Genomic DNA, 57,340 nt, shown 5'->3' with positions numbered 1-57,340 from the left:
TGGGGCCTTGCTGGCCGGGGATGGGGTTGCGCTTGAAGTCGTAGACCTGGATACGGTAGCCCTCGCTTAGGGCCCGGGGGATTACGTCTTTGCCAAAGTCGTGCGAGGAGTTGGGGTCTTTGGCGTCATGCTCGAGCTTCTCTACCAGGGCTTCGGTGCGGAAGATATAGTTGCCCATCGAGACCAGGGCCTGATCCGGTTTGCCCGGGATGGGGGTGGGGTTTTTGGGCTTTTCCTGAAATCCCACCATGCGCCACTGCTCGTCTACCTGCAGCACTCCAAAACGGCTGGCCTGCTCAATGGGCACGGGGTAAGCCGCGATGGTCAGGTCGGCCTTGTGGTCGTTGTGGTAGTCCAGCATGTGGGCGATGTTCATCTTGAAGATGTGGTCGCCACCAAAGATCGCCACGTTCTCGGGTTTGTGGTTGTTGACGAGGTGCAGGTTCTGGTAGATGGCATCGGCGGTGCCACGGTACCAGACCGGCCCCAGCTCCTCGTAGCGGTACATCTGGGCCGGCACCAGCAGGATGAAGGCATCCTCCAGAAAGCCCCCAAAGCGCCAGTGCCGTTGCACGTGCTCGGTCAGGGACTGGGCTTTGAACTGGGTGAGTACATAGATGCTGTAAATCCCCGAGTTCAGAAAGTTGTTGAGTACAAAATCAATGATGCGGTAGCGCGCTCCAAACGGCACAGAAGGCTTGGCGCGTTTGGCCGTGAGGGGAAATAGCCTTGAACCCTGCCCCCCCGCAAGAATCATCCCAAGAACACGCATAGACATGGCGTAGTTGCCTCCTTTGGCAACAGCATAACAGGGTTGGGTTTTGCCTGAAAGCCCTGGGCCAGGCTTTTTGCTACCCCTTGTTCAGTGCCCGGCTGTGGGTATACTTGTCCCGCATGAAGCTTTCTTACGAGGCGCTGGAGTGGCGTACATTTTGCGAAAATTCCAACGAAATGGCCTTATTCCCGCCAGCAAAACCCTTTTTTGGTCAGGAGCGGGCCAGGGATGCGCTGGAGATGGCGATTCGTGGGGGTTTCCACGCCTATCTGGTGGGGCCTTCCAGCCTGGGGAAACACGAGGCATTGCTGGCCTATCTGAGCACCCAGACCGTGGAAACCCCGCCCGACCTGCTGTATGTGCCATTGTCGGAGCGCAAGGTGGCGGTGCTGACCCTGCCCAGCGGTCAGGAAACCCATCTGGCCGAGGCCGTGGAAAGTCTGCTGCTGGAGGTCAATCGGCTGGACGAGCTATTTCGCCAGGGCTCTTTTCTGCGGGAAAAAACCCAGCTCGAGGCCCGCTTCAAACAGTTCCGTGAGCAGCAACTGGCCGCGCTTCAGCAAGAAGCCCAGGCGGCGGGGTTTGCCCTATCGGTCAGCGGTGAAAGGCTGGAGTTTACCGGCCCCGGCCCGGTGCCAGCCGAACTCAGTGCCCGGCTGGAGGAGGTTACGCTGGGTAGTCTGGCTGCTGCTGCCGAGCTCGAGGTTGCACTGCGGCGGTTGCGCCGCGACTGGGCGCTGCATTACCTGAACAACCGCTTCGAGCCGCTGTTTAAACGCTTCCCCCAGGCCAGGGCCTACCTCGAGGCCCTGCGGGCCCGCCTGGCCCGCTATGCCGAAACCGGCGAGCCCCTCGACCCGGCCCAGTGGCGGCCCAACCTGCTTACCTCTTCCAGCAGCGGCACCCCACCCCCCATTGTCTACGAACCCTACGCCACCGCCCCCCGGCTTTTTGGGCGGCTGGACTACATCGTAGACCGGGGCGTATGGAGCACCAATGTCAGCCTGATCCGCCCCGGCGCGGTGCACCGCGCCCAGGGGGGGTATCTGATTCTGGACGCCCTGAGCCTGCGGCGGGAGGGTACCTGGGAAGCCTTCAAGCGGGCCTTGCGCAATGGGCAGGTCGAGCCGGTTACCGAGCCCCAGGCCCCAGCGGGCCTCGAGGTCGAGCCCTTCCCAATCCAGATGCAGGTCATGCTGGTGGGCACCCATGAGGCTTTTGAAGCCCTGGAAGAGGATCCAGCCTTTAGCGAACTGTTCCGTATACGGGCCGAGTTTTCGCCCACCCTGCCGGCCAGCCCCGAGAACCGGATGGCCCTGGGGGGGTGGCTCCAGGCCCAGGGCTTCCAGCTCACCCAGGGTGGCCTGACCCGGCTCTTCGACGAGGCCCGGCGCAGCGCCGAGCAGCGCGAGCGCATGGATGCCCGGCTGGTTGAAATTCGCGCCCTGGCCGAGGAAGCCGCGGTTCTGGGCGAAGGCCTTATCAGCGCCGAGGCCGTCGAAAAAGCCCTGGCCGCCCGCGACCAGCGAAACTTCCTTTCCGAAGAAGAGTTTTTGCGTGCTGTACAAGAAGGGACTGTAAGCCTGCACACCACCGGCAAAGCGGTGGGTGAAGTGAACAGCCTGGTGGTTGTTGAAGCTGCGCCCTACTGGGGCCGCCCGGCCCGACTGACCGCACGGGCCGCCCCAGGCCGCGACCATCTGATTTCTATAGACCGCGAGGCTGGTCTGGGAGGGCAAATTTTCCACAAGGCGGTACTGACCCTGGCTGGCTACTTGCGCAGCCGTTATGTGGAGAACGGCCCCCTGCCGGCCACCATCAGCCTGGCCTTTGAGCAGAGTTATGTTTCCATTGAAGGCGACTCGGCGGGGCTGGCCGAGCTGGTGGCGGCGCTGTCGGCGATTGGCAACTTCCCCCTGCGGCAAGACCTGGCCGTGACGGGGGCGGTAGACCAGACCGGCAAGGTGCTGGCGGTGGGGGCCATCAATGCCAAAGTGGAGGGGTTTTTCCGGGTATGCCAGACCCTGGGCCTTAGTGGCAGCCAGGGGGTGATTCTGCCCAGGGCCAACATTCCCAACCTGACCCTGCGGGCTGAGGTGCTCGAGGCCATTCGCGCTCGGAAGTTTCATATCTACGCCGTCGAGACGGTGGAAGAGGCCCTCGAGCTGTTGACTGGAGCCCGCATGGAAGGTTTTCGGGGCCTGCAAGGCCGCATCAGGGCCGCCCTGGAGGAGTTCGCCAAGCTCGAGGAAGGCTACGACAAGGAAAAAGAGTCGTAGGCTGCTGCCAGCAGATGTGCTCAGGACAAAGCAATCAATCTGCAAGCAACCCAGCACTGGCAAAGAGCGCCCCAGATTCACTTCTCGCTTGAACTTGCTGGCCCTGGCAAACCGGCCAAAACCTGCACGGCGCTCACTGTGGGCCCGGCCCAGTCGCGTATCATGCAGCTATGCGTGGCTGGGTGATGGGGTGGATGCTGCTGGGAAGCCTGGTTCTGGCCCAGGATACCCAGGCTTTTACTCTGCGGTTTGAGCAAGCCTGGCGGTTGGTCAAAGAGCGCTACTACGACACGGGCTTCAACGGGGTGGACTGGGAAGCGGTGGGCGAAACCTACCGGCTCAAGCTACGCGAGGTGCGCGACTGGGACGGTTTATATCGTTTGCTGGACAAGATGTACGGCGAACTGCGCGACGACCACTCGAGGGTGCTGAGCCCTGAACAGGCGCGGCGGCTGCTGGGCGGAGGAGCGTGCCTGTCCCTGCCCTTTAAAGACCAGGATTTGCTCCCCACCACCCCACCCAATCCCAGCACGCCAAGTTCCGAGCCCGCCAGGCCGGTGAACCCAGCTCCACCTCCCTCCCCACCCCCCCAGCCGCCCCAATCCCCCTACCAGACGCCCCAGGTGCGCTTTACCGATGGGGTGGTCATCGTGCGGATCGGCGACCTGATAGACGTGGCGGGCCTGGTTGCTTTGCAAGACGCCATCCGCCGCTACGAAGCCAGGGCCCGGGGCTATGTGCTGGACCTGCGCGGCAACCCGGGCGGGCTGGTGCTTCGCATGGCCGAGATCGCGGGGGTCTTCATGCGGGGCGTACCCTGGCGCATTGTGAGCCGGGGCCTGGGGGCCATTCCGTTCCCCACCACCCCCTTCTTGGGCCGCCCACAAACGCAAAAACCCCTGGTGGTGCTGATCGATGGCGACGTACACTCTGCCGCCGAAGGGCTGGCCGGGGCGCTGAAAAACGCCGGAAGGGCCTACCTAATCGGCACCCGCAGCGCCGGCAATACCGAAGCCCTCACCCCCTACTGCTTCCCCGATGGCGGGGTGGCCCTGGTTGCGAATGGAGTTCTGGCCCCCTTCAGTGGCCCCACCTGGGAAGGGCGCGGGGTGGAACCCGATCTGGTGGAAGCAGACCCTAAAGAACAGCTCGAGGCCGCTTTGCGCTACATCCTGCGCCAGCGGTAGCGGGTTTTTGCAGGGCTTGGGAGCCGCCGGAAAAATCCGGTGGAATGGGCGGGGTTGATTCCGGCCTAATTGCGTGGGTTCGCTTCTGGCGCCTGAGGTGAAGGGGGGGTGGCTGCGCTGGCGTTGGTGCCCATTTTGCGGTGGATGCCAAAAAGAAAACGGCTTATTGCGCTGTGCTGTACCAGCTCGCTTAAGAGCGCGGTAACCACCAACGAACTCACCAGCAGCAAAACATGTAACCAGCCTGCGGGTAGGGCCAGCTTGAGCACAAAATACCCCAGCACCACAATAACGGTCTGATGCCAGATGTAGAACGGATAAACCCAGTGGCGGGCCCTGTTCAAGAAAGCCGAGGGTTGATTGAGATACTGCTTTGCGTAAGCCAATACGGCAAAGATTAGCGACAGGGCAGCCAGATCGCGCAGGGACCAGTAGAGTTCGTGGTAGGGAAGCAGTTCGCTCGAGACGATCAGACTGCGGTGAAGAACGGCCACATAGAGGTAGGCTTTTAGTAGAACCAGACCAAGGCCAGCCAGCAGAAAATTGCGGCGCTGCTCAAAGATAACCGATTGCAGACCGGGCCACAGGTACAGGGCATAGCCCAGAACAAATAGTTGAAAGTAAAAACCGAGATTGGCCAGATCTTCGGCCAGGCCCGGATGCGAACCCAGCCCCAGCGGGAGCAGGGCGCCCAAAAAGGTGGGGGTGATGACCAGGAGCCAGATTCGCCAGGGGGCCTGCTTGAACCAGCGCTCGAGCCCGGCCAACAGCCCCAACCCCTGGGGGCTTCGGAGGTACAAAAAAATAGGCAGGGCCAGCAGCGAAAAGTAAAACAGATACAACAAAAACCACAGGTGTTCTGTGTGCAAGTTGCCCAGCAAGAAACTGCCATCGCCCCACCAGGGGCCAGTCAGAAACTGCTCGTAGTTGCCTTCAAAATGCTGGGGGTTGTGGGGGTCTAGGGTCAGGCGCCGAATGTATTGTTGTGGCGGTACGATGAGCAAAACCCCCATCACTAGAGGGATGATGAGGCGCTTGAAACGATCCAGGGTATAATCTCTGGCAGAAGCCTTGCGTAAAGCGAAAACGGTGGCGGCGCCAGAAACAAAAAACAACAGGGGCAGGCGCACCGTGGTAAGGGCTTCGTTAAAGTAGCTCAGCCATCCGATTTCTGGGCCTTTGATGATCCAGCTCCAGCTGTCAAAAGGTCGCCCGGCATGAAACACCAGCCCCAGGAAGACTGCCAAGAGGCGCAACCAATCTAAGTAGTGAATGCGTTTTTCCATGCGTGCACCGTTTTCTTCCTGGCGGGCGGGTTTAGCGCTTTAGCCTCCGGGCCAGCCAGACCAGGCTGATGGCTTCGGCCAGCAGGCGGGGGTGTTGCTGCATCTGGGCGGGGGTATAGGTTTGGGCCAGGTTCAGTTGGGGGTTCAGTACCTCGCGCAGCAAGGGTGCAGCGGTCTGTATTTGCTCCTGCAGATGCTGTCCCAGACCTGTAGCCAGCCAGCTTTGGGTAACGTCGAAGCCGCGTTTGTAACGGGCCGTGCGGATGGACTCGGGAATCTTGCCGCGTGCGACCTGGCGCAGGGCCCACTTGCCGTAGCCATGCCGCAGCTTGAGATGCACCGGCAGGGCCAATCCCAGCTCGAGCACCCGGTAGTCCACAAAGGGCAGACGGCTCTCGATGCTGTGGCCCATCGAGTTGCGGTCTTCGTAGCGTAGCAGGGTGGGCAGGCTATAGCGCGTTACATCGAGCATCTGCCTCAACCAGGGGGCCTGACTACTGTTGGCACCAAGCGTCAGCCGAGCCTCCGGCAGGCGCAGATTGCCCTGGGGTGGCCCCCCAAAATAACGCTGGCGGTTATGCCAGAACAGGCCAAGCTTGTACATCTCTGCGGACAAAAGCCGGGCTAGTCCCAAAGCAAAGCCAGCCAGCTCGGCGTACCGCTTGTGCGCGAGCAAATAGCGCAGCTGGAATAAGAAAAACTTGCGGTAGCCCATAAAGCCCTCGTCGCCCCCTTGCCCGCCCAACAGCACCTTGTAGCCCTCGGCGCGTGCTGCTTCATAGACAAAGTTTTGTGCCAGGATGCTGAAGGTGGGGAAGGGTGCATCCTGTGCGGTCAGGGTTTTTTCGAAGGCCTGGATGAGCTGCTCTTTGGAGTGCTCGGGCCAGACAAAATGCACTTCGATTCCGGCTTTTTGCGCCAGGGCCTGGGCCAGGGGGCCCTCCGAGCGGGGGGCCTGGGGGTGGCCATAGCAGAAGCCCACCACCTGCTCGTGCTGCTGGGCTGCCAGGGCTGCTACCAGCGAGGAGTCCAGCCCGCCCGAGAGCGAGATGGCCAGTGGCACGTCCGAACGCAGGCGCAACTGGACGGCGGTGTGTAGGGTGGCCTCGAGCTCATCGAGCAGCGCTTTTTCTCCCAGGCCCTCTAGCGCCTGTATTTTTTGCTCGGCCCGGCTCTTCAGGTCGTAGTAGCGCTGGGGCTCAACCTTTGGCTGGTTGAGTTGCACACAGGTGTGGTGACCGGCGGGTAGGGCGTGTAGACCAATGTAGGGCGAAATGTCGCTATCGTCTTCGTAGACGTAGTAATACAGCCCCCTGCTGACATACTCCAGGTTGGGGGACAGGCCAAAGTGCCGGGCCAGGGCCTCGGTCGAGGAAGCAAAAGCCAGCAGGCCGTCTTGCAGACGGTAAAAAAGGGGCTTGACGCCAAAGCGGTCGCGCACCAGCCAGATTTCCTGGGTTTTGGTATCCAGCAGGGCAAAGGCGAACATCCCGATAAAGCGTTCCCAGGCCGCTTTGCCCCAGGCTTTATAGGCCTCCAGAATTACCTCGGTGTCGCCCTGGGTCTGAAAGCGGTGGCCCAGGCCCTGTAGCTCGGCGCGCAGCTCGAGGTAGTTGTAAATTTCGCCGTTAAACACAATGCAGTAGCGCCCGCTGTGGTCCCACAGGGGCTGGTTGGAGTGCTCCGACAGGTCGATGATGCTCAGGCGGTTGTGGCCCAGCACCAGTTGGCCAGCGGGCTGAGGCAGTTCTACCACGGCCTGGTGATCGGGGCCCCGCGCAAGCTGACTGGCCACGATCTCACCGACCAGTTTCGTCAGCATGGGCGCTGGCTGATTACTGGAAAATGCCCCGGCAATGCCACACATTCAGACCTCCAGACGACGGGCGGTACCTGCCTTATAGAGGCGCTGGTACAGCGCTGTAAGTTTGACGAACTCTACCCCCCAGTTGAGCCGCTCGATAATTAGTTGCCGCCCACGCTGCCCCATGGCCTCGGCCTCGGCGGGGTGTTCGAGCAGCCACTTTATGGCTTCGGCAATGGCCCCGGGGTCTTTGGGGTCGACAAATAGACCGCAGGGGACATTACCTATCGACTCCCGCCAGAGCGGGAAGTCGGAGGCCACAAAGGGTATTCCGGCCATCATGTATTCGTACAGTTTGGTGGGCTGCGAAACCAGAAAGCTGGGGATGGGGTGCAGGACAGCCAGGCCAATGCGGCTGCTGGCCAAGAGGGCCAGGGTTTCGGAGCGGTTTTTGTAACCTAGAAACTCCACCTGGCGGTAGCCGGGGTGCTTTTCGGCTTCGGCGGCCAGGCTTTGTGGAGCAAAGGCCCCGATCAGGGTCAGCCGAACCTGGGAATCCTGCAGGTGCTGCATGGCCTGAAGCATCTCGAACAAGCCCCGCACGGCGGTGATGCTACCGGCATACAGCACCCGGGCGGGCCGTGTCTGGTAGGGCTGGTCTAGAAGCGCAATCTCCTGCGGATGTGGAAAGTTTTGCAGCAGGATGGTTTTGTGGGCTGGGAAGCGTTCGGCAATGGGCTTTGTAACCGCCACAACTCCGCTCAGGAGCTTGCCAGCCAGGTGTTCCAGTAGCCGTATGGCTCCAGCCACCAGACTGCGTAAGGGTTTGGGAATCCAGTTTTTGCTGAGGATGTCGGTGGGTACGTCTTCGTGCACATCGTAGACCACTTTTTTGCCCTGCAGGCGCAGCAATAACCCGATGGGAATCAGCTCGGGGTCGTGAAAGTGGTAGATGTCCCCCTGCTCGGCCAGGGCCTGTTTGTAGACCGCCCAGACCGTGCCCAGCATGCGGCCTAGGCGACCCCTGGTCTTGGTTACCGCCCGCACCTGCACGCCATCGCGCACCTCATCCTGCTCGTGGGGAACCACCAGAACCACTGGGTAGCCGGCCTGGGCCAGGCTTACACACGCCCGGTGAAAAATACGAACGTCAAAGGGGGGGTGTGCCGAGGTGAGGTGAACGATCTTGGGCAGTGGTTGGGACATGTTATGACCTTGCTAAGGGACAGGGGATGTTCGGGGCGTTTAGTCGAAGCGCACGTCAAAGGTGCGGGCCCAGGCAACCAGATTAATCCAGCGCCAGACCCGGAAGTCAAACGGCTTGTGCCCGGCCAGGATGGCGGCAAATTCCGCTTTTACGGCGGCCTGACGGAAGGGGTCAATACAGCTCAGGGTTTCTGAGTCCAGCAGTTGTTTGACCCAGGGGGCGAGCTGCTGCAACCAGCGCTGCTCGGGGGTGGCAAACCCCACCTTGTCTTTGCGCTCCAGGATGGCCTGCGGTACCAGGCCCTGCATGGCCCGGCGGAAGACGGCCTTGGTCTGCCCCTGGGGCGAAAGGACATAGGCCTCAGGTAGGTTGAGCAGCAGCTCCACCAGCCTGGGTGTGAGGAAGGGCACCCGGCTCTCGATGGAGTGGGCCATGGAGTTGCGGTCTTCGTAGCGCAGGAGCTTGGGCAGGCTGGTCTCGGTAAGGGACTGCAGCAGCTCGTGGCGCAGCACATCCCGTCTGTGGGCGGCACGGGGTGAGACGAGCTGTACGTTGCGTTCGGTAAACCAGGCGGAGTTGAGCCAGGGCGGGGTGAGTTCCTGTCCTGCCAGCCGACGGGCCAGGGGCTCGAGGCCGGGCGGGATCAAAAAGCCAATTGCGCTTTTCCAGGTGTCCTTCAGGGCGGGCTCGAGCTGGCTTGCGCGCAGGAAGGCCAGGGCCTCGAGCCACTTTCCTTGCCGCACCAGGGAGGCCAGGCGGGCGCCGCCGTACACCGCATAGCCCGCCAGCACCTCATCGGCCCCCTGACCGTCCAGCATCACCTTAATGCCGGCTTCCTGGGCCAGCCGAAAAACCCGGTACTGGGCATAAATGCTGGTGGAGCCAAACGGTTCACCCTGCACCTGCACCAGGTGGTCCAGGTCGGCTACCAGCTCGGGGGCGCTGGGCTTAACCTTGTGGGCCTGAACCCCGGCAGCCTGCCCCACCAAGTCGGCCCAGTGCTCCTCCGAGACGCCGTTATCGGCCACGTAGGTAAAGGTGTGCAGCTCGAGGTTGGGCTCGAGCTGGCGCATGGCCATGACGATGGCCGAGGAGTCGATGCCCCCCGAAAGGGCTGCACCGACCGGCACGTCCGAGCGCAGATGCAGCCGCACGTTCTCCAAAAACTCTTCCCGCACAGCTTCGGCAGCCTCCTCAAAGGAGAGCTCGAGGGGGCTTTGTAGGGTGGGCTGCCAGTAGCGCTGGGGTTCCGTAAGCCGCAGGTTGTTCAGATCGAGCCGCAGGTAGTGCGCGGCGGGAAGCTGCTGGATGTCCGAAAAGAGCGTTTGTGCACCATCATCGGTCAGGCCAAAGCGCAAATAGCGGTAAAGGCGCTCGGGGTTGGCCTGGCGGCGAACCCCCGGCAGCTCCAGCAGCACCGGAATTTCGGAAGCAAAGCCCACGCCTTCGGCAAAAGCCGAGTAATACAGCGGCTTGATCCCAAAAAAATCCCGCACCAGATGAAGGCTCTGCTCCCGGGTGTCCAGCACGGCAAAAGCGAACATGCCCACCAGACGCTTTAAGGATGCCGGGCCCCAGTGGGCCCAGGCTGCCAGCAGCACCTCGGTATCGGAGTGGGAGCGGAAGCAATAACCCAGGGCCTGTAGTTCTTGGCGCAGCTCGAGGTAGTTGTAAATCTCGCCGTTATACACCAGGTGGTAGCGCTCATCCGGGCTCGACATGGGCTGCCAGCCCAGTTCGGACAGGTCGAGGATGGAAAGCCGCCGGTGTACCAGCAGCACCGATCCCTGGGCCCCGTCCCAGGTCTTGCCCCGGCTGGCCGCAGCGGCGGGGCTCCAGGCCAGCCAGCCCTGATCGTCCGGGCCACGGTGGTGCAGACCCTGTAGCGCCCGGCCAGCCCAGTTCAGGGCCCCCGGCTTACGTAAAGCGATACCAGCAATACCACACAAAAGCGCTTCCTCCCTCCAGCCCGTTTCGGTCTATACACCTAACCCTGCAACGCGGTTCTTACCGCCTCGATAACCGCCATCTGGGTTTCCTGCTGCATTTGCGGCCAGATGGGCAACGAGAGCACCTCTCTTGCTGCCCGCTCGCTTTCGGGCAGGTTTAGCCCCAGCGGCTGGTAGATGGGCAGCTTGTGCAGCGGCACCGGGTAGTAGACCATGGTGCCCACCCCAAGTTCGGCCAGCCGGGCCTGCACCGCATCACGCTTGTTGCCCAGTACCCGCACGGTGTATTGGTGGAAGATATGCCCGGGGCTCAGGGTTGGGGTGACGAGGCCCTCGAGGCCAGCCAGGCCGTCGTTGTAGCGCTGGGCGATGGTTCGGCGGGCTTGGTTGTAGCGCTTTAGATGGGGCAGCTTGACCAGCAAAATGGCGGCTTGCAGGGTGTCCAGCCTCGAGTTATACCCCACCGCTTCGTTGTGGTATTTCTTGCGCGAACCGTGGGCCCGCAGCATCCGGGCCTGCTCGGCCACCGTGTCGTCGGAGGTGACCAGAAGGCCCCCGTCGCCGTAGGCCCCCAGGTTTTTGGAGGGAAAGAAGGAAAAAGCCCCCACGTCGCCCAGGGTTCCGGTAAAGCGGTGCAGCAGCGGGCCTGGGTTGCAGTCGCATCCCGCACAGCCCTCGTAGCGGGCGCCAAACGACTGGGCGCAGTCTTCCAGCACCTTCAGACCATGCCGACCAGCGATTTCCAGTATCTTGCCCATGGCGGCTGGGTTTCCGTACAAGTGCACCGGAATAATGGCCTTGGTTTGGGGGGTGATGGCCGCCTCGAGCAACTCGGGGTTCAGGTTGAAGCTCTGGGGGTCGATGTCCACAAATACCGGGTTGGCACCCAGCAGGCTAATGGCCTCGGCGGTGGCAAAAAAGGTAAAAGGACTGGTAATCACCTCGTCTCCAGGCCCAACCCCCAGCGCCCGCAGGCCGATAATCAGGGCATCGGTGCCGGAGTTCAGGGCTACTGTGTGCTTTACCCCCAGGTACTGGGCAAGCTGGCGCTCGAGCTCCCCCACCTCCGGCCCCATGATGAACTGGGTAGAGCGCAGAACCCGCTGTATGGCCGCGTTGAGCTCGTCCCACAGCTCGTTTACCTCTGCGCTCAGGTCAAGGATGGGAATCTGGGTCAGGGTCTTCACTTGATCCTCCGTACTTCGAGGGGGCCCACTTTCTGATAAACGTGCCCCTGTGAGTCGGTTACGGTGTCGCTTTGGCTAAAGTCCAGGCGGTCACCGTAGGCGCTCATCCAGCCGATCACCCGGGCAGGAACGCCAGCCACGATGGCATAGGCCGGTACGTCTTTGGTGACCACAGCGCCCGCAGCGACAAAAGCCCCCTCGTGCAGGGTAACGCCGGTAACGATGGTGGCGTTGGCGCCAATGCTGGCTCCTCGCTTGACCAGGATGCGGCCGTAGTCGGCTGCGGTGTTGCGGGGGAACTCGCTGCGGGGGGTCAGGACGTTGGTAAACACCATGCTAGGGCCGCAGAACACGTAGTCTTCCAGGATTACCCCCTCGTACACCGAGACGTTGTTTTGAATCTTGACCCCGTTGCCAATCACCACGTTGTTGGCAACGTATACGTTTTGTCCCAGGCTGCAATTCTCCCCGATAATGGCCTTAGCACTAATATGGCTAAAGTGCCAGATTTTAGTGCCCCGGCCAATCTGGGCGCCTTCATCTACAATAGCGGTCTCGTGCTTGAAGTAGTCCATACTATTGCTTGACCGTCTGGAGGAATGGGTGCATGGTGGAGGCTTGGCTCGACAGGGGCAGTGTGCGGATTTGCGCCACAGTCGCAATGGCCTGGTAGGTATCGTCCAGGCCAAAGCCCTTACCAGCCAGGGTGCGCTCGTAGACGCGGGTGTGCAGCTCGGTAAAGCCATCGGAGAACTCAATTTCTTCACCGTCTAAGCGCATTGAGCGGTAGGTGCGCTTGCCCTGGGCCCTGAGGGCGGCAGGTACGTAGCCCACGTCTATTGAAAGGAACCAGCGCACCTGGGCTTGTTCTAGCTCGAGGTAGCCTGAGGCCACGGTGTCGTCCCGGCGGTGCACCTCTATCTGCTGTACCCTGCCAAAAAGCCAGGTGAGCATATCGAAGAAGTGCACCCCGATGTTGGTGGCCAGGCCCCCCGACTGCTCGGTGCGGCCCTTCCAGCTCCGCAGGTACCAGGTGCCGCGGCTGGTGATGTAGGTCAGGTCGAGCTGGTATTTGCACTGGGGCTTAGCCTGCAGACGAGACTGCAGGCTAAGCAAAGCCTCGTGGGTGCGAAGCTGCAAAATGGTCCAAACCCGCCGCCCGGTCTCGGCCTCGAGGTCTTTGAGCTGTAGAATTTCTTCGGGTTTGAGCACCAGGGGCTTCTCGCAGATGGCGTCGGCACCTGCCCGCAAAGCCATGCGGATATGGGCATTGTGCAGGTAGTTGGGGCTGGCGATGCTCACATAATCGACCTGCTGAGGGGTGCCGCGCAGGCTGTAGAGGTAGTCCTCAAAAAGCTCGGGCTGGGTAAAAAACTCGGCCTCGGGGAAGTACGCGTCCAGGATGCCCACCGAGTCAAACGGGTCGAGCGCGGCGACGAGGTTGTTACCGGTGTCCTTGATGGCCTTGAGGTGGCGGGGTGCGATGTAGCCCGCCGCGCCAATCAATGCAAAATTCTTCATAATTCCCCCTTACAAGAGCACCACATTGTCGGCTTTGAGGCCACGGGTGGCGTAGCGGGTATCGAGCACCACCTTGGATAGCGCCACCACGCGGGCATAGTCCACGTTTTTGTGGTTGGTGGTAATGATAACCAGGTCGGCGTTTTGCAGCAGCTCGTCGGTAAGCTCAACGCTATCAGCGACCAGGCCATGTTCTTCGACGTGCGGTGTCCAGCTATCGTGGAAGACCACCTCGGCGCCCCGCTTTTGCAGGAGCTTGAAGACCTCGATGGCCGGACTTTCGCGGTAGTCGTCCAGGTTGGCCTTGTAGGCCATACCCAGCAGCACCACCTTGGCGCCCTGCAAGGGCTTGCCGTGCTGGCTCAGCACTCGAGCCGCCTTGTCTACCGTAAACTCTGGCATTTTACGGTTAATTTCGCCGGCCAGGTTGATGAAGTGAGTGTTGAAGTTGTACTCCTTGGCCTTCCACTCGAGGTAGTGCGGATCCAGCGGGATGCAGTGGCCGCCCACGCCGGGGCCAGGGTAGAAGGGCATGATGCCAAAGGGCTTGGTAAAAGCTGCGTCCAGCACCTCCCAGACATTCAAGTCCATGCGGTCACACAAAAGGGTTAACTCGTTGACCAGAGCGATGTTTACGGCCCGGAAGGTATTTTCGAAGACCTTGACCATCTCGGCTGCTTTGGCGCTGCTCACCGGTACCACGTGGTCAATGGTTTTGCTGTAAAAGGCCACCGCTACCTCGAGGCTCTCCGGCCCCACCCCGCCCACCACCTTGTTGGTGTTTTTGGTGGTGTAGCGGGCGTTGCCCGGGTCTACCCGCTCGGGGCTATGGGCCAGGAAGAAGTCCTGGTTCAGCTTGAGCCCGCTTTGCTCCAGGATGGGCAGCATCACTTCCTCGGTGGTACCGGGGTAGGTGGTGGACTCGAGGCTGACAAGCTGGCCGGGCCGCAGATACCTGGCAATTTCGCGGGTTACGCCCTCCACGTACTGCAAATCGGGCACCAGGTTCTTGGTGAGGGGAGTGGGCACGGCAATCACCACCACATCGAGCTCAGGCACTACCTCGAAGCTGGTGGTGGCGCGAATCAAGCCCTGGGCCACTAGCTCGCGCAAATCCTCGTCTTTTACGTCGCCGATATAGTTGTGGCCCTGATTAATCATTTCTACCCGTTTGGCGCTGCGGTCAATGCCCACCACGCGGTAGCCCACCTTGGCCTTCTCGACAGCAAAAGGCAGGCCCACGTAGCCCATGCCTACCACGCCGACCACGGCGGTTTTATCTTCAATGCGCTTTAACAAAAGGGTTTTTGGGTCTACAACAGTCTGCATATGTTCTCCTTATACCGGAACTTTTTCACCTTTGGGCTGTCCAGATTGAAGCTGGGTGAGCCAGTTTTGTATCAGGCTCGACCAGCTTAAGTGGGCTTCCACATAGCGCCGTCCGTTCTGGCCCAGCTTCTCGGCCAGGGCGGGGTTCTCTATCAGCCTCATGATGTTGCGGGCCAGGGCCTGGGCGTCCTCGGGGGGGCTCACCAGCCCGGCCTGGGCCGACTCAATTAAGCGAGCACCTTCGCCGCTGCCGGTGTACAGGATGGGCCTAGCACAGCTCATTCCGGCAAATATCTTGACCGGGCGGGTCATCTCGAATAACGGTGAGTCGCGCAGGGTCGAAAGGCCGGCTACCGCCAGCGAGTAGAGCCTGGTGATGTACTCGGGGGGTTTTGGCTCTAAGAAACGCACATTGGTAAGCCCCATTTCCTGCGCCATCTGCTTCAGGCGGGGTTTTTCTGAGCCATCGCCGATGAGCACCAGCACCACCTGCGGATCCGACAAAAGCTGGGCGGCCTGGAGCGCAACCTCGAGCCCGTGGGCATAGCCGTGGTTGCCAGCATACAGAACGACCTTCTTGCCCTCTAGCCCCAGCTCACGCGCAAGTGCCAGGTCGGGCGCTGTGGGTTTGAACAGCTCAGTATCGACCCCGTTGGGCAGGTAAAGCACCTTATGAGCGGGAACCTTCTTTTCCTCCAGCAAAACCTTCCGGATGCCTTCGGTAACCGCGGTAACAAAGTGGGCCTGCCGGTAGCTCCAGCCTTCCAGACCTTCAGCCAGGCGCAGCAGCAGCCCTTCCTTCATGAGGCCCAGTTGGCGCACCGAGTCCGGCCAGAGGTCGGCCACGTTGAATATAAAAGGCACCCCAAAGCGGCGCGAGGCCAGGTGGGCCGTTAGGCTAAGAAACAGGGGAGGCGACTCCACAAAGATGTAGTCGGGTTTCTGAACCCTCAGCAGCCCACCCAGTGCGCTCACCATAAAGCTGAAGTAGTTGAGCAGCCGCTTGGGGCCAGTGCCCATGGCGGGATAGAGCCAGGTGCGTACCACCCGTACGCCTTCCCAGTCTTCCTCGAGCCAGAGCTTGCCCCGGTAACCCTCAAAGATCTGCCCGGTAGGGTAGTTGGGTAAAGCCGTGATCACCTCTACCTGGTGTCCCAACCGCACCAGCTCGCGAATGACCGAGGCCAGCCGCACCTGCGCTGCGCCAATCTCTGGAGGAAAATACTGGGTTAAAAACAAAAAGCGCACACTACCTCCCATGCGGGTATTGGTTTCCAGTCTGGCTCGACGGCTTTCCTGCAAGCACTGGACGCAACCGGCGAGTGCTTTGCCCACTGTGAGTTCTTGCCAACTCTTCTAGTAGGACACTCGGCTCGCTCACTCCATGTAGTGTAGTCAGTTTTAGCTGCTCGGACAGGTTGTTTGACCCAATGGGCGTTACAGCTCTGCCCCAGAACCTGTGAACTCAACGCTTCGTGAGAACCTTATAGGTAACGCGGGCGCCTAGCGGATTTCTAAGGGGCCTAAGTCGGGGGCTGTGCCCATAATGCGTGGATGGCCCAGAAAATCGAAGCTGGGGGCTGCTTCACGAATACCTTTGTCGATGGCCGGGCTGTCGTTGCTCAGGCGGTAGTCGCCGCTGCCGTCGGCCTTAAAGTTTATGAAGCGCGGGTCTTCGTTCAGGCTGCTTTGCTGGCTGCTGGTGAGCAAGACCCAGTTGGTGGCGTTGTTCCAGACCAGGTTGTTAACAAATCGATTAACCCCGGTGTTGTTCTCCTCGCTGATGCCGCGGGGGTTGCCCACCACGATGTTGTTGGCTACCAGGAAGTTTTCGGCTTTGTAGCCGAGCGTGTTTTCGCCCGAGCCCACCGAGATGCCGCCGTAGAGGTTGGAGAAGGAAAGGTTATGGGTCATAACCACAGCACTGGCGGCCTGCCAGGTGGTAATCCCGAAGCCTCGAGCCCGGTAGATAATGTTGTTCTGAATGATGCCCTTAGGGCTCCCTTGGTAAATGCCGTGGATACGGGTGCATGAGCCCGCCGAGAGATCGCCGATGTCGTGCACCAGGTTGCTCACAATAGTGGTGTTGTTGGCGTTGGGCTGGCTGGCATTGATCCCTGCCCCGCCGTTGGTGTCGCACTGGGGCCGGATGCCGTAGACGTGGTTAAAGAGAAAGCGGTTGTAGGGAGCCCAGCTGATGATGCCGCTGTTAGTGGCGTTGGTCACTTCAAAACCCACAATATCCACATAGCTGCCGCGGACATCAATACCAAAGAGATTGCCCTGGGCGTTGAGTTTGGCGCCCCAGCGGGTTTCGGAGGCGATGGTGATGCGTTGAGAGACAGTACCGGAGACAGTAACCTGCACGGACTCGTTGTAGTTGCCCGGGAGCACCCGCAGAACGTTGCCGGGCTTTAGTTTCTGGACGGCAAAGGAGAGGGTGGCCCAGGGGCGCTCGCGTGAGCCGTCGTTGGCGTTGCTGCCGCTGGGGCTTACGTAGTAGGTAGGGCCGCTGGGCAGGCTGAACAAACCATACGAGGTATCCGGTCTGGGGTTCAGGGGGGTGTATTGAGAGCCGGTAATGCAGGCTGCCAGCAAAATGACCAAAAACGCCACCGCCCATTTGACGCCGATCTGCCTTGCGGGTAACCAGAGGGTAAAAGTTCGTTTTCTCATAAACACCAAAGCGATTCCTGGAGCAAATACATTGGTACACCAAATATAGCCGATTCTGCGCTTGTGCAACCCGAACCTGGCTGCCGGTATCTGGCGATATTTGCTGGGGCCGGACTACCGCGCTACACACGAGGCCTTGGCGGGAACACCCAACCTGGCCAGCTATGCTTGGGCTCCCCCACGCGCTTTACCCAGTAGTTTACCCAATAGAGCCAGATAGCCGATCCCGTACGGCCAGCAGAATAAACCCGAGCAGGAGTATGGAGATGGCGGCAATTCCTGCCGTGAGCAAGGGGCGGGGCCAGATGGCCTCGGTGGGTACTTCGGCCTGTGCCAGCAGCGAAAGCTGGCCGGTGGCGCTGTTTTCCAGAGAACGCACAATGCCCAGTTCGCGCTCGAGGCCAGCCCGTAGTTCCCGTAGTACGGCCTGGTCGGTGCGGTTGGAGGCCTGAGCAAGCTGGATATCCACCCAGCGAATCCGGTTTTCCAGCGAAATGCTGGCGCGCTTGAAGTTGTCTCGGATCAGGGCTTCCTCCCAGTTGCGCAGGGCTTCGGCCCAGGTGTTGGCCAGGGCTGCAGCCCGGCGGGGGTCAGTATCGCGGGCGCTCAGCACAAAAACCGTCGAACTCGAGCCCACCGTTTCGATTGAGCGGATTCGCAATTTTTCCCGAACCTTTGCGGCTTCTTTTGGTAATATGCTAGGAAAGCGCCGGTTCATCTGCTCGAGCACCAGGGTGCCGTAGGCGGCTTCGCGGTAGGCCGCAGCAGCCAGGGGTCGGAACTGGGGGGAGCTGATGGTGGAACCTAGCTCAACCGGCTGGGCCGAAAGCAGCCGGGCGGAAGCTTCGTAAACACGCGGTTGAAAAGTGCTCAGAAGGTAAGCTGCGACCGCAGCCACCACCGCAAGCCCCAACAATGCCCACATATAACGGCTAAAGCCCAAGAGCAAACGGTCGAAATCGGTCATGCTGGACATACTTCTCATCATGTTTCCTCGGGTTTTGACTAGAGGTTAACAACACACCAGGAAACCCAACCCGGCTGGCCCGCTGGTGGACTCAGCCTAACCGCATTGGCCCAGGAACGCTAGGGGAAATAACCCGCTGCTCCTAAGATAACCCAATTCCGCAAGCGTTTAACGCTCGAGGTTACGCAAAATAACCGACGGGCTGGGTCAGGCTGTGTACCATAGGGGTTGGACTATAGCAGGTATACCCGCAGCCGCAACCCCACACCGCCCTGTATGACCCGAATCAAAGGTTTTTTTACCCAGACGTCCTTTATGCGTAGCGCGGCCTTGCTGGCCAGCAGTACGGTATTGGGTCAGGGTTTGGTCATTCTGGTACAGCCCCTTCTGACACGCATCTATAAGCCAGAAGACTTTGGCTGGTGGGCTTTGTATGGCTCAATCCTTTCCCTGGCGGCGGTGGTAATCAACCTTCGCTACGAGCAGGCCATTCAGCTACCAAAGGAGGAACCGGAGGCCCGCAGGCTATTGCTGATTGCAGTGGGCGTGGGCCTGGGCCTGAGCCTGCTAATAGGTGCAGCCTTTTGGTTCCTTCGGGATAATTTTTCAGTTTGGCTGGGTGTTCCAATCCCCGGTTGGTTTGCGGTTCTGGTGGGTGTGGGGCTGGCTTGCATCGCCCTTATGCAGTCGGGCAGCATGTGGGCCTTGCGCTTGCAGCGCTTTGGTGTGCTGGCCCAAACCAAGTTTCAGCAAGGGCTCTGGCAGGCTCTGGCCCAGGTGGGCCTGGGGCTACTGGTTAAGGGGCCGACTGGGTTACTGTTGGGTGATGTGCTGGGGCGCCTGGGGGGTGTGCAGGCCTTGTTGCGCTTGCTGCCCCGCAGCCTCGAGGGTGTGAGCTGGCTTTCCTTGCGTCAGACGGCCCGTCGCTACCGGAGCTTTCTTGTGTTTGGTAGCAGCGCCGCCTTGCTGACCGCGGCCAGCTTCCACCTGCCGTTTATTGTGCTGACGGCCTTTTTTGGCACTGCGGCAATGGGACAGTTTGGCCTCAGCTACCGTATTACCACCATTCCCGTCACCCTGGTGGCCCAGTCCATTGGGCAGGTCTTTTTTTCCAGGGCCGCGGCAGCCCGCGAGACCCCCGAGCTGGCCCGGCTCACCACCCAGACCGCTACCATGCTGTTGGCGGTGGGGTTGCCTGTATTTGGGGCTTTGTTTGTGATAGCACCCCAGGCTTTTCCCCTAATTTTTGGCTCCGAGTGGCAGGAAGCGGGGGTTTACGCCCGGCTGCTGGCGCCTTACTTACTGCTTTCTATGGTGGCGCAACCCCTGTCTACCTTGCTTACCGTGCGGGAGTGGCAGCGGGCCTTGCTGGTTTTCACCATTTTAGAGCTGGCCTTGCGCATGGGGGCTATTTACTGGGGCATAACCACCCAGCAGATCTACTGGGCGGTTTTTTTGTTCGCCGCCAGCAGCGCCCTGGTGGCTGGGATGTCGCTGGTGCTGTTCTTCCGGGCGGCGGGGGTGCGCTGGGCTGATTTTTGGTTCGGCTTACGCCGGTTTATCTGGCTCAACCTGCCTGTTTTGTTGCTGCTGTGGGGGCTTGAGCACTGGATGGCAGGCTGGGCTTTGCTGGGTCTGGCGGTTTTTCTGGGCGCAGTTGTTCTGTTTTTAACTGCCAAAGAGCTCGGGAAGGAAGGTTTGCGATGAGGTTGGTTGCGCCGCTGACGGCGGCTTTGCTGTTTCCCCTGTGGTCCTGGCTGGCTTTCCCACAAATTTTGCTGTACCTGTATACCTTTAGCCTGCCGCTCGAGGGGGTATTTGCTGTGGAAGGGGTGTTTACCCTATCCAAGGCGCTTATGGGCCTGTTTTTGCTTTCTCTGGTTTTCCAAATACGACGCCCGAAAATCGCCTGGTTTCCAGCCCTGGTGCTTACCTGGCGGATGATTCCGCGGCTGCGGATTTCTGTGCTGGCCGTGGCCCTAATGCTCTGGCTTTTTCTGAGCTACTTTTGGTCGGTAGAACCGTCGGCAACCTGGGACAAGATCCAGGCCTGGGCGCAGCAACTGGTGGGAGCCCTGGCTATAGCCTTTTTCATCATGGCGCGGCCCAGAACCATCCAACCCGTTTTGTTTTCCTACTCGCTGGGGGCTGGTATCGCTGCAGTTCAGGGTATCGCCAACTACCTGCAAAATCCTTTGAGCCGTACCACCTTTGCCGGGGCAGCCGACGCGGCCGATTTTGCGGCGGTGGTCTTGCTGGGTTCTTTGGTGGCGGTGGGCTTGTGGCTGACCACAAAAAGCCCCTGGATGCGCTGGTATAGCATATTCTGCTTTGCAGTCTGTACCCTGGCGGTGGTGCTTTCCGGCACCCGCAGCGCCTGGGTAGCCATTGTGGTTACGCTGGCCTTGGTGATTCTGCCGCGTCTGGGCTGGCAGCGGTTTCTTACGCTGGGCCTGGCATCTGGGCTGGTGGGCCTGGCGCTGTTTCAGTTGCCAGCGGTCAACCAGTTTCTGACCTCCCGCATTACCTCTGCCGCCGAGGACGGGGGGGCCGGTCGGACGGCCATCTGGACGGTGGGTTGGCAGATCGCGCAACAAAACCTCATCTTTGGGCATGGCCTGGGAACCTTTACGGTTTTGTTTGGCCAGGGTGTCGCTGCTGAATCCGACCTCGAGTCCATCGATACCTACTACATCACGGATGGTCGGGGGGCGCACAACATCTACCTCGAGCTCGTTAGCGAGGTGGGTCTGATAGGGTTGGGCATTTTTCTGGCCTGGATGTGGGTCTTGCTTCAGGTGAGCTTGCGGCAATCGGTGCACCCCGACCTGATTCTGATTCTCAAGGCCTGCTTGCTGGCCTACTTAATCCAAGGGGCGTTTCTGGGCATTCTAGAACGCAAATACCTGTGGCTGACCATCGCGCTTTTGCACGGTCTGGCCATGATGGTTCGAGGTAACATTTATGCGCCTGCTGCTCCTAAGCCCTGACTTCCCTTCCGAAGTCAACCCATCGGCGTGCATTTTTGTGCAGACCCAGGCCCTCGAGCTGCAGCGCCTGGGGGCACAGGTCGATGTGTATGCCCCCATCCCTATGGTGCTGCCCGGAATGGCCCGGCTCAAACCAGCCTGGCAAGCCTATGCCCAGATTCCCACCCATTACCAGGTGGAAGGCCTAAAGGTAGCCCGCCTGCGCTACCTAGCCTTTCCGGGCGAGAACCTTTGGGGCTGGCCGCACCACCTCAAAGCCCTCGGGCTGCGGCCCTACCAGGGGCGCAACTACGACCTAATTCACGCCCACTTTGCCCACCCGGAGGGCACTTTAGGGCTTTGGCTGCAGCGTCGCTGGAAAAAGCCCCTGGTGATTACGCTGCACGGCGATGATGCCAACACCTACCCTTACCAGAGCCCCCGTTACATGCGCTACTTCAAGCGGGCCCTGGCCCAGGCCGACCTGATCCTGGCGGTGAGCGAGGCCATTCGTCAGAAAGCCCAACCCCTCACCAGCCGCCCGGTGATTACCCACCGGGTGGGGCTAAGGCTGCCCCCACGCCACCTCAGGCCCGACAAGCAGGCTTTGCGGGCCGAGCTGGGTCTGCCCCCTGACAAGTTCGTGCTGTTGTTTGTGGGAACCCTCTGGAAGTACAAGGGCGTGGGGGAACTGGCCCAGGCCCTGCACCAGCTCGACGATGAAACGCTGCTGGCGGTGTTTATCGGTGAGGGGCCCATGCGCGAGCAACTGGTGAGCACCTCGCGTACTGCTATTCGCTGCTTGGGTCAGCAACCCAACCCGGTGGTTCGGGCGCACATGGCCGCTGCCGATGCGCTGATACTGCCTTCCTACCGCGAAGGGCTGCCCACGGTGGTGGTCGAGGCCGGGGCAGCGGGTCTGCCGGTTATCGCCAGCACCCAGGGGGGCATACCTGAACTCATCAGCCAGGAGACCGGCTTTCCCCTCGAGGAAATCAGCCCTGAGGCCATCCTGCAAGCCCTGGCCCAGCTTCGCAGTAACCCCACACAGGCCCAGGAACGTGCCGAAAGGTTGCAGGCGCACGTCTACCAGCATTACGACGCCAGCCAGAACGCCAGAACCCTGTTAAGCTACTACCAGCGCCTCATCGAAGGCCAGCCAGTCACCTCAGCCAGGGATGTTGTTTAGCTCTTTTATGGAAAAGCCTCATCAGACACAACCTGCTTACCGATTCAAGGCCCTTTTGCGGCAGGGATGGTACAGGTTATACTCCGACTTCTTGTTGCCCAACCGAACGGCCGAACTGCGCGGGCTGCTCGAGCGGGCCCTGGCCCAGGGCTACGAGGTGCACTCCATCGCCTCGATCTGGGAAAAGATCAAGGCGGGGGGTTTAGGGCAGGGTCTGTACCTGGTTTTGCGCCTGGACATCGACACCGATTTACGCACCACACGGGCTTTGTGGCAGGTGATGCGCGAGATGAAGGTCAGGGGCTCGTTTTACTTCAGGCTGTCCACGCTCGATGTGGGCCTGATGCAGGAGATTCACGCCGCTGGCAGCGAGGCCAGCTATCACTACGAAGAAATCGCCACCTATGCTAAGCTTCACCGCCTCAAGAGCCGTGCCGAGGTCGAGGCCCGGATGCCGGCCATCCGGGCTTTGTTTGCAGAAAACTACCGCAGGGTGAAGGCCCTTACCGGCCTGCCACTGCACACCGTGGCCTCGCACGGCGATTGGCTCAACCGCCGGCTGGGGATAACCAACCTCGAGCTGCTGCAAGACCCGTCCTTGCGCGAGGCCCTGGGTATCGAGCTCGAGGCCTACGACCAGGCCCTGCACCGTCATTACGCCCGGCGCTACTCCGATGGCGCGTACCCCAGCCTCTGGCTGGACGGCGACCCCTTAGAGGCGCTGGAAAACCGGCTTTCTGTTGTGGAAATTTTGATGCACCCACGGCACTGGGCGGCCAACGTGCCTGTTAACCTGCGGGACAATATCCAGCGTATTGGCGAAGAGCTGCTCTACCGCAGCCTGCCCGCGCGCTAAACTGCCCGCCGAGGCACACTTCAGGCGGCATGCCTGTGCTTTTTGACCGTATCGGATGGGGGGGTGTGCGCCGGTCGAGCTGTTTGGAATAAAGCCAAACGCTTGCTGGGGTGGGGGTGTGCCCTTGTTGGGTACGCTGTTTTTGAGGCATCCGGATCAGGCTAAAACCCCGTTTGGTGTGATTCCGTACGTTAATGCAGCGTTACGCTTTGGCGGGACTGGGGGTGTCTGCACCTGAGGCCCGCATCGCCAGGGCCGAGGGGCCAGCACAGTTCTGAAGGGCATACCTCGTTGCTACCAGGCGGGTGCGGTATTACTAGCACTGGGCTCACCGGTACGGGCCTGCGTTAAGGCCTGGTGTAATGCGCGTTTCTTCGGTTTGTTTGACGCTTGTAAAACCCTGCCTTGGCGCTACACTCGAACTCTAGGATCACCGAGATCCGAACTCAAGGAGGTACTCCATGACCCATCGCTGGTTACTACTACTTTTAACTGCCCTGTTCCTTGCTGCGTGCGGAGGAGGAGGGGCGCCCACCATTAACTCCATCGAGGTGACCCCTGACACGGCCAGCAAGCGGGTGGGCCAGACCCAGCAGTTTACCGCGGTGGCCAAGGACGCCAGCGGCAACACCATCCCCGACGTGACCTTTACCTGGAGCTCGAACGACCCCAGCGTGGCCACGGTGAACAACAACGGCCTGGCCACTGCGGTGGCGGAGGGTACGGCCACCATCACCGCCAGCGCGGGGGGCAAGAGCGGCACTGCCACCCTGAACGTGACACCCATCCCCACCTTTACCGTGGGCGTTGAGGTGCGCTACCTGAACGGCAGCGGCCTGGTGCTGGCCCTGGGCACCCAGATCAAGGCCATCAGCGCCAACGGCAGCTTTACCTTCGACACCCCCGTGCAGGACGGCACCTACACCGTTAGCGTGCAGACCCAGCCCACCGACCCGGACCAGAACTGCACCGTCTCCCCCAGCAGCGTAACCGTGAGCGGGGCCAACGTGACCAACCTGGTGGTGGAGTGCAGACCCTACACCAAGTGGCTGGCCTCTGCCGAGATGGACAAAGGCAACGCCATCACCACCGACGCCAGCGGCAACGTGATTGTGGCAGGCCTGTCTAAAGACGAGCTGGGCAATAGGGTTGGTCCGCTGGCCCTGGCCTTCCCGGACGTGGTGGTGGCCAAGTATGCCCCCAACGGCACCCGGCTGTGGGTCAAGCAGTTCACCGTGGGCGACCCCAACACCTCGCCCAACGTGGAGTCGCAGGCCAAAGGGGTGGCCACCGATGCGGCTGGCAACATCTACGTGGTGGGCAATGCGTATGTTGCGGCCAGCGGGGCCTTCAAGGGCTTTGTGCTGAAGCTCGATCCGGATGGCAACAGAATTGCCTCCATAAAGCTCGATGAGACCAGCCCTGCTGAAAACGGCCTGAACGCGGTGGTGGTAGAGGGGACCAGCCTCTACCTGGGCGGCTATACTGCCGGAGTTGTAAAAACTGGTGTAACCAATGCGGGCCTGGATGACGCTGCCTTGTACAAGTACAACCTTGACCTTACCCCCACCTCTGAACCCGATTGGCCCGTCCAATTTGGTTCCCTCGGCAACGACCGAATTACAGCCATCGGTGTGGATTCGGCGGGAAATGTCTATGCCGCTGGCTTTGCCAGTGGAGCACTGCCGGGCCAGACGGCGCTGCGCGATACCGACGCCTTTGTGGTCAAGTACAACAGCAGCGGAACGCAGCAGTGGGTGCGCCAATTCGGCACCCCATTTGGCGATTCCGCCAACGCCCTGGCAGTGGTGGACTCGGACGTGTACGTGACGGGTTACGTGGCTGGGCCATATGAGACGGGCTTCCCCTACAACGGCGGCACCGACCTGTTCGTGACCAAGTTTGCTGCGGATGGCAGCGAGGGCTGGAAGAAGCAGTTTAGCCCAGCTGACAACCCAGCTGACCCCGTCAAGATTAACCCCTACGGCATCGCCGCCGATGCCTCGGGCAACGTCTACATTGTGGGGGATGTCAACACCTCGGTGGACGGCTCCCAGACCCACAATGGGGGCCAAGACATCTTCATCCTGCAGTTCCTGGCCAGCGGCACCATGGGCTGGGCCCGCCAGCAGGGTAGTGCCCAGGACGAGATTGCCCTGGCCGTTACCCTGCGCGGCAGCGACCTCTACCTGACCGGCTGGAGCAAGGGCGCCCTGGATGGCTATACCAACGCTGGCCAGGAGGATATCTTCGTGCTGAAGTACGATACCTCCGGCAGCAAGAAGTAGCGCAGGGCCCATGCGGGGGCTTGGGGGATATCCCTCGAGCCCCCTTTCCTTTTGGAGGGGGCGTTATACGCATCGTTACGCGGGAGTTGCGTGCCATTAATGAACCCCTTCTCAGCGTAACGCGATATACGCTGCGGTTAGTAGAGGGGAATTCTGCCGAATAACGCCATCATAACGATGCCTACGCTACACTTTCTGCTATATTCGGGCGCAGCACCCCTAAAGGAGCACTTATATGCTAAAAGAACCGTTCAGCACCATGCCTTTTGCTCCATGGCCATACTTTGAACCCGACGAGATTGAGGCTGCTGTAAAGGTGCTTCAGTCCGGCAAGGTGAACTACTGGACAGGCCAGGAGGGCCGCCTCTTCGAGCGCGAGTTTGCCGATTATGTAGGCACCAAGCACGCCATTGCCCTGCACAACGGCACGGTGGCGCTCGAGCTGGCCCTCTACGCTATGGGGGTGGGGGAGGGCGACGAGGTCGTTACCACCCCGCGCACCTTTATTGCCTCGGCCAGCGCGGTGGTGATGCGGGGGGCCCGGCCCATCATGGCCGATATTGATCGCGACAGCGGCCTGATTACCGCCGAGAGCATCGAGCGGGTCATCACCCCTCGAACCAAGGCCATCATTGTGGTACACCTGGCCGGCTGGCCGGCGGATATGGACGCCATTATGGAGCTGGCCCGCAAGCACAACCTGTGGGTTATCGAAGACTGCGCCCAGGCCCACGGGGCCAGGTACAAAGGCCGCAGCGTGGGTTCGATTGGCCATGCCGGGGCCTGGTCTTTTTGCCAGGACAAAATCCTCACCACCGGCGGTGAGGGGGGTATGCTTACCCTCAACGACGACGAACTATGGAATAAAGCCTGGAGCTTTAAAGACCATGGCAAGAGCTACGACGCGGTTTATAACCGCCAGCACCCGCCGGGGTTCCGCTGGCTGCACGAGGACTTCGGCACCAACTGGCGGATGCTCGAGGTGCAGTCGGCCATTGGCCGGGTGATCCTGCGCAAGCTGGACGGCTGGGTGGAAAAGCGCCGGGCAAACGCCCACTACCTGAGCGAGCGTTTCCGCCAGATTCCGGCCCTGCGGGTGCCCGAGGTGCCCGCCCACCTGTACCACGCCTACTACAAGTACTACGTGTACGTGCGCCCCGAGATGCTCAAGCCCGGCTGGAACCGCGACCGCATCATGCAGGCCGTGAGCGAGATGGGCATCCCCTGCATGAGCGGTAGTTGCAGCGAGATTTACCTCGAGAAAGCCTTTGCCCGGCGGGGCTGGCAGCCTGCCGAACGGTTGCCGGTAGCCAAGGAGCTGGGCGAAACCTCGCTGATGTTCCTGGTGCACCCCACCCTTGGCCCGGCCCATATGCAGGCTGCCGCCGATGCCGTCGAACGGGTGATGGAACAAGCTTCAATCTAAGGGGGGAAGCAGGGCATGGTTTATTTGAAGGAGTTGCGTTTGACCGCCGATGTGATCTTGCGAATTTTGGCAGACCAGCTCATGGTGGCCGCTAGTTTTGCTGTGGCCATGGTGATTCACCTGCTGTGGGCCTACCGTGGCGCAGCCGATGCCGCGCTGTTGGGGGCCTATGCCAAAATTTACGGCGAGAACGTGGTCATTTTAATGGCCATTACGTTTTTGGTTTTTGCTGCGAGTGGTTTTTATACCAGGGGTCGTGCCTATCAGAGCCGCTACAAGATGCTGGTGGTGGCCCAGGCGGTTATGCTGGCCTATCTCATTTTTGGCTTTGCCGTGTTCATGTTACCGCTGGTCGACCCCCCGCGCTCGGTGTTGTTCGCCAGCGGCTTCTTCACCCTGGTTCTTACCCTGGCCTCGAGGGCCTGGGTACACTACTGGGATAGCGTCGAGGCCCGGCGCAAGGCCAAGGCCAACCCCATTCCCCCTCTAACCGCCGACGACCGCACCATTTTGGTGATTGGAGGGGCGGGCTATATTGGCTCCGGGCTGCTGCCCAGGCTGCTCGAGCGGGGCTACCGGGTGCGCCTGCTGGATCTGCTCTTGTTTGGTAAAGAGCCCATCGCCCAGGTGTTGCACCATCCCAACCTCGAGATCATTCAGGCCGACTTCCGCCAGGTGGACAAGGTGGTGGAGGCCATGCGGGGGGTGGATACGGTGGTGCACCTGGGGGGGTTGGTGGGCGACCCGGCCTGTGCCCTTGACGAAAACCTCACCATCGAGATCAACCTGGTAGCCACCCGCACCATCGCCGAAATTGCCAAAGGGATGCACGTCCGCCGGTTTATCTTCGCCAGTACCTGCTCGGTATACGGGGCCAGTGACCAGATTCTCAACGAACGCAGCAACCTCAACCCGGTCTCGCTCTATGCACGCAGCAAAATTGCTTCCGAACAGGTGCTGCACCAGCTCCAGAGCGACGATTTTTCGGTGGTCATCCTGCGCTTTGGCACCATCTATGGCCTCTCGGGGCGTACCAGATTCGACCTGGTGGTCAACCTGCTTACGGCCAAAGCCGTGGTGGAGAAGAAAATTACCGTGTTTGGGGGCGATCAGTGGCGGCCTTTCGTGCACGTGGATGATGCGGCGCGCGCGGTTATGCTGGCAGTGGAAGCCCCCAAGGAGCACGTGCATAACCAGACCTTTAATGTGGGCAGCAACGAGGGCAACATGACCTTAGGCATGGTGGGTGAGCTGGTTAAGAAACTGGTTCCCGATGCCGAACTGATCGACTCGGGGCGCGACGGCGACCGGCGCAACTACCGCGTGGACTTTTCCAAAATTCGCAATATGTTGGGTTTTGAGCCACAATGGACGGTGGAGCAGGGCATCCAGCAAGTTATAGAGGCGCTGCAGAGCGGCAAGGTGCGCGACTATAAAGCGGCCATGTACTCCAACGTCAAGTACCTCACCGAGGGGGCTGCCTCGGATGCCGTGAAACAGTACTACCTGGGCTGGGAGAAGTCCCTGATTCAGCAGACCTATGAAGCGAAGGAGGAGCAGGGGGCCATAACTGTGCCCCAGGCCTAGCGATGCGATCAACTTGCTGCAGAGAGGGGCGGTAAGGCGATTTGGGAATGATGAACGAGGTGATAGGTGAATAAGGTACTAGCCCTTCCGAGAAGTGGTTTGTTATTAGCGCTTGTGTTGGCTTTGCTGAGCCTGGCCGCTTGTAACACCGTCCCCAGGCCCCCGGCAACCCCCACCAACTTCCGGGCCATCCCCTACGACACGCCCAAGGTGGTGCTTAGCTGGGATGCGGTACCGGGGGCTTCGGTGTATGTGCTCGAGCGCAGGGTAGGCAGCGCCGATTTTGTTGTGCTGGCTAGCGTAACAAACCCCCAGTACACCGACAGCAGCGTCGAGTATAGCACCCACTACACCTACCGCCTCACCGCTCGCAACAACGGTGGCAGCAGCCCGCCGGTTGTCCTTGAGGTAACTACCCTTGAAGCGCCAGGCTTTGTCGTCATCGATCCCCTGGTCAGCCCCGACTACGGCCTTGACGTGGAATACTTCGACAACCCCGATCTGACCGGCCTGTACTTCCGCCGCATCGAGAGCGATATCAACCACAACTTCTCCGGCCAGCCTCCCCTGCCGGGCATGGGAGCCGACACCTTTAGCATCCGCTGGACGGGCCTCCTCACCGCCCCGGTCAGCGGAAACTACACCTTTACCGTGCTGGCCGACGATGGGGTGCGGCTATGGGTCAACAACCAGCTTTTGATTAACGCCTGGTTCGACCAGGGCCTCACCCGCCGCACCGCTCAGGTAAGCCTAACTGGGGGGCAGGCCTACCCCATCAGGCTGGAGTACTACAACCAAGACGCCCGCGGGGCCATCAAGCTGCGCTGGGCCTACCCCGGCCAGCCCGAGCAGATCGTGCCGCCAGAAGCCTTTGTACGCGACCAAAAAGCCCGCATCGGCTACTTTGGCCCCAAGCTGCCCTGGCCCACCGTGGCCACCCACGCCGCCCTGCTGCCCGATGGCCGGGTCATGACCTTCCACGGCCTCGACCCCGTAGGCAAGGGCCAGAGCGATAACTACCGCGACTACAGCAAGCACAACTCGACCCAGGTCTTCGTCTGGACCCCCGGCACCCCCACCGACGCCCAGAGCCAGGCCCGCTACGACAACACCCGCACCGACCTCTTCTGTGCGGGCTATGTGCTGGCGGCCAACGGCAAGCTCTACCTGGCCGGGGGCAACCTGGGCTACGACTACAGCGCCAGCGGGGAAGAAAATGGCTTTGCAGCAGGGCATACCCACACCAACATCTTCGACCCCAGCTCCAATAGCTGGAGCGCAGGCCCCGACATGACCCAGGGCCGCTGGTACCCCAGCATGATTACCCTGCCCAACGAGGAGATGCTGATCATTGGGGGCAACGCCGACCAGCACAACGGCAACGGCATCGACGACGACAAAAACTACATTGCCGATGTCTGGAACCCTTTTACCAACACCCTGCGCCGCCTGACCTCGGCCAACTCATTTGGGAAGGCCATTGAGCACTTTTATCCCTGGGTGCATGTGGCCCCCAACGGCGAGGTTTTTCTCTCGGGAAGCTACAAATACTGGTACTACCTCAATACCAATGGTACGGGCTCTTGGAGCGACTATTATTTGCAAACCTACAACCGCTATTACGGCTCCTCGGTGATGTACCAGCCGGGCAAGATTCTGGTGCTGGGCGGTGGCTGGGAAAGGTTCTCTGGCCCACAAGGGGGCGAAACGGCCCAGGTCATCGAGCTGAACGCCGGCAACCAGAACGCTAGAGTGCGGGACGTGCCCCCGATGGCCCACAAGCGCACCCACCTGAACGCCACCTTGATGCCCGATGGGCGCATCTTTGTGAACGGCGGTAACCAGGATGGGTGGAATTTCAGCAACGCAACGGCGGTCTACGAAAGCGAGATCTGGTCGCCCAGAACCGAGACCTTCAAGCGGGCCGCCGAGGCCAAGTGCCCCCGCACCTACCACTCCACCGCCCTGCTGCTGCTCGACGGCACCATCATCACCATGGGCGGCGGGGCGACTGGGAGTGACGACCCGTCTAGCGCGCCCGAGTGCGATAAAACCAAAGGTAACGCCCAGAAGGTCAACCAGCTCAACGCCGAGATCTACTACCCGCCCTACCTGCACAACGCCGACGGCAGTCCGGCCAGCCGTCCGATTATCCAGGCCGCGCCGAACCGGATCAGCTACGGTCAGAGCTTTACCCTGACCACCGACCTGCCCGCCTCGGCAGTGGATCGGGTAACCATAGTGGCCTTTGGCGCGGTAACCCACGCCTTCAACATGGGCCAGCGCTTTTTAGAGCTGAGCTTTACCCGCAGCGGCCCCAACAGCCTTGAGGTAACCGCTCCGGCCAGCGCCAACCTGGCAACCCCCGGCTTCTACCAGCTCTATGTGCTGGATGGCCGGGGGGTGCCTTCGGAGGCCAAGGTGGTGCGTCTGCGGGATGCCAGCCTACCCTAGCGCACCTCGAAGGGGCCTAGGTCGGGGGCGGAGCCCTGGAGGCGGGGCCGGGCCTGGAAGTCAATTGCGGGGGCCCGCTCGCTGATGCCTTTGTCGATGGCCGGGCTGCTGCTTTGCAGGGTGTATTCGCCGCTGCCGTCCGGCTGATAGTTCACAAAACCGGGGTCGAGGCTCAGGCTGCCCTGTTGGGTGCTGGTTTGTAGACGCCAGTTGGTGGCGTTGTTCCAGGCCAGGTTGTTAACAAACCGGTTAACCCCGGTGTTGCCCTCCTCGCTGATGCCGCGGGGGTTGCCCACCACGATGTTGTTGGCTACCAGGAAGTTTTCGGCTTTGTAGCCGCGGGTGTTGTCGCCCGAGCCCACCGAGATGCCGCCGTAGAGGTTGGAGAAGGAAAGGTTGTTGCTGATGGTAACGGCGGTGGCGGCATGCCAGGTGGTAATGCCAAAGCCTCGAGCCCGGTAGATGATGTTGTTTTGTACCATGCCGCGGGGGGCACCCTGGTAGATGCCGTGGATGCGGGTACAAAAGCCGGCTGAAAGGTCGCCGATATCGTGCACCAGGTTGCCCAGCATGACCCCATCGGACGAGTCGGGTGAGCTCATGTTGACGCCCGCCCCGCCATTGCTGTCGCACTGGGCCCTGATGCCGTAGACGTGGTTAAAGAGAAAGCGGTTGTAGGGAGCCCAGCTGATGATGCCGCTGTTGCTGGCCCCGGTTACCTCGAAGCCGACAACGTCTACATAGCTGCCGCGCACGTCGATGCCAAAGAGGGCGCCCTGGGCGTTGAGTTTGGCACCCCAACGGGATTCAGAGGCGATGGTGATGCGCTGGGAGGCAGTACCGGAGACAGTAACCTGCACGGACTCGTTGTAGCTGCCCGGGAGCACCCGCAGGACGTCGCCGGGCTTGAGTTTCTGGACGGCGAAGGAGAGGGTGGCCCAGGGGCGCTCGCGTGAGCCGTCGTTGGCGTTGCTGCCGCTGGGGCTTACGTAGTAGGTGGGGCCGTTGGGCAGGGTGTAGCCGCCGTAGTCGGCACCAATTGTGCCACCACCTGAACCACCACCTGCGTCACCGCTGCCCGAACTTCCAACCTGTAGGTTCAGGGTGGCGCTGGCACTCAGACCTTCGGCATCGTAGGCCCTGATCACCGCGGTGTTGTTACCGCTTACCAGCGGAATCCAGAAAATGATGTTGCCACTCTGGGTAGGTTGAATCGAGATGTCCTGTTCGGAACCACCATTCACCTGGCGGGTCAGGCGGGTGACGGCCTTGTCGTCGCTAACGCTCACCTCGGCCCTGGTACCGGTGCCGCTGATGGTGGCCCCGTTGGATGGGCTAAGGATGCGTAGGCTGGGCCTCTGGTTGGAAGAAGAGGAGGGGGGTGATACCTGACCGTCGGTGGCGCAGGCCGCCAACAACCCAACCAGCAGAAGGAAGAACCATTGTTTCATTGGGCATAGCTCCTTGGGTAAAGGCGTTTGGTTTACCCTGGCTGGAACAGGAAGAAGTACCGTCCCGACCTCAGCCGTTACAGACCATATAGGAGCAAGCAAAGAGTTTTTTCAGAGCAACGTTAAGTGCATCTTTAGAAAAGTAACGCGACAAGTCACACCCTTATGCTGTGGAGGCTTATCGGCAAGTGGCAAACAAACATGCCTCTTCTCACAAGGCCCCTATTCTTTAGAAGGCAGGGGGCTTGTGGGGCCCCAACCCGCAGAAAACGGAAGGACGTGTATGTTTAATGAACTGCTGCTGGCTTTGTTGGCGACACTAACAGCTATTGTTTTTGTGGGGTTAAGCATTCCGATTGCGCGACGCCTGGGTATTGTTGACCGGCCAGGGGCAATCAAGATTCATGCCATGCCCACCCCGCGCTTTGGCGGTGTAGGGATTGTGGCCAGCGTGCTGGTCTGGGGTTATTACACCCAGGCGGTCTCTGGCTGGGCTTTACTGGGATTGCTGGTTATTGCCCTTACGGGTGCCCTGGACGACCGTTTCGGCCTTTCGCCCAGGCTGCGCTTGCTGGCCGAGCTGGTGGCAGGGCTTGGGCTGGGCCTGCACTTCTGGGAGCCTTTGGGCGGGCTGGGACTGGTGCTGGGCGTGGTGCTGGTGCCGCTGATGTCCAACGCGGTCAACCTGATTGACGGCATGAATGGCCTGGCTGCCGGCAATGCCCTTATTTCGGTGGTGGGGATGGCCATCTTGCTGTGGCAAAGCTCAACCGAGGCCAGTCTGACGGTGGTGCTGGCCGGAAGCCTGCTGGGCTTCTTGCTGTGGAACTACCCTCGAGCCAAAACTTTCATGGGCGACTGCGGCAGCTTGAGCATTGGCTATCTGCTGGCCATGTTGCTGCTGGTGGCTGCGAGTGAGGGCTGGGCTACTTTTTTGGCAGCGCTGGTTATGGTGGGTTTTCCCCTTTACGACACGGCTGCGGGCATTATCCGACGCTGGCGCCGGGGCAAGCCCATTTTTGACGGAGATCGTGACCACACCTACGACCGGCTCGACCAGCTTTACCTGCAAGACCCAGCCAAGACGGTGGCGGTGGTGTGGCTGGTGAGCGGGGTTCTGGTGCTGGTGGGCCTTGTGGTAAGCCAGATGGGCCTGGGCACAGGGCTGCTTTTGAGTGTTTTGCTGGCTGGCATTTTGTTTTGGGGGGCGTACAAGCTGGGCTCGCTGTAGGCTCTTGCCGGCGCCGGAGGGATTTTCACAAAGACCAGACCCGGCCTGGGTTGCGCATGTCAAAAGCCAGCAGGCTTTGCCCCGATAGGCCAGAGGGCAGGCCTATTCGGCGACACGCTCCTGGGCAGGGCTGTTTTCCAGCGCCCGGCGACACTCGCGGAACACGTACAGTGCCAGTACCGTAAAGGGTAGGTCGAGCTCGAGGGCTTCTTGCACGGCAAAATAGCGTGCTGGGTCGGAGGCACGAACACGGGGAGCCAGAGCTGCCCACAGCCTGAGCAGGCTTTCGCGGTTGCGCGGAAGGGCTTCCTCAAAGCGTTTGAGGGGGTCGGTGGGCGTATGCATTTTCAACAGGTAAGGCCGAGCGGACTCAGTCACGCCCTCAGGGTAGACCTGCCTGTGTTTTTCAACAGTATTCCAGACTAAGCACCAACCAACCGTTTAGTTGAGAGGATGTTGGGCAGTTCTGCTTCTAGTGAACGCTCCTCCAGGCTAAAGGCGTTGCGCATGTAAACGGGGTCGGCGGTGTTGCCCATTTTTAGCTGGCGGTACTGATCCAGGGTGATGGGGCTAAAAGGCAGGGGAGAAATAAGGGGCACCACCAGATCCATCAGGGCTAGGGGAATAGGGAGCAGGGGTTTGCGAGAGCCCAGGGTATCGCGCACCAAAAGCAGCAGTTCGCGGAAGGTGTATTCTTTGGGCCCGACCAGGTTGTAGCTGCGGTGAATGGTGCCAGGGCGCTTTAGGGCTTGTTCGAAGGCCATGACCACGTCCCCTACCCAGATGGGGCGGAAAACAAAGCTGCCGTCGCCAATCAGGGGTATGAAGGGAAGAGGCGCGCTGACCAGGCCCTTCAGCACACCGCCAAAAAACTCATCGCCCCGGCCAAAAATCAGGCTTGGGCGCAGAATGGTCCAGTCCAGCCCGGAGGTCTGCACCAGCTCTTCGGCCTCGGCCTTGGTCTCGTAGTAGCGGCTGCCGGTGCCGCGGGCGGCGCCTAGCGCGGACATGTGTACGAACCGGGGAATGCCGGCGGCCTTGGCTGCGGCCAGGCTGTGGCGCACCCCCTCCACGTGGGCCAGCCGGAAGGTCTGGCCGTCCCGCTCGCGGATGATACCCACCAGATAGATAAGCGCTTCCTGGCCCTGGGCCGCCTCGAGCAGGCCCTCGTTTTTGGCAGCATCGGCCACCACATAGCGCACCCCCTCGAGGGGCCCCTCACCGCGCCTCGAGGCCACCGTTACCTGGTGACCCTGGGCCAGCAGGTGCTGGGCCATGTGGCTGCCCACATAGCCGCTGCCACCAATAAGGAGAACCTTCATGCCCACCTCAGACTGCTTGCAGCATCCGACTCTCGGCCTCGAGTTCCAGGGACTTGCGGTCGACCAGATAAATCTTGCGGTAGCCAGTGTCCAGCAGACCCTCGTGGCGCAGGTCGGAGAGCAGCTTGCTCACCGACTCGCGGGTAGAAGCGGTGGCATCGGCGATTTCTTCGTGGCTGGCGGTCACAAAAACCCCACGCTCGTCGCGCCCCTGGGCGGCGGTGTCGGCCAGGTAGAGCAGGTAACGGCAGATGCGGCTGCGCAGCTCGCCCCATTGGAGGTGGGTTTCGTAGGCCTGCACCTGTGCCATCTGGTTGGCCAGGCTGGCCGCCAGGGCCCGCAGGTCGTCGTTGGAGAGGGTTTTGGGATCGACCGCAAAAGCCGCTGCTTCGGTGAGGGCTTCGGCGGTGTACTTGTACTGCCGCTCCGAGAGCACCTCCTCGCCAAAGTAGTCCCCCGGCAGCACGTGGCGCAGGGTGAGCTGGCGGCCATCGGGTAGTATCTCGATGATGCGCACCAGGCCGCGCTCAAGGTGGTACAGCGCATCTGCGCGGTCGCCTGCCCGGTAAATCACTTCTTTCCTGCGTACCTTTTTCATACTGTCTCCTTGCTGCCAAACCTGCACTGTAACCAGCGTGAGCCTCGAGCCATACCAGCGCTTTTTCTGCTTACCACAAGCCAGCCTCCTTTAGGGTTGCCGAGAGCGCATCGGCCAGGACTCGGGGGTCGTTGCCCATGTAACGCGCCCCCAGGCGCTCGACCAGGCGGGGGTCGTTGGCTGCGGCCTGTCCACCCACCACCACCACCGGCGCCAGGCCGCGCAGGGCCTCCTGGGGCAGCGACTCCAGTGAAATGGGCTGCACCGCCGAAAGCACCACGGCTTTGGCCCCTGTGCGCTCGGCAAACGACTTGAGGTCGGCCAGGGGGGTATTGGGCCCCAGGTAGTGCACGGTGTAGCCTGCCCGGCGCAAGAACAGGGCGGTAATCAGGCTCCCGATCTCGTGCTGTTCACCGGGCAGGGTAGAGACCACCAGGGTAGGCCCCAGCGAACCCCCCATCAGATTGAGCAGGCCCTGCAACGAGCCCCGCAGATAGGTGCTGGCGAAGTGCTCCTGTGCGGTGCTAACCCGGCCCATATGCCAGCCATCACCAATGCGGCGCAGGCAGGGCGAGATTACCTCCATCACCACCTTTTCTATCGGGTGCAGTTTGTAGGCTTCCGAGAGGACGCGCTCGGCGGATTCGGTGTCGGCCCGTAGCAGGGCCTCCTCGAGCTCCCTGGAAAGGGCCTCGGGGGGACGGGGGCCTTCCTGGATCAGGCCCTCGAGGTAGCGCTTGACGGCCTGGGCCGGGGCCACGCCTTCAGCAATCCACTGCTTGATGTGGCGCAGGGCCTCGAGGTCGGTCTCGCTGTACAACCTGTGTCCACCCGGCGAACGCTCGGGCCGGGGGAAGCCATACCGACGCTCCCACTGGCGGAGCAGAGCACTGGAAAGCCCGGTGCGCTCTTCTACTTCGGCAATGGTGTAAACCCCCAGGTCGCTTCGCATAAGTAAATCCCTCTATTGAAAAATAGTATACGCTACTGTATAACTTATGTCAAGGGTTTGTTGGAGTGTGTGTCCAGAGTTTGTTCAGTTTTAGGAACCTATCCCAGGTATAAGGTCATCCATGCGCGAATTGTTCCCAGATCAACGTCAAACCGCCCCTTTCACGCTGGCGGCCCGCACCAACCTGTGGCCCCTTACGGCCCGGGGCTACGAAATCTGGCGCAAACGGGCGCTCACACTGCTTTCGGGCCGACCTTTTCCGCTGGAAGAGGAGTTTTCCCTGATGCTTCAGTCGGTGCAGCCGGTGGCAGGGCGGGATTTTTTGGATTTAGGAACCTCTACGGGCTTATATGCCAGGGCTTTGCTCGAGGCGGGGGCGGCGCGGGTCTTTGCCCTCGACCTCTCGCCGGCCATGCTCAAGGTGGCCCTGCAGAAGGCTGGGGGACACGCAGGTTTCGTACCCCTGTTGGCTCGAGCCGAGGCCATCCCGCTGCCCGAGGCCTCGGTGGACGGGGTGGTGGTGGGGGGTAGCTGGAACGAATTTCCCAACCCCCAGCAGGTAGTGCACCAAATGTACCGGGTGCTCAAGCCGGGTGGGCGGCTGTGGATCATGTTCAGCCACCACTCCCCAGGCCCCTTACAGCGCGTGCTAGAATGGGCTGGGCTGCGCTTCCCCACCCTCCCGGAGCTAATGGACTCACTGTCCAAAAGTGGTTTCAAGGTAGACGGCTGGCGGGAAGGGTCGGTAGGATTTGTGATAGGGACAAAAGTCACTATTCAAGGGTCGGTGCATTCTTAGCCAAACAGTGCTTTTTTGTAAGTTGCTTCGGGAGATGCTTATGGAACCCAACTGGCAGGCTGTATCGGAAATCATCCGTCGCCATTCGGCTACGTTTTACTACGGTAGCCTGCTGTTTTGGGGCGAGGCCCGTAAAGGAGCCTGGGCTGTATATGCAGCCTGTCGTATTGGCGACGACGCCGTGGACGAATCCGTAAACCCGCTCGCCGACCTGAGCGAATGGTGGGCCGGTATCGAGCGGGCCTATGCCGGGGTTCCCAGGGAAGACTGGGAAATGGCTCTGACCTGGGCGCTAGAGCGCTGGGACATCCCCAAACAAGCCTTTGCCGATATGAAAGAGGGTTTTCTGGCCGACCTGAATCCGGTACGCCTGGAAGCTTTGGAGGAGCTTTACACCTACTGCTACCGGGTGGCCGGTACGGTGGGGCTGATGATTGCCCCCATTGGCGGGGCGGGCGAGGCAGGGCGCGACGCCGCCATCAAACTGGGCCAGGCCATGCAGCTCACCAACTGCCTGCGCGATGTGGGAGAAGACCTGGCCCTGGGGCGGGTCTACTTACCCGCCGAGCTGATGCACAAGCATGGGGTGTCCATCGAAGAGCTGCGCCAGGGCTACATCAGCCCGCGCTACGTGGCCCTGATGCGCGAACTGGCCCAGGAGGCCCGTCGGCTCTACCGCGAAGGCCTGGCCGGTCTGAAGTATCTGCAAACCGGGCGCGGGGCGGTGGCGCTAGCGGCCCTGCAGTACCAGGGTATTCTGGACAAGCTCGAGCTGAACGGCTGGGACAACCTCTCGCGCCGGGCCTCGCTCTCCACCTACGAGCGGGTGCTGCTTCTGCCCAAGGCCATCTGGCTACGGGGCGCTTGAAGCACGGTTCATCCCATTTTGAACGAGCCTCATCTGCGGTATCATTCGCCCGAGATGCCGGACTTCGATGTGGTGGTGGTGGGCGCGGGGCACAACGCCCTGGTAACGGCGGCCTATCTGGCCCAGGCGGGCTACCGGGTAGGGGTTTTCGAGCGGCGCAAGGTGCCGGGCGGGGCAGTCTCGACCATTGACCATGAGGGTTTCCGCTTCGACTTAGGGGGCAGCGCCCACATCCTGATTCGCCTGACGCCGGTGGTGGACGAGCTCGAGCTCTACAAGTACGGGCTGGAGTACCTCGAGCTCGACCCTCTCTTTCACGCCTCCGACGCCCAGGAGAGCTGGTTTGTGTGGCGCGACCCCGAGCGCACCGCCCTCGAGCTGGACCAGCGCTACCCGGGGCAGGGCCAGGCCTACCGCCGCTTCATGCGCGACTGGCTGCCTTTTGGTCAGGCGGTCAAGGAGGCCTTTCTGGCCTCGCCCAGCCCACTCAATCTGGGACGCAAGATGGTCTGGGGGGCCGGCTTCGGGCGCGACTGGCAGAAGCGCCTGCCCCAAATTTTGCGGCCCTATGGCGAGGTGGCCCGGGAGTATTTCAGCGAGGAGCGGGTGCGGGCCCCTTTGGTTTGGATGGCCGCGCAGTCCGGGCCGCCGCCCTCCGATCCCTTATCCTCGCCTTTTTTGCTGTGGCACCCGCTGTACCACGTGGGCGGGGTGGCCCGTCCCCGGGGGGGCTCGGGGGGCCTGTCGCTGGCCCTGGTGCGGGCCATCGAGGCCAAGGGGGGGAAGGTGCACCTGGACAGCCCTGTTTCCGAGGTCATCGTCTCGAGCAACCAGGCCGTGGGAATTCGCCTGGCCGATGGGCAGACCGTAAGTGCGCGGGTGGTGGTCTCGGGCGCGCACATCCAGAAAACCCTGGCCCTGCTGCCCGCCGACCAGACCCCCGAGGTAGCCAAAGGGCTGCGGGTGGGCAACGGCTTCGGTCTGGTGCTGCGGCTGGGTCTCTCGGAAAAACTCTGCTACCAGACCCACCCCGCCGACGAGGCCCGCATCGGGCTGGGCCTGCTCATCACCGACGAACTGCAGCTCTACCGGGCCTATGGCGACTACCTCGCGGGCGAGCCCACCCGCGACCCGCCCCTGATTGCCATGAGCTTTAGCGCGGTGGACCCGACCCTGTCCCCCCCAGGGGGCGAGACCCTGTGGCTGTGGGCGCAGTACTACCCCTACAAGCTGGCTTCCGGGACGTGGGAAACCCGCGCCGCCGAGGCCAGAGAGGGCGTGATTCGGAGCTTCGAGCGCTTCGACCCCCAGATCCGCCGCAAGATTGTGGCCGAGCTGGTGCAGACGCCGCTCTGGCTGGAAAACGAGTTCGCCATGCCTGCCGGAAACGTGATGCACCTGGAGATGACCCCCGACCAGATGTTTATGTTCCGCCCCTGGCTGGGGGCCCACGAGTACCGCTTTCCTGGCATAAAAGGCCTCTACCTGACCGGGGCCAGCACCCACCCCGGTGGGGGCATTATGGGCGCCAGCGGGCGGAATGCGGCCCGGGTGCTGCTGAAAGATTTGAGCCGCAAGCGGGTGTAGACACCAGATAGACACATGATACTATATGTGATATCATATTGAAGAGGAGCAGATGGGCCAGCTCGAGAAACTATTCGAGAAAATGCGCCGTCTGCCGCCCGAAATGCGCTACGAGGAGGTAGCGAGGGTACTCGAGGCCCTTGGGTTTGAAGAGGTGCGCTCGAGTGGAAGCCATCACATCTTTCGCCACCCAGACGGTCGAATGCTGACCGTGCCCAAACACAAGGGACAGGTGGTAAAGGCTACTTACCTCAAGAAAGTGTTGAAGCAATTACAGGAGGAGGAGGCATGAAGAGGCAGACTGGGCGTAAGCCTTTGGAGTACTACCTGGGCCTGCGCTATCCCGTCACGCTGGTTCCCGAGGCCGAGGGGGGTTACACCGCTACCATCAACGATCTTCCGGGTTGCGTCTCGGTGGGTGAGACCGCAGAAGAAGCAATGGAGATGATCGAGGATGCCCGGCGCTTGTGGCTCGAGGTGGCCTACGAGCACGGCGACGAGATCCCGCTGCCCTCCACCGAGCGCGAATACGGCGGTAGGGTGCTGGTGCGGATGCCCCCCCGCCTGCACCGGCGGCTTTTAGAGCAGGCCGAGGCCGAAGGGGTAAGCCTGAACCAGCACATTGTGACCTTGTTGGTCGAGGCCAGCGCCCTAAGGGTGGTGCGACGCGAACTTAGCGGCCTACGGGGCGACCTTCAGGCGGTGAAACAACGCTTGGACGACTGGGACAAGGAGCGGCAGTACCAAACCAGGCCGTAGCTAGGTGGCCTGGTGAAGGTGTCTACGGAGCCCGTGCGACGTCTAATTTAGGGCCCGCATTTGTAACCCTGGCTAGCCTGTTCGAGGCCTCGCAGCGTAGCCTATGGCAAGGTGAGCGATTCTTACGACTACATCATTGCGGGAGGGGGTGCGGCGGGCCTGAGCCTGGCCTACCACCTGGTGCAGGCGGGCTTGGGAGATAAGCGAATTTTGCTGCTCGACCGGGCTCCCAAAACCACCAACGACCGCACCTGGTGTTTTTGGGAAGTGGGCGAAAATCCCTTCGAGGCGATGGTTTTCCGCAAATGGAATCAAATCTGGTTCCACGGTGAAGGAATTTCTCGGCGCTTGCAGATTGCCCCCTATGCCTACAAGATGATCCGCGGTCTGGACTTCTACACCTTCATGAACCGCTGGCTAAAGCAGCAGCCCAACATCTCGGTTCAGTACGGCGAGATCACCCATATCCAGGAAGGCGAGCGGGGGGCGGTGGTGGGGCTGGAGGGGCAGACCTTTACCGGGCGGTGGGTCTTCAGCAGCTTGTATGCGCCTCCCCCCAAAAACCCTCGTTACCACCACCTGTTGCAGCACTTTAAGGGCTGGGTGGTGCAAACACCCTTGGCGACCTTCGATGCCGAGGCGGCTACCTTTATGGACTTCCGGGTGGCCCAGCAAGGGTCGGTGCGGTTTGGTTATGTGCTGCCCTTCGATGCCCGTACCGCGCTGGTGGAGTACACTCTGTTCTCGCCCGAGCTTTTATCGCCAGAGGCCTACGATGCAGGGCTGCGCGAATACCTCGAGGGCGTGTTGGGGCTGGGAAACTACCGGATCCTCGAGACCGAGTTTGGCATCATCCCCATGACCGATGCCCCTTTTATCCGTCGGCCTAGCCCCCACGTGATGAACATCGGGATGGCCGGGGGGCGTACCAAGGCCTCTACCGGCTACACCTTTCAGCGCATTCAGCAGCAGTCCCGGCGCATCGCCGAGGCGCTGGCCCAGACCGGCCAGCCCTTCTACCCCGAACCGGCCTTCCGGCGCCACGCCCTGATGGACAGCGTGCTGCTCAACGTGCTGGAAAAGCAGCGTAGCTCTGGCCCCAAGGTGTTTGCCGACCTGTTCCGCCGCAACCCGCCCCAACGGGTGCTGCGCTTCCTGGACGAGGAGACGGGCTGGCTCGAGGACCTGCAAATTATGGCCTCGGTGGATATTCCGGCCTTTGCTAAAGCGGCCCTGGATGTGTTGAACATGCGCTTGCAACGGGCCAGACTGGGCGAGATGCCGGCAAAACGAGGGTAATGTGGAGTTGTTCATCACGCTACTTACACTAGGGCTGGCCTGGGGAGCGTTAGTGCTGCTTCGGCCTGAGGGGGCAGGGGTGGGCCCGACCTGGTTGCGTGGGCTGGGCGGGCTTTTGGGCATGGGCCTGGCGCTGTTGGGGGCGGTGCTGCTGGTGCTGGGCGGGGGTGGGTTGCTGGGGGTGGCCCTGGCGGTTTGGGGCTCGGTGCTGGCTGCCCTGGCGGTCTGGGGTGGCGACCTGCTCTGGGCTGCCCGCCGCCCGCTGCTGGGGGTGGCCTTGCTGGGTGGTGGGATGGGCTGGCTGGTGGGCCGGGAGGCAGTCATGGGGGTGTGGGCAGCATTAGCGGCCAGCGCTATGTTCCAGGTGGTGTGGCTGCTCAGGCAACCGGAGGCCCTGGCCCGGCTGGGTTGGCTCTGCCTGCACCTCAAAGCCTGGATGGTGTTGCTGGCCCTGGCGGTGCTGGTGCGCGTTCCGGTTCCGCTCTTGCCCGAGGCCTTCCCCCTGCTTGGCACGGTGCAGATGGTGCTGATTAGCCTGGCGGCACTGCTGTGGGGATGGGGGCGAATCGGAGTGCGGATTGTGCTGCTGGCTGGCCTGGCTTTTGTCCTGGGGCTTGGGGTGGAGCTGCTGGGCAGCAAGACGGGTATTCCCTTTGGCCTGTATACCTACCAAGGGGCGCCGCCGCCCACCGTTGGGGGCGTGCCCTTGATTGTGCCTTTGGGCTGGTTTGCCTTGGTGCTCTCGGCCCACGTGCTGGCTGGGGGGCGGCCCTGGTTTACGGGCTTGCTGGTGGTGGCCTGGGACCTGGGGTTGGAAGCCCTGATGCCCGCCAAGGGCTACTGGACCTGGCAAGACCCTCACCCCCTCTGGTACGGCGCACCCATCCAGAATTACCTGGCCTGGTTTGCGGTGGGCGCGGTTATTTCCTGGATGTACGGGCGACTGGGGCCAAGCCTGCACCAGGATGGCGCTTTTGCCTGGGCCTACCGCTTAGAGGCCCTTTTTCTCCCGGTGGGCCTGGCCCTGTTTGGCCTATGGCCTGCAGCGGTGGTGTGTGGCCTGGCCATGAATGTGTTAGCGTGGTTCGACCGGATTCAGCGGCTTGGGTGGAGCAAGCAGGCTGGGTGGGCCACGAACCGTGAGTGCGACCTGTAAAGCTTGTGGTGATGCCCTTATGATGCGTCCTTGGGAACGATTGTTGAGATTGGCCTTCAGGGCTTTGTTTCGCCATACCGTGCAACGGGGCCTGCGGGGCGTGTGGGTACAGGGCAATGTGCCGGGCCAGGTGTGTGTGTTGGCGGGCAACCATCATTCCTGGTGGGATGGCTATTTGCTGCCGGTCTTGTTTTGGGAAGCTGGAAAACCTTTCAAAATCGTAGTCGGTGAGCGCCGCCTGCAGGATTTTTCCTTTTTTCGGTATCTCGACACCGTTTCGGCCAGCAAGCCCAGAGATGCCCTGGCTACCCTTAAACGAGGAGAAGTGTTGATTGTGTTTCCAGAGGGCGAACTGCGCGGCCCGGGGGCAGTGGGTGAGCTGAACAAGGGTACGGTCTGGTTTGCTGAAAAGGCAGGGGTTCCGATTGTGCCGGTAGCCTCGAGGGTGGTGTTGCGGGGGCATGAGTTTGCCGAGGCCTACCTGGTTTTTGGCGAACCCATAGGGCCGGATTTGAACCTGTTGCACGAACGGCTGGAGCAGATGCTCGCCGAGCTGGATCATCAAATTCGCACTGCTCCCGCGGAGGAACCGCTGCCGGGCTTCGAGCTGCGCCTGGCCGGACGCAAGAGCACCCACGAGCGTATGGCCGGTTGGGGTGCGGCCCTGGGCAAACTGATGGGGGCACTGGAACACAGGAAACCCTGAAAATGTATGGTTGGCAGAACGGCATGTTGAGCTTCCTTCTTTACTTCGTGCTTTTTTGGCTGGGTCTGAAGCTGTTTATTCTGCTGATTAATGGGGCGGTTTTCCCGGTTTTGCGACGGGGGCCACTGCAAGGCAAGCGCCCCACGGTTTCCCTGCTGGTGCCAGCCCGCAACGAAGCCCACAACCTGGTGGAAACCCTGCCAGGTTTTTTGCTCCAGGGGGTCGAGGAGATTCTGATCCTCGACGACCACTCCACCGATGCCACGGCCAGGGTAGTGGAGCAGTTCAGTCGCCAAGACGCTCGAGTGCGCCTGATCGCAGGCCTGCCCAAGCCCGAGGGCTGGATGGGGAAGACCTGGGCCTGCCAGCAGCTGGCCCAGGCCGCCCGGGGCGAGGTGCTCATCTTTACCGATGCCGATGTGCGCTGGGGTGAAGGGGGGGTGCAGGCAGTGCTGGCCCGCATGGAGCAGGAAAAAGCCGGGCTGGTCTCGGTGTACCCGCGCCAGATTACCCTCACCCTACCGGAGCGGGTTTTGTTGCCCTTGATTGACGACGTGCTGCTGTGCTACCTGCCTTATCCCATGATTTCTACGCCCTTCCCTTCGGCCTCGGCGGCCAACGGGCAGGTGATGGCCTTCACCCGCCTGGCCTATCTGGCCGCGGGGGGGCACGCGGCGGTGCGGGGGGAGGTGCTCGAGGATGTGCGGCTGGCACAAAAAACCAAGGCGGCGGGCCAGCACATTACACTGGCCCTAGGGGGGCGCCTGGTGGCGGTGCGGATGTACCACAGCTTTGCCGAGATTGTGGAGGGCCTGGGCAAAAACCTGATTGAGTTTCACGGGCGCAGCCGCCTGCTGCTGGCCCTGTCGTATCTGGGGCATCTGCTGGCCTATACCCTGTGCTGGCCGCTGGCGCTGTTCGACCCTATGTGGCTGCTGGTGGGGGGAATGGGGCTTGTGGAGCGCCTGCTGCTCAACCTCAAAACCGGGCGGGAGTGGTGGGAGGTGGTGCTGGTTCCGCTGGCACCTCTTTATGCCACGCCCGTCTATTTGCGTTCTGGGCAAAGAAGATACACCTGGAAAGGGCGGGAATATAGCCGATGAGGGCCATTGTTATTGGGGCGGGTTTTGCTGGGCTGGCGGCGGCTTTGCGGCTCAGGAAGGCGGGGCTCGAGGTCACCGTTATCGAGCAGTTCGACCAGCCGGGCGGCAAGGCCATGGGCTGGGAGGGAGTGCCCAGCGGGCCCACCGTCCTGACCTTGCCGGAGATTCCCCGCATGATTGTGGGCGCCTTTGGTAAAAGCCTGCCAGAACTCAAGCCGGTCTCCCCCCTCACCCGCTACACCTGGCCGGATGGGCGGGTGTTTGCGCCCGAGCTCGAGCTAGAGGCCACCCTAGCCCAGCTTTCGCCCCAGGAAGCCCGCGATTACCGGCGCTTGCTGGACGAGGCCCGAAGCCTGTACGAAGGGGCCAGGGACACTTTTATTTTCGCCCCACCCCCCCAGCTTCCCGAGCTGGCGCGCTATGGCTTGCGCGACGGCCTGAAGGCCCACCCGCTCAAGCCGCTCTCCCGGCTGGTGGCCTCGGGCCCTTACCTAACCCCTTTTTTCCTACGCTTCGCCACCTATATGGGGGCCAACCCCTACCAGGCCCCGGCGGTGCTGCACAACATCGCCTGGGTGGAGCTGGGGCTGGGGGTTTTTCACCTGGCGGGGGGTATGCGGGCCCTAGCCGATTACCTCTTTAGGCTGGCCCAGGCCCAGGGCGTGCGGTTTTTGTTTGGGCACAAGGTCTTGCAGATGCAGCGACTCTCAGGCCAGGTGGGCGCGCTGCAAACCGACCAGGGCTGGCACAGCGCCGACCTGTATATCTCGGCTGCCGACCGGCACTTTACCTTGCAGTGGCTGGGCCTGCCCCTGCCAGGGTATGCCCTGGGGGTCTCGGGCTTTGCCGTGCTGATGAAGCTCAGCGAGGCGGTGCCGCTAGGCCACCACATTTATTTTTCGCCGGACTACCGTGCCGAGTGGCGCGAGATTGCCGATGGGCGCTGGCCGCAGAACCCCACCCTGTACCTGCACACCGATGGCAAAGCCGCGTTTTTACTGGTCAATGCGCCGAGTCTGCCCCATGTTGGGTCGGATGTGCAGGGCTATGCGCAGCACCTGCTGGCAAGGCTAAAGCAGCTTCACCCGCTGCCCATTGCGGCCTGGCGGGCCATGAGCCCACAGGACTACAGCCAGACGGCCTACCGGGGGGCGCTTTATGGGCGGGCTCCACATGGGCTTCTGGGAGCCCTGCGCCCCGGCTGGACGGTGGCCGGTCTGCGCAACCTGGCCCAGGTGGGCGGGACCGTACATCCGGGTGGAGGCGTGCCCCTTTCGCTGCTCTCGGGCTGGAATGGGGCTGGCTGGCTGCTGGACAGGTCTCTAGGCCAGAGGGGAGGGGTGGCTTGAGGCGGGTGTGGCCAAAGCCCAGAGGCTACCCCTGGGGGCATTTTGCCCACCTGCCCCGCTGGGCGGGTGAGCCTTTAGCCCTGCTCGAGGAAGGGGCGGCCTTAGGGCCGATTTTTGCCCTGGGCCTGGGCCGCTTAGCGGTGGTGGGCTATAGTCCCGACTGGAACCGAAGGCTGCTCACCGACCTAGAAACCTTCCGTTCCAGGGGCAGTTTTTCCAGTCTGGTGCCTTACCTCAACGGTGGCATCATCACCACCGACGCCCCCGAGCACAAGCCCAGGCGCCAGGCGTTGGATCCCCATTTTCACGCCAGGGCCCTGCGGGGGCTCGAGGAGCGCCTACGGGTGGCTTTGCAAGAAATCAGGCCAAAAGGGGAGTTTGAGGCCGGGGCCTGGGCTTCCCGGGTGGCCCAGACCAGCCTGAACGTGGCCTACTTTGAAGGCCAGTTTCCCAGGGCCGAGCTGGCCCGCTTCCTAGCACCCCTCAAGCAGCCCTTTCCAGCCCCACTGCTGCCGCACCCGTGGCTTTTTGCCCAGGTTCGGCGACGGGTGGGCCAGATGCAAGCAGCGGGCTATGGCCTGGCGGCCCACCTGCCTACAGAGGAAGTTCTGATTGGGCTGGCCGCCGGCTACGACACCACCGCCCACACCCTGGCCTGGGCCCTGTGGCACGCAGCCAGCTACCCCGAGTGGCACAGCCCGGCAGGCCATCCTTTGCTCATCAAGGAAACCCTGCGCCTGTATCCCCCTGGCTTTATCGGGAGCCGCCGGGTGGCAAGGGCCCTCGAGCTTGACGGAATCCTCATTCCCCAAGGTGCGCTGGCGCTCTACAGCCCCTACCTGACCCACCGCCACCCCGACCTGTGGAAAAACCCTCTGGCGTTTGACCCTGCGCGCTTCGAGGGCCGTATTCCGGCCTGGGGGTATCTCCCCTTTGGTGGGGGTGAGCGCATTTGCCTGGGGATGCACTTTGCCCAGATGGTGCTGCTGGCGGCGCTTTCGCTGTTTGGGCGACTAAAGCCCTTGCGGGGCCACCCGGCGCCCAAGCCTGGTCTGACCCTGGCCCCCGGGGGTGAGTTATGGCTCTATGCGGGCGGGTAGGGTAGAACAGCTCAAGAACAGGCCCAATCTTCCCTGGTAATTTCCATGGGCACGAACTCAGCCTTGGGAGCCAGGCCAAAATTGAAGCGTGGGGCCTGGACTGGCGGAGCATCTACGTAGCGGAAGCCCGCTTTTTGGAAGGCCCGTTGGGCGCGGAGGTTGTGCTTGTAGGTGCGTAGCTTTACCTTTTGTAGCTTCAAGGTGCTAAAGGCGTACTCGAGCACCGCTTTGACCGCGTCGGTGCCGTAGCCATGCCCCCAGCGATCCTTGGCGCCAATCAGGATGCCGAGGGTGGCCTCGCTGTGGTTCATTTCGTAAAGCTCCACTGTGCCCAGCCACTCGCCTTGCTCATCCAGAATCCCAAACCCAACCCGGTCGCCCCGGCTGACCTCGCCCATGACCACCCGCTTGAAGAGCCACAAAGGCATTTTGAGCGGACGGCTTCCATTCCAGTCGGCAATCTCGGGATCGCGGAAGCAGTCGTAAAACCGCCGCCATTCGGTCTCGGTGAGGGGTTCGGTAAAGGGTTTGAGGGTTACCTTTCCGTAGCGAGGCCAGGTGTTGCTGAGCGTCACGCTTTTAGCATACGCCAAAGCGATGAGAGCGGTTCCCACGAATACCCAGTACAGCGGGTTTTTGCTGTACTGGGTAAATTTCTCCGCACTGTGTGCGGAGAAATTGTGGGAAGCGCGATGAGGGCTCCCAAAGGCAAGGCAGGCCCGTGGAAACCCTCAAACTTTGTTTCCCCTATGGCTGGCCCGATGCAGGCCTTATACCAGATTCGGTTAGTTCGTCACCGAACGGTGACGAACTAACCCGACCGAAGGGATACGCTTTCTTCGCCGAGCGCAGCGAGGGGTGTGCTCTAGGATTCAAAAAGATAGCCTCTTAGCGCTTTTTGTTTGAAGATTATCTTTTTGAATCCGGTATTACGGGTACAACCCCAGCAGGGCACGCGCCTCGAGCACCCGGGTGGCGGCCACAATGTAGGCCGCGGTGCGCAGCGAGACCTTTTTGTCCTGCGCCACCTGCCAGACAGCCTCAAAGGACTGGCGCATGAGGCGCTCGAGCCTGGCGTTAATTTCGTCTTCGGTCCAGAAGAAGCTGTTGAAATCCTGCACCCATTCGAAGTAGCTAACCGTAACGCCGCCCGCGTTGGCGATCACGTCGGGTACGACCAGTATCCCGCGCTCGGTCAGGATGTCGTCGGCGGCGGGCGTGGTGGGGCCGTTGGCGCCCTCGGCGATAATTTTGCACTGCACCTTCCAGGCGTTGGCTTCGGTGATTTGCTTTTCCAGGGCAGCCGGAACCAGGAACTCGCAGGGGGTGGTCAGCACCTCGGCTGCGGGAATGGGCTCGGCTTTGGGGTAGCCTTTTACACCGCCCATCTGCTTGGCGTAGGCGGTGAGGTCGTAGGGGTCTATACCGCCATCGTTGCGAACACCGCCGGTTACATCCGAGACCGCAACAATTTTTGCTCCGTGGTCATGGAAGATGCGAGCAGCAGCGTTGCCCACATTGCCGAAGCCCTGCACCGCTACCCGGCTACCCTCCAGGGACAGCCCGATTTTTTCTGCGGCGGCGGCGGCCGTTACAAACACCCCGCGCCCGGTGGCGTCTTGCCGCCCCAGCGAACCGCCCACCGCGATGGGCTTGCCCGTAACCACGCCCGGCGCGGTACGCCCCACATTCATGGAGTAGGTATCCATCATCCAGGCCATCTCGCGGGCACCGGTGCCCATGTCGGGGGCCGGGATGTCCTTGTCGGGGCCGATGATGATGCCAATTTCCGAGGTGTAGCGCCGGGTTAGGCGCTCAATCTCGCCGGGGCTTAACTTGCGGGGGTCTACCCGGATGCCGCCTTTACCCCCACCGTAGGGCAGCCCCACAGCGGCGTTTTTGATGGTCATCCAGGCCGAGAGGGCCATGACCTCGGAGAGGGTTACGTCCTGGTGATAGCGAACCCCCCCCTTAGCTGGGCCTCGGAAGGTATTGTGATGAACCCGGTAACCCTCGAAGTGGGCCACCGAACCATCGTCCATCTGGACGGGTACATCCACTATCAGGATGCGTTTGGGTCGCTTGAGGTCTTCGACCCAGAAGGCCAGTTTGCCCAGATAGGGGGTGACGCGGTCAACCTGGGCCAGGTAGATTTCCCAGGGGCCGATATTGTCGCTGCAAAGATAGGAAAGGGGTTCAGATTTCATACGTTCCTCCGGATAACGGGTGCTGGCTGATGTGTGAGAGTAGTGGCTTTTTAGCCATCAGGGGTAGACGCCCCGCAGGCGGCTGGCCTCGTTGATGCGCTCGACGGCCAGGGCATACGCGCCGGCCCGCAGGTCGCCCTGGAGGGGTTTGGCCCGCTCGAGCACGGCTTGCAGGCTTTGATGGATAAATTCGCGAAGTTTTTGTTGAATCTCCACCTCTTCGAAGAAGAACATAGAGAGGTCTTGCACCCACTCGAGGTACGAGAGCACCAGGCCCCCGCCGTTGGCCAGGATGTCGGGCACAACCTGGACGCCCTGGAGCTTGAGCAGGTACTCGGCCTCAGGGGTGATGGCCCCGTTGGCCCCCTCCAGCACCACCTGGGCGGTAATTTGCTGGGCGTTGTGCTCATGGATAACGCCCTCTATGGCAGCAGGAACCAGATAGTTCACCTTTAGCGTAAGCAACTCGTGATTGGTGATAAACCGTCCTCCGGGGAAACCCTCGAGGTGGCCGTGCTGGGCGTAGTGCTGCTCGAGGGCGACCACATCCAGCCCCTCGGGGTTGTACACGCCACCCCGGCTGGTGGAGACCGCCACCACCTTGAGCCCTTCCTTGACCGCATAGCGGGCCACTGCGCTACCCACCTGTCCAAAGCCCTGAATGGCCATGCTGGCCCCGTCCACCGGCCAGCCCTTTACCTGGGCCAGGTCGGCGAGGGCATACACCAGGCCCTGCCCGCCGCCTTCATCGCGGACGGCCACCCCGCCGAGTTGGGTGGGCTTGCCAGTTACGGCGCTGAGGGCGGTCTGGCCCCGGGTCATGGTAAAGGTGTCCTGGAACCAGGCCATTACGGTGGCGTTGGTGCCCACATCGGGGGCCAGCACGTCTTCGTCCGGCCCGATGAGTTCGATAAGCTCGGTCACGTAACGGCGCGAAAGGCGCTCGAGCTCCCGCCTCGAGAGCTTGGCGGGTTCTACCGTCACCCCCCCTGCCGAGCCGCCAAAGGGCAGGCCAAACACCGCCGATTTCAGGGTCATCCAGGCCGCCATGCCGCAGGTCTGGCCCAGCCCCACCTCGGGGTGGTAGCGCACGCCCCCCAGCGCAGGGCCGCGGGCGATGTTGTGAATCACCCGGTAGGCGGTAAAGTTGCGCACGGCCCCATCGTCCATCACCACCGGCAGCGAGATGCCCACCATGCGTTTGGGGTGGGTCAGGTACTGGATGGTAGCGGGGTGAATTTTGGCTACCTGGATGGTGGCCTCGAGGCGGCGTAAAAAACTATCCCACAGGCTCGAGTCTCCAGGGGGGCGGTAGGCGTTTCTGAGTGGCATTGTGAGACCTCCGTGATGTAAAGCAGGGCTATTGTGGCACAGTTTGGACTGGGCGTTTGCCCCTATTTTCAACGCCTATGAGTATACCTGCCCCAAGCTTCCAAGCCGACAGGGTGAGCTGGACTGGTCGGCATTGCCGAGCTTTGCACCAACCCGGTAGGCTGTCAAAGGTGATGATATGAGTGAAGCCCGTACCCTTGAACTGGTTTTTCCTGAGCACGCCAACCCCGGCGGCAACGCTTTTGGGGGTTTTGTACTGGGCCTGATGGATAAGGTGGGTTCCTACGCGGCCATTCGTCACGCCCGCAAACGCTGTGTGACCGTTCGGGTGGGTGAGGTGGTGTTTGAGGTGCCCATCAAGGTGGGCGATTTGCTGGAAGTGGAGGCCAGGGTGGTGCGGGTGGGCCGCACCTCACTGACGGTAGAGGTCGAGGTCTACCGCGAAAACCTGCGCGAGCCCAAGGTACTGGCGACCAAGGGCAACCTGACCTACGTGGCTGTTGATGAACATGGCAAACCTACGCCAGTAGATGGATAGGCATCGCCTGAAGGACCCCACCGCACCCGGCCCGGCGTCAGGCCTGGTGGTTTGTCATGGATGCGCCCAAACCGAAGGGAGCCATTTTTTTGCAGCCTCGAGCGGGGTTAGCTGACCCGCACCAGCTCGCGCTGGGCCAGGGCCTCGAGCTCATCTCGGTAGGCCGAAGGGGGGAGGGCCCGCAGGGCCGCAATGGCCTGCTCCACCCGCATTGCAATGGCATGGATGACCTCGAGGTCGGCTCCCGAAAGCACAGCCAACTCTTGCAATCGGGCAATATCGTCGGCTTTGCTGGCCCGGCGCTTGAAGATGGCCCCCACTTCGTCGGGGTAGGCCTCCAGCAGCCGCAGGGTGATGAGTGTAACTTTGCCCTCGCGCACATCCCCGCCTGCCGGCTTGCCCAGCACCTCGGTTGTGCCCATCAGATCCAGGTAGTCATCGCGCATCTGAAAAGCCTGGCCATACAAGGAGCCAAAGCGGGCCAGGGCCTCGCGTTGAACTGGGGGCACATCCCCCAGCACCGCGGCCCCTTCGCAGGCGACCCGCATGACCGAGGCGGTTTTGCCGTCGATGATGCGCTCGTAGTTCTCCAGCGAGTAATCGTGCAGCGCTGCCACCTGAAACTGCAGCACCTCTGCTTCGGAGAGCTGCCGGGCCGTTTCGGCAAACATGGCTACCAGCTCCATACGCCCGGTCTGGGCCAGCAGGGCCATCAGCCGCGACAGCAGGTAGTCGCCCGATAGCACCGAGACCGCGTTGCCATACTTGCGAAAAGCAGCTTCCTTGCCGCGCCGGGTCTCGGCGTCGTCTACCAGATCGTCGTGTAAGAGCGAGGCCGAGTGTAACAGCTCTACCGCCAGGGCTAGCTCCATGGCGCCTGGTACACCCCCCAGGGCGTTACTGGCCAAAAAAACCAGCCGGGGCCGCACACGCTTTCCCCCTGCAGTTACCAGCTCTTCTTCAATGAGCTGGACAAACTCCACCTCCGACCGAACGACATCCCGCAAGCGTGATTCAAACTCGGATAGCTGGGTTTCAAGGTCGAGGGTGAAGGACTTGATGCTCATCTGAATGATTATAGCCCCCATCCCCCTGCACAACCGGGGCTCTCGTCCCTATTGACCGGCTCGGGCATAAGGGCAGCACTGCTGATGTGATTTACGCAATCCCGGCAAGAAGCCCTGTGGATGTTGCAATATGTACGTTGAAGACTAGTTGAAGACTACATGACAGCCGCTAGCTACGTTAGGCCCGCTGTTAGGGCTTGGCTGGAATGGGGCCCTCCAAAACATACAAGGCCAGCATAGAAACCTGGAGATGCCGACCATTGCTGCAAGGACATTCTGCAAATGCTTTGCCTTATGGATTTATGCGTACTGGGGCAGGTAGAATAATGGAACGCGTTGTACCGTTTAGACTTTGGGCTACATAGCCGGTGATGTCCAGGGTGCCTGGATTGGCACTAAAGGTGAGCTTTATGGTTTGCTTGGGGCAGCCGTCTGGTGTGGTTTGAGACGGGCATTCGGGTACGCCAAATCCAGACAGAACTGGCCCGTTGGTGTTGACCTGGGTAACATACGCCGATGGGCTTCCCGGGTAGGGTTGTACCTCAAAAACCACCTCGTAGCCGCTACCTGCTGGCCCGAACGATACGGCGTGAAAGCGCACCGTGGGAATCCCAAAGTCGCTAACAAAATTGCTGCAGCCAGCCAGTGCAAAAGCGGCTACTACCAGCACAATGAACTTTTTCATCCGATCATCTCCTCTCTCCATTTGGGGTTCAAGACGAAGAACGAGAGCCGGCTAAGCCCGGCCAGAAAGTCTACGTTCTCCACCGCTACTTCCTTGGGCACTTCCAGAACTGCTGGAGCGAAGTTCAGGATACCCTTTATCCCTGACTCTACCAGACGGTCGGCTACAGCCTGGGCCGAATCAGCAGGAACTGCCAGAAGGCCGAAATCGATGCGTCTTTCGGCCACGGCCCGCGGCAGGTTGTCCATGCTTTCAACCTGCAAACCCCGGAAGGTGGTGGTGATTTTGGAGGGATCACGGTCGAAGAGACCCCGCAGTTCGAAAATCTCACTAAAACCAGGGTAGTCAGCAATAGCCTGACCCAACCGACCCATGCCCACAATGCAGAGCCCCCAGCGGCGGTTCAGGCCCAGGATTTGCCGCAGCTCACGGCGCAAAACCTGTACCGTGTAGCCCACTCCCCGGGTGCCATAGCTGCCAAAGTAGGAGAGGTCTTTGCGTACCTGAAAGGCGGTAACCTGGGCTTCTTCGGCTAGCTGTTCGGAGGAGGTGCGGTTGATACCCCTGGCCTCGAGGTCTTCTAAAATCCGCAAGTAAGTGACCAGACGAGAGATGGCCGCACTGGGTACTTTAGCCATTGGCAACTCCTGTTGGGTGCATCTAGCGAACCTCCAAAACCTCGAGGCCCCTGGTTCGCAGGTCCGCTGCAGCCGCGGCGGTATCTTCCAGGGGCCCTACCCGTACCTTAACCAGGCCGCCCTCCTGCAGCAGCACCACCGGGTAGCCTGCCTGTCGTACAGCTTCGATGACTGCCTGGGCACTCTGGGCGCTGCGGAAAGCCCCAACCTGAAGGTAACGGCTGGTTGCAGCCCCGGTTTCGCTTTGAGGCGGTGCAGGCGAAGCCGGGTTGGTGGCCGGAACCCGCCCTACTTGTGGTTGGTACTGGCCAAGGGTATCGGCGACGGCGCGGGCTCGAGCCTGGCTGTAGGGGCCGACCCAAACCCGGGTCAGGTCATCGCTGGCCTCGAGGCCCGCCGGATACCCTTGCTGACGCAAGGTCGTGGCCAGGCGCTCGGCGTTTTCGCGGTTGCTAAATGAACCCACCACCACCCTCCAGCCATTCCCTGCCTCAGCGGTCAGGTTCGGGCGCTCGGCTTTTGCAATAGGTGTGGGGCGGGCTTGCTGGGGGCTGGCGGTTTTCCGTTCTTCTACTTTGGGCGGTGCCGGGACAGGCTTGCCAGCAGGTGAGGGGGCTGGGGGCGATTGCGGAACGGGCAACACTGTAACCACAGCCTCGGGCTCTGCCTGGGGCTTCGCTTGAGGCGGAGTGGGGGTTTGCTGCGGGGGCTTTGCGGTTGTGGGGGCGCTCTGGGGTGTTGGTGAGGGCGGCGTGGGTTGCTGTGCACTCGGCGAAACACTCGAAGGGGGCGACTGGCTCCCTTGCGGCCCGCTAAAGGGGTTCACCCCAACCAGGAAAAACACCACACCTGCCATAATGGCTGCAACCAAGAGGAAAATCAGCGCATCCAGCCAGTTCGCTCGAATCCAACCCATGCCATCAATCTACCGCAATAAGTCCCGGGCGGGTGCATAGCCCAGGTCGGCCGAACGTTGCCAGGCCCGTCGGGCTTCGGCCACCCGGCCCAGTGAGCGCAGGGTGAGGCCCAGGTTGTACCATGCCACGGCATTGCGGCCATCCAGTGCTACGGCTTGAGAAAGCACCCGCTCCGCATCGGAGTATTTGCCTGCGGAGTAGAGCGCTGCGCCAAGGTTGGCCGCGGTTGCGGCACTTGGAGCCAGGGCTTGGGCTTTTTCAAGCGACGCAGCGGCAGCGGCATAATCCTTGAGGCTAAACTGTGCCACCCCAAGGAAGAACCAGGCTTCGGCATGGTCGGGTTTTTGTTGGGTTACCTGCAAAAGCGCCTCAACAGCTTCGCTGTAACGGCGCAGGGCGTATGAAGACTTGCCTAGCAGGAACAAGGCTTCTAGCTTTTCAGCGCCCTGGCTGGTTTTGACGGCCATTTCGGCAAAGCGACCTGCCTCGGCAGCCTGGCCTAAGCGGTCGTAGGTTGTAGCCAGACCCAGCAGCACCTTGGGCTCATCGGGGTTTTGGGCATAAGCATTCTGGAAGGAATCCAAAGCTCCCCGTGCGTTGCCATCGCGCAGGCGGGCTACGCCCAGGTTGTAATGAGCCGCCCATAGCTTGGGGTCAAGACGGATGGCTTCCTGAAGGGAGGCCTGTTGTTCGCGGCCCTGTTGCAGGCTGGATTTTTTGAGCAGCAGTTGGGCCCGGACGGCGTTATCTTTGGCTGCTTCCAGGCCCCGCTCGATCTCGCGCTGGGCCCGCAGGGGCAGCCCCTGGGCAATATAGATGTCGGCGATTTGCGAGATGGCCTGCAGGTTGGCGGGGTCGTTGTTCAAAATCTGATACAGCACGGGTAGGGCCTCGAGGGGCTTGTTGGCCTTGACCAGGCTATCGGCCAGCAGCGAGGTCAGCTCGGCGTCGCCGGGCATTTTTTCCAGACCTTTGCGGGCGGCAGCAGCAGCGGCTTCGTATTGCCCCTGTGTGCGTAAGGCCTTAACCTGGCCTACATAAGCAGGCTTTAGTTCGCTGGCACTCAGGCCGGCTTTCTCACTGACCTCAATTGCCCTGGCAAAGGCTTGGGCGGCTTCGGCAGCCTGGCCCTGGCGGTCACGTACCACCCCCAGGTTGAACCAGCCTTCAAAGCGATTGGGATCGAGAATGGTTAACTGGACAAACTCGAAGGCAGCGCCCCGCAAATCGCCCAGGCGGTACAGGGCCAGCCCCAAACCAAAGTGTGCGCTGTAGTTGGAGAAATCGCGGGCAATTACGGCTTCAAAGCCCTGCACGGCTTCGTTGAGACGCCCGGCCTCGAGGGCAGCCTGGGCCTGTTGCAGGGGCTGCTGAATAGCAGGCGTCGGCTGGTTTTGTTGCGCCCAACCCAGCGAAACAATAAGAAGCGCCGCGCACAAAAGTTGTTTCATAGCGTCTCCTTCAAGCTAAAGTCCATCTTGCGGCCTATTGTAGCACGTGAAGAAAAGGCACAAGCGGCAAATGCACTTCACTAGGCCGGAGCTCAAGCATCAGTTTATGGCGCTCTTCACATATTGAACTGCTCAAAGCTTGATTGCTGTGTCCTGCACAGCACACTTGCCTCCCAGGCCAGGCCTGTGAAGGGTGCGATAACAGGGCCATTGTAGATAAAGTTTGGTTGAGCAGCGTAAGGGCGTGTGTGGGCTAAACCCACTGGACGAGGGAGGGCCTGGGGGCCGGGTGCTGTCAGGGGGTGATTGCCTGTGTTGGTGGCGCATACCGAGCGGCAGCGCCTCTTCCGGTTGGCCTGTCTGGTGCTGGCCCAGGAACCCCCTGCGGGGCCTGCCGGTGCGGGAGCTTGGCAAACTGCTCCAACAGCTAAGGAAGGGGGGAAAGTGGCTAGGGGTTAGCCGTAACCCTGACCCCTATTGACACATCCCAAGACCTTTGATATTCTTCTCGTTGCGCTGCTGATACGAAGTCAGGCGCGAGGATCATGAAAAAGGGGTAGTAAGGAAGCGAAGGACATCTATCCTGAGCGCTTTTTTCATCACGCGAGTGATGAGGGAAAAAGTTCAGGGTAGTTACGAATAGACCTAATATCTTCAGGGGCAACTCTGAGGAAGGAATAAAGGTCAAGATAGAACGGGCACACGGTGGATGCCCTGGCACCTAAGCCGATGAAGGACGTGATTACCTGCGAAAAGCCCGGTGGAGCTGGTAGTAAGCTTTGATACCGGGATATCCGAATGGGGGAACCCGGCCTGTGGGAACACAGGTCACTCACGCGAGTGAGGGGGAACCTGGGGAACTGAAACATCTAAGTACCCAGAGGAGAAGAAAGAGAGTTCGATTCCCTGAGTAGCGGCGAGCGAAAGGGGAGTAGCCTAAACTGCTGAGCGTGCTCAGTGGGGTTGTGGGGCTGGCGATATCGAAGCGGAAGTCTAGTCGAAGGGTTTTGGGAAAGCCCACCATAGAAGGTGAAAGTCCTGTAGACGAAAGATGGAAGCTAGTAGCCAGTACCCGAGTAGCCTGTGGTTCGTGGAGCTATGGGTGAATCTGCGCGGCCCACCGCGTAAGGCTAAATACTCTAGGTGACCGATAGCGTACCAGTACCGTGAGGGAAAGGTGAAAAGAACCCCGGGAGGGGAGTGAAATAGAACCTGAAACCGTGTGCTCACAAGCAATCAAGGGACTATCTACGCGAGTAGCGGTCTTTTGGTGTGCCTATTGAAGCATG

Annotated in this window: 48 protein-coding genes and 1 rRNA gene (2 of these 49 cut by a window edge); 24 read left to right on the top strand and 25 right to left on the bottom strand. The window is 61.3% G+C overall.

Going from position 1 to position 57,340, the window contains the following annotated elements; genetic code table 11:
- A protein-coding gene (gene glgC / locus Q355_RS0102385) for a glucose-1-phosphate adenylyltransferase (protein ID WP_027876312.1) crosses the window boundary here: on the bottom strand, nucleotides 1–778 show its 5' portion. The gene continues 464 nt to the left of window position 1, outside the view; 778 of the gene's 1,242 nt are visible here — the first part of the coding sequence; it begins with the start codon at nucleotides 776–778; the stop codon falls past the left edge of the window.
- Nucleotides 779–894: 116 nt separating this feature from the next.
- On the opposite strand from glgC, the gene Q355_RS0102380 reads away from it, so the two are divergent.
- On the top strand, nucleotides 895–3,054 hold the full coding sequence (locus Q355_RS0102380; RefSeq protein ID WP_027876311.1) for an AAA family ATPase: 2,160 nt from the start codon (nucleotides 895–897) through the stop codon (nucleotides 3,052–3,054).
- A 170-nt stretch (nucleotides 3,055–3,224) separates the two neighbouring features.
- Nucleotides 3,225–4,241 carry a S41 family peptidase gene (locus Q355_RS0102375; RefSeq protein ID WP_027876310.1) on the top strand — a complete coding sequence of 339 codons (1,017 nt, stop codon included), beginning with the start codon at nucleotides 3,225–3,227 and terminating at the stop codon, nucleotides 4,239–4,241.
- 65 nt (nucleotides 4,242–4,306) lie between these two features.
- On the opposite strand, the gene Q355_RS0102370 is transcribed toward Q355_RS0102375, so the two are convergent.
- The 11 genes from Q355_RS0102370 to Q355_RS0102320 form a co-directional block, all read right to left on the bottom strand.
- Entirely contained in the window at nucleotides 4,307–5,527 is a 1,221-nt protein-coding gene (locus Q355_RS0102370) for an acyltransferase family protein (protein ID WP_027876309.1), read from the bottom strand.
- Nucleotides 5,528–5,558: 31 nt separating this feature from the next.
- Nucleotides 5,559–7,394, bottom strand: coding sequence for an asparagine synthase (glutamine-hydrolyzing) (asnB, locus tag Q355_RS0102365; protein ID WP_027876308.1), 1,836 nt, complete (start codon nucleotides 7,392–7,394; stop codon nucleotides 5,559–5,561).
- Nucleotides 7,395–8,537: a glycosyltransferase family 4 protein gene (locus tag Q355_RS0102360; RefSeq protein WP_027876307.1), complete on the bottom strand. Its 1,143-nt coding sequence runs from the start codon at nucleotides 8,535–8,537 to the stop codon at nucleotides 7,395–7,397. It lies immediately after the preceding gene.
- Between the two features lie 39 nt (nucleotides 8,538–8,576).
- Nucleotides 8,577–10,487, bottom strand: a complete 1,911-nt coding sequence (gene asnB, locus Q355_RS0102355) for an asparagine synthase (glutamine-hydrolyzing) (protein WP_027876306.1) — start codon at nucleotides 10,485–10,487, stop codon at nucleotides 8,577–8,579.
- 38 nt (nucleotides 10,488–10,525) lie between these two features.
- A complete protein-coding gene (locus tag Q355_RS0102350) occupies nucleotides 10,526–11,674 on the bottom strand; it encodes a DegT/DnrJ/EryC1/StrS family aminotransferase (protein ID WP_027876305.1) in 1,149 nt (382 codons plus the stop codon).
- The gene (locus Q355_RS0102345) at nucleotides 11,671–12,249 is read right to left on the bottom strand and encodes an acyltransferase (protein WP_027876304.1); all 579 of its coding nucleotides are present in this window, start codon (nucleotides 12,247–12,249) and stop codon (nucleotides 11,671–11,673) included. Before Q355_RS0102345 ends, Q355_RS0102350 begins: the two co-directional genes overlap by 4 nt.
- Nucleotide 12,250: 1 nt before the next feature.
- On the bottom strand, nucleotides 12,251–13,195 hold the full coding sequence (locus Q355_RS0102340) for a Gfo/Idh/MocA family protein (RefSeq protein WP_027876303.1): 945 nt from the start codon (nucleotides 13,193–13,195) through the stop codon (nucleotides 12,251–12,253).
- A 9-nt stretch (nucleotides 13,196–13,204) separates the two neighbouring features.
- The gene (locus tag Q355_RS0102335; RefSeq protein ID WP_027876302.1) at nucleotides 13,205–14,524 is read right to left on the bottom strand and encodes a nucleotide sugar dehydrogenase; all 1,320 of its coding nucleotides are present in this window, start codon (nucleotides 14,522–14,524) and stop codon (nucleotides 13,205–13,207) included.
- Nucleotides 14,525–14,533: 9 nt separating this feature from the next.
- Entirely contained in the window at nucleotides 14,534–15,772 is a 1,239-nt protein-coding gene (locus Q355_RS0102330; RefSeq protein WP_027876301.1) for a glycosyltransferase family 4 protein, read from the bottom strand.
- Nucleotides 15,773–16,027: 255 nt separating this feature from the next.
- A complete protein-coding gene (locus Q355_RS0102325; RefSeq protein WP_245597461.1) occupies nucleotides 16,028–17,200 on the bottom strand; it encodes a right-handed parallel beta-helix repeat-containing protein in 1,173 nt (390 codons plus the stop codon).
- A 199-nt stretch (nucleotides 17,201–17,399) separates the two neighbouring features.
- Entirely contained in the window at nucleotides 17,400–18,176 is a 777-nt protein-coding gene (locus tag Q355_RS0102320) for a YveK family protein (RefSeq protein ID WP_027876299.1), read from the bottom strand.
- A gap of 267 nt (nucleotides 18,177–18,443) precedes the next feature.
- Between Q355_RS0102320 and Q355_RS0102315 the strand changes: the two genes are divergently transcribed.
- The 8 genes from Q355_RS0102315 (at nucleotide 18,444) to Q355_RS0102280 (ending at nucleotide 30,936) form a co-directional block, all read left to right on the top strand.
- Nucleotides 18,444–19,874: a lipopolysaccharide biosynthesis protein gene (locus tag Q355_RS0102315; protein ID WP_027876298.1), complete on the top strand. Its 1,431-nt coding sequence runs from the start codon at nucleotides 18,444–18,446 to the stop codon at nucleotides 19,872–19,874.
- Entirely contained in the window at nucleotides 19,871–21,157 is a 1,287-nt protein-coding gene (locus Q355_RS0102310) for an O-antigen ligase family protein (protein WP_027876297.1), read from the top strand. Before Q355_RS0102315 ends, Q355_RS0102310 begins: the two co-directional genes overlap by 4 nt.
- Nucleotides 21,132–22,325 carry a glycosyltransferase gene (locus tag Q355_RS0102305; RefSeq protein ID WP_027876296.1) on the top strand — a complete coding sequence of 398 codons (1,194 nt, stop codon included), beginning with the start codon at nucleotides 21,132–21,134 and terminating at the stop codon, nucleotides 22,323–22,325. Before Q355_RS0102310 ends, Q355_RS0102305 begins: the two co-directional genes overlap by 26 nt.
- Nucleotides 22,326–22,419: 94 nt before the next feature.
- A complete protein-coding gene (locus tag Q355_RS15260; RefSeq protein ID WP_245597460.1) occupies nucleotides 22,420–23,181 on the top strand; it encodes a hypothetical protein in 762 nt (253 codons plus the stop codon).
- 461 nt (nucleotides 23,182–23,642) lie between these two features.
- A complete protein-coding gene (locus tag Q355_RS0102295) occupies nucleotides 23,643–25,469 on the top strand; it encodes an SBBP repeat-containing protein (protein WP_027876295.1) in 1,827 nt (608 codons plus the stop codon).
- 235 nt (nucleotides 25,470–25,704) lie between these two features.
- Nucleotides 25,705–26,895: a DegT/DnrJ/EryC1/StrS family aminotransferase gene (locus Q355_RS0102290; protein ID WP_027876294.1), complete on the top strand. Its 1,191-nt coding sequence runs from the start codon at nucleotides 25,705–25,707 to the stop codon at nucleotides 26,893–26,895.
- A 15-nt stretch (nucleotides 26,896–26,910) separates the two neighbouring features.
- A complete protein-coding gene (locus tag Q355_RS0102285; RefSeq protein ID WP_027876293.1) occupies nucleotides 26,911–28,482 on the top strand; it encodes an NAD-dependent epimerase/dehydratase family protein in 1,572 nt (523 codons plus the stop codon).
- 114 nt (nucleotides 28,483–28,596) lie between these two features.
- Entirely contained in the window at nucleotides 28,597–30,936 is a 2,340-nt protein-coding gene (locus Q355_RS0102280) for a PA14 domain-containing protein (protein WP_245597459.1), read from the top strand.
- Here Q355_RS0102280 and Q355_RS0102275 read toward each other — a convergent pair.
- Nucleotides 30,933–32,387, bottom strand: coding sequence for a right-handed parallel beta-helix repeat-containing protein (locus Q355_RS0102275; protein WP_245597458.1), 1,455 nt, complete (start codon nucleotides 32,385–32,387; stop codon nucleotides 30,933–30,935). The genes Q355_RS0102280 and Q355_RS0102275 overlap by 4 nt on opposite strands.
- 283 nt (nucleotides 32,388–32,670) lie before the next feature.
- Between Q355_RS0102275 and Q355_RS0102270 the strand changes: the two genes are divergently transcribed.
- Nucleotides 32,671–33,618 carry a glycosyltransferase family 4 protein gene (locus Q355_RS0102270; RefSeq protein ID WP_027876290.1) on the top strand — a complete coding sequence of 316 codons (948 nt, stop codon included), beginning with the start codon at nucleotides 32,671–32,673 and terminating at the stop codon, nucleotides 33,616–33,618.
- Between the two features lie 102 nt (nucleotides 33,619–33,720).
- Here Q355_RS0102270 and Q355_RS0102265 read toward each other — a convergent pair whose 3' ends face one another.
- The 4 genes from Q355_RS0102265 to Q355_RS0102250 all read right to left on the bottom strand — a co-directional run bounded on the left by Q355_RS0102265 (nucleotide 33,721) and on the right by Q355_RS0102250 (nucleotide 36,490).
- Nucleotides 33,721–33,996: a hypothetical protein gene (locus Q355_RS0102265; RefSeq protein WP_027876289.1), complete on the bottom strand. Its 276-nt coding sequence runs from the start codon at nucleotides 33,994–33,996 to the stop codon at nucleotides 33,721–33,723.
- Nucleotides 33,997–34,040: 44 nt separating this feature from the next.
- The gene (locus tag Q355_RS0102260) at nucleotides 34,041–34,940 is read right to left on the bottom strand and encodes a complex I NDUFA9 subunit family protein (protein ID WP_027876288.1); all 900 of its coding nucleotides are present in this window, start codon (nucleotides 34,938–34,940) and stop codon (nucleotides 34,041–34,043) included.
- Between the two features lie 7 nt (nucleotides 34,941–34,947).
- Nucleotides 34,948–35,538: a transcriptional regulator LdrP gene (gene ldrP, locus Q355_RS0102255; RefSeq protein ID WP_027876287.1), complete on the bottom strand. Its 591-nt coding sequence runs from the start codon at nucleotides 35,536–35,538 to the stop codon at nucleotides 34,948–34,950.
- A gap of 70 nt (nucleotides 35,539–35,608) precedes the next feature.
- Entirely contained in the window at nucleotides 35,609–36,490 is an 882-nt protein-coding gene (locus Q355_RS0102250) for a MerR family transcriptional regulator (RefSeq protein WP_027876286.1), read from the bottom strand.
- Nucleotides 36,491–36,611: 121 nt separating this feature from the next.
- Here Q355_RS0102250 and Q355_RS0102245 point away from each other — a divergent pair, with 121 nt between their 5' ends.
- From Q355_RS0102245 to Q355_RS0102195, 11 genes are all read left to right on the top strand, one after another.
- Complete coding sequence (locus tag Q355_RS0102245) at nucleotides 36,612–37,289, top strand: class I SAM-dependent methyltransferase (protein WP_027876285.1); 678 nt, start codon at nucleotides 36,612–36,614, stop codon at nucleotides 37,287–37,289.
- 40 nt (nucleotides 37,290–37,329) lie between these two features.
- Entirely contained in the window at nucleotides 37,330–38,157 is an 828-nt protein-coding gene (locus Q355_RS0102240) for a phytoene/squalene synthase family protein (RefSeq protein ID WP_027876284.1), read from the top strand.
- 54 nt (nucleotides 38,158–38,211) lie between these two features.
- Entirely contained in the window at nucleotides 38,212–39,744 is a 1,533-nt protein-coding gene (locus Q355_RS0102235; RefSeq protein ID WP_027876283.1) for a phytoene desaturase family protein, read from the top strand.
- Between the two features lie 52 nt (nucleotides 39,745–39,796).
- Entirely contained in the window at nucleotides 39,797–40,036 is a 240-nt protein-coding gene (locus tag Q355_RS0102230; protein WP_027876282.1) for a type II toxin-antitoxin system HicA family toxin, read from the top strand.
- A complete protein-coding gene (locus tag Q355_RS15255) occupies nucleotides 40,033–40,503 on the top strand; it encodes a type II toxin-antitoxin system HicB family antitoxin (RefSeq protein WP_051529271.1) in 471 nt (156 codons plus the stop codon). The genes Q355_RS0102230 and Q355_RS15255 overlap by 4 nt, the downstream gene beginning before the upstream one ends.
- Before the next feature lie 111 nt (nucleotides 40,504–40,614).
- Complete coding sequence (locus tag Q355_RS0102220; protein ID WP_027876281.1) at nucleotides 40,615–41,802, top strand: lycopene cyclase family protein; 1,188 nt, start codon at nucleotides 40,615–40,617, stop codon at nucleotides 41,800–41,802.
- A 1-nt stretch (nucleotide 41,803) separates the two neighbouring features.
- Nucleotides 41,804–42,958 carry a carotenoid biosynthesis protein gene (locus Q355_RS15250; RefSeq protein WP_245597457.1) on the top strand — a complete coding sequence of 385 codons (1,155 nt, stop codon included), beginning with the start codon at nucleotides 41,804–41,806 and terminating at the stop codon, nucleotides 42,956–42,958.
- Nucleotides 42,959–42,977: 19 nt separating this feature from the next.
- On the top strand, nucleotides 42,978–43,664 hold the full coding sequence (locus Q355_RS0102210) for a lysophospholipid acyltransferase family protein (RefSeq protein WP_027876280.1): 687 nt from the start codon (nucleotides 42,978–42,980) through the stop codon (nucleotides 43,662–43,664).
- Nucleotides 43,665–43,687: 23 nt separating this feature from the next.
- A complete protein-coding gene (locus Q355_RS0102205; protein WP_027876279.1) occupies nucleotides 43,688–44,767 on the top strand; it encodes a glycosyltransferase family 2 protein in 1,080 nt (359 codons plus the stop codon).
- A complete protein-coding gene (locus Q355_RS0102200; protein WP_027876278.1) occupies nucleotides 44,764–46,116 on the top strand; it encodes a phytoene desaturase family protein in 1,353 nt (450 codons plus the stop codon). The genes Q355_RS0102205 and Q355_RS0102200 overlap by 4 nt, the downstream gene beginning before the upstream one ends.
- Nucleotides 46,117–46,121: 5 nt before the next feature.
- Entirely contained in the window at nucleotides 46,122–47,216 is a 1,095-nt protein-coding gene (locus Q355_RS0102195) for a cytochrome P450 (RefSeq protein WP_245597465.1), read from the top strand.
- Nucleotides 47,217–47,227: 11 nt separating this feature from the next.
- Here Q355_RS0102195 and Q355_RS0102190 read toward each other — a convergent pair whose 3' ends face one another.
- The 3 genes from Q355_RS0102190 to Q355_RS0102180 form a co-directional block, all read right to left on the bottom strand.
- Nucleotides 47,228–47,791: a GNAT family N-acetyltransferase gene (locus Q355_RS0102190; protein ID WP_027876276.1), complete on the bottom strand. Its 564-nt coding sequence runs from the start codon at nucleotides 47,789–47,791 to the stop codon at nucleotides 47,228–47,230.
- A gap of 354 nt (nucleotides 47,792–48,145) precedes the next feature.
- Nucleotides 48,146–49,423, bottom strand: a complete 1,278-nt coding sequence (locus tag Q355_RS0102185; protein ID WP_027876275.1) for a Glu/Leu/Phe/Val family dehydrogenase — start codon at nucleotides 49,421–49,423, stop codon at nucleotides 48,146–48,148.
- A gap of 57 nt (nucleotides 49,424–49,480) precedes the next feature.
- A complete protein-coding gene (locus Q355_RS0102180) occupies nucleotides 49,481–50,755 on the bottom strand; it encodes a Glu/Leu/Phe/Val family dehydrogenase (RefSeq protein ID WP_027876274.1) in 1,275 nt (424 codons plus the stop codon).
- Between the two features lie 178 nt (nucleotides 50,756–50,933).
- On the opposite strand from Q355_RS0102180, the gene Q355_RS0102175 reads away from it, so the two are divergent.
- The gene (locus Q355_RS0102175; protein WP_027876273.1) at nucleotides 50,934–51,293 is read left to right on the top strand and encodes an acyl-CoA thioesterase; all 360 of its coding nucleotides are present in this window, start codon (nucleotides 50,934–50,936) and stop codon (nucleotides 51,291–51,293) included.
- A gap of 107 nt (nucleotides 51,294–51,400) precedes the next feature.
- Here the strand turns inward: Q355_RS0102175 and Q355_RS0102170 are convergent, their stop codons facing one another.
- From Q355_RS0102170 to Q355_RS0102150, 5 genes are all read right to left on the bottom strand, one after another.
- On the bottom strand, nucleotides 51,401–52,360 hold the full coding sequence (locus Q355_RS0102170) for a polyprenyl synthetase family protein (protein ID WP_027876272.1): 960 nt from the start codon (nucleotides 52,358–52,360) through the stop codon (nucleotides 51,401–51,403).
- Between the two features lie 292 nt (nucleotides 52,361–52,652).
- On the bottom strand, nucleotides 52,653–53,045 hold the full coding sequence (locus tag Q355_RS0102165) for a membrane lipoprotein lipid attachment site-containing protein (RefSeq protein WP_027876271.1): 393 nt from the start codon (nucleotides 53,043–53,045) through the stop codon (nucleotides 52,653–52,655).
- Nucleotides 53,042–53,683: a redox-sensing transcriptional repressor Rex gene (locus tag Q355_RS0102160; RefSeq protein ID WP_027876270.1), complete on the bottom strand. Its 642-nt coding sequence runs from the start codon at nucleotides 53,681–53,683 to the stop codon at nucleotides 53,042–53,044. Before Q355_RS0102160 ends, Q355_RS0102165 begins: the two co-directional genes overlap by 4 nt.
- A gap of 22 nt (nucleotides 53,684–53,705) precedes the next feature.
- Complete coding sequence (locus tag Q355_RS16140; protein WP_245597456.1) at nucleotides 53,706–54,335, bottom strand: SPOR domain-containing protein; 630 nt, start codon at nucleotides 54,333–54,335, stop codon at nucleotides 53,706–53,708.
- A 273-nt stretch (nucleotides 54,336–54,608) separates the two neighbouring features.
- Nucleotides 54,609–56,051 (bottom strand): tetratricopeptide repeat protein, encoded by a 1,443-nt coding sequence (locus Q355_RS0102150; RefSeq protein ID WP_027876268.1) that lies wholly within the window; start codon nucleotides 56,049–56,051, stop codon nucleotides 54,609–54,611.
- A gap of 682 nt (nucleotides 56,052–56,733) precedes the next feature.
- On the opposite strand from Q355_RS0102150, the gene Q355_RS0102145 reads away from it, so the two are divergent.
- Nucleotides 56,734–57,340: ribosomal RNA gene (locus tag Q355_RS0102145) — 23S ribosomal RNA — on the top strand (it continues 2,316 nt past the right edge of the window).

The organism is Meiothermus cerbereus DSM 11376, from assembly GCF_000620065.1.
Classification (GTDB): Bacteria; Deinococcota; Deinococci; order Deinococcales; family Thermaceae; genus Meiothermus; species Meiothermus cerbereus.
The sequence above is the reverse complement of the archived record's forward strand: the minus strand, read 5'-3'. Positions and strand labels throughout refer to the sequence as shown.

What these genes read in the sequence shown, in the direction of transcription:
- Q355_RS0102160 (WP_027876270.1), bottom strand. Translation starts at nt 53,683, where the DNA reads ATGGCTAAAGTACCCAGTGCGGCCATCTCTCGTCTGGTCACTTACTTG.
- Q355_RS0102205 (WP_027876279.1), top strand. Translation starts at nt 43,688, where the DNA reads ATGTTGAGCTTCCTTCTTTACTTCGTGCTTTTTTGGCTGGGTCTGAAG.
- Q355_RS0102370 (WP_027876309.1), bottom strand. Translation starts at nt 5,527, where the DNA reads ATGGAAAAACGCATTCACTACTTAGATTGGTTGCGCCTCTTGGCAGTC.
- Q355_RS0102200 (WP_027876278.1), top strand. Translation starts at nt 44,764, where the DNA reads ATGAGGGCCATTGTTATTGGGGCGGGTTTTGCTGGGCTGGCGGCGGCT.
- Q355_RS0102285 (WP_027876293.1), top strand. Translation starts at nt 26,911, where the DNA reads ATGGTTTATTTGAAGGAGTTGCGTTTGACCGCCGATGTGATCTTGCGA.
- Q355_RS0102180 (WP_027876274.1), bottom strand. Translation starts at nt 50,755, where the DNA reads ATGCCACTCAGAAACGCCTACCGCCCCCCTGGAGACTCGAGCCTGTGG.
- Q355_RS0102240 (WP_027876284.1), top strand. Translation starts at nt 37,330, where the DNA reads ATGGAACCCAACTGGCAGGCTGTATCGGAAATCATCCGTCGCCATTCG.
- Q355_RS0102320 (WP_027876299.1), bottom strand. Translation starts at nt 18,176, where the DNA reads ATGTCCAGCATGACCGATTTCGACCGTTTGCTCTTGGGCTTTAGCCGT.
- Q355_RS0102250 (WP_027876286.1), bottom strand. Translation starts at nt 36,490, where the DNA reads ATGCGAAGCGACCTGGGGGTTTACACCATTGCCGAAGTAGAAGAGCGC.
- Q355_RS0102185 (WP_027876275.1), bottom strand. Translation starts at nt 49,423, where the DNA reads ATGAAATCTGAACCCCTTTCCTATCTTTGCAGCGACAATATCGGCCCC.
- Q355_RS0102275 (WP_245597458.1), bottom strand. Translation starts at nt 32,387, where the DNA reads ATGAAACAATGGTTCTTCCTTCTGCTGGTTGGGTTGTTGGCGGCCTGC.
- Q355_RS0102305 (WP_027876296.1), top strand. Translation starts at nt 21,132, where the DNA reads ATGCGCCTGCTGCTCCTAAGCCCTGACTTCCCTTCCGAAGTCAACCCA.
- Q355_RS0102325 (WP_245597461.1), bottom strand. Translation starts at nt 17,200, where the DNA reads ATGAGAAAACGAACTTTTACCCTCTGGTTACCCGCAAGGCAGATCGGC.
- Q355_RS0102340 (WP_027876303.1), bottom strand. Translation starts at nt 13,195, where the DNA reads ATGAAGAATTTTGCATTGATTGGCGCGGCGGGCTACATCGCACCCCGC.
- Q355_RS0102270 (WP_027876290.1), top strand. Translation starts at nt 32,671, where the DNA reads ATGTTTAATGAACTGCTGCTGGCTTTGTTGGCGACACTAACAGCTATT.
- Q355_RS0102360 (WP_027876307.1), bottom strand. Translation starts at nt 8,537, where the DNA reads ATGTCCCAACCACTGCCCAAGATCGTTCACCTCACCTCGGCACACCCC.
- Q355_RS0102230 (WP_027876282.1), top strand. Translation starts at nt 39,797, where the DNA reads ATGGGCCAGCTCGAGAAACTATTCGAGAAAATGCGCCGTCTGCCGCCC.
- Q355_RS0102260 (WP_027876288.1), bottom strand. Translation starts at nt 34,940, where the DNA reads ATGAAGGTTCTCCTTATTGGTGGCAGCGGCTATGTGGGCAGCCACATG.
- Q355_RS0102235 (WP_027876283.1), top strand. Translation starts at nt 38,212, where the DNA reads ATGCCGGACTTCGATGTGGTGGTGGTGGGCGCGGGGCACAACGCCCTG.
- Q355_RS0102170 (WP_027876272.1), bottom strand. Translation starts at nt 52,360, where the DNA reads ATGAGCATCAAGTCCTTCACCCTCGACCTTGAAACCCAGCTATCCGAG.
- Q355_RS0102295 (WP_027876295.1), top strand. Translation starts at nt 23,643, where the DNA reads ATGACCCATCGCTGGTTACTACTACTTTTAACTGCCCTGTTCCTTGCT.
- Q355_RS0102290 (WP_027876294.1), top strand. Translation starts at nt 25,705, where the DNA reads ATGCTAAAAGAACCGTTCAGCACCATGCCTTTTGCTCCATGGCCATAC.
- Q355_RS0102335 (WP_027876302.1), bottom strand. Translation starts at nt 14,524, where the DNA reads ATGCAGACTGTTGTAGACCCAAAAACCCTTTTGTTAAAGCGCATTGAA.
- Q355_RS0102310 (WP_027876297.1), top strand. Translation starts at nt 19,871, where the DNA reads ATGAGGTTGGTTGCGCCGCTGACGGCGGCTTTGCTGTTTCCCCTGTGG.
- Q355_RS0102245 (WP_027876285.1), top strand. Translation starts at nt 36,612, where the DNA reads ATGCGCGAATTGTTCCCAGATCAACGTCAAACCGCCCCTTTCACGCTG.
- Q355_RS0102150 (WP_027876268.1), bottom strand. Translation starts at nt 56,051, where the DNA reads ATGAAACAACTTTTGTGCGCGGCGCTTCTTATTGTTTCGCTGGGTTGG.
- Q355_RS0102175 (WP_027876273.1), top strand. Translation starts at nt 50,934, where the DNA reads ATGAGTGAAGCCCGTACCCTTGAACTGGTTTTTCCTGAGCACGCCAAC.
- Q355_RS0102375 (WP_027876310.1), top strand. Translation starts at nt 3,225, where the DNA reads ATGCGTGGCTGGGTGATGGGGTGGATGCTGCTGGGAAGCCTGGTTCTG.
- Q355_RS0102315 (WP_027876298.1), top strand. Translation starts at nt 18,444, where the DNA reads ATGACCCGAATCAAAGGTTTTTTTACCCAGACGTCCTTTATGCGTAGC.
- asnB (WP_027876308.1), bottom strand. Translation starts at nt 7,394, where the DNA reads ATGTGTGGCATTGCCGGGGCATTTTCCAGTAATCAGCCAGCGCCCATG.
- Q355_RS0102380 (WP_027876311.1), top strand. Translation starts at nt 895, where the DNA reads ATGAAGCTTTCTTACGAGGCGCTGGAGTGGCGTACATTTTGCGAAAAT.
- ldrP (WP_027876287.1), bottom strand. Translation starts at nt 35,538, where the DNA reads ATGAAAAAGGTACGCAGGAAAGAAGTGATTTACCGGGCAGGCGACCGC.
- Q355_RS0102165 (WP_027876271.1), bottom strand. Translation starts at nt 53,045, where the DNA reads ATGAAAAAGTTCATTGTGCTGGTAGTAGCCGCTTTTGCACTGGCTGGC.
- Q355_RS0102345 (WP_027876304.1), bottom strand. Translation starts at nt 12,249, where the DNA reads ATGGACTACTTCAAGCACGAGACCGCTATTGTAGATGAAGGCGCCCAG.
- Q355_RS0102210 (WP_027876280.1), top strand. Translation starts at nt 42,978, where the DNA reads ATGATGCGTCCTTGGGAACGATTGTTGAGATTGGCCTTCAGGGCTTTG.
- Q355_RS15255 (WP_051529271.1), top strand. Translation starts at nt 40,033, where the DNA reads ATGAAGAGGCAGACTGGGCGTAAGCCTTTGGAGTACTACCTGGGCCTG.